At 69.9% G+C, this 43,871-nt stretch carries 36 protein-coding genes and 2 tRNA genes; 11 read left to right on the top strand and 27 right to left on the bottom strand.

The genetic code is table 11. From position 1 onward, the window contains the following. Positions 1–397 precede the first annotated feature (397 nt). From ABT367_RS22400 to ABT367_RS22390, 3 genes are all read right to left on the bottom strand, one after another. A complete protein-coding gene (locus ABT367_RS22400; RefSeq protein WP_352254842.1) occupies positions 398–1,165 on the bottom strand; it encodes a TIGR03936 family radical SAM-associated protein in 768 nt (255 codons plus the stop codon). 48 nt (positions 1,166–1,213) lie between these two features. Then, positions 1,214–2,491, bottom strand: coding sequence for a hypothetical protein (locus tag ABT367_RS22395; protein WP_352254841.1), 1,278 nt, complete (start codon positions 2,489–2,491; stop codon positions 1,214–1,216). A gap of 591 nt (positions 2,492–3,082) precedes the next feature. Further along, the gene (locus tag ABT367_RS22390; RefSeq protein WP_352254840.1) at positions 3,083–4,135 is read right to left on the bottom strand and encodes an amidohydrolase family protein; all 1,053 of its coding nucleotides are present in this window, start codon (positions 4,133–4,135) and stop codon (positions 3,083–3,085) included. 196 nt (positions 4,136–4,331) lie between these two features. Here ABT367_RS22390 and ABT367_RS22385 point away from each other — a divergent pair, with 196 nt between their 5' ends. Then, on the top strand, positions 4,332–4,961 hold the full coding sequence (locus tag ABT367_RS22385; RefSeq protein ID WP_352254839.1) for a hypothetical protein: 630 nt from the start codon (positions 4,332–4,334) through the stop codon (positions 4,959–4,961). A 53-nt stretch (positions 4,962–5,014) separates the two neighbouring features. Here the strand turns inward: ABT367_RS22385 and ABT367_RS22380 are convergent, their stop codons facing one another. The 10 genes from ABT367_RS22380 to folC all read right to left on the bottom strand — a co-directional run bounded on the left by ABT367_RS22380 (position 5,015) and on the right by folC (position 17,616). Further along, positions 5,015–6,964: a TIGR03960 family B12-binding radical SAM protein gene (locus tag ABT367_RS22380; RefSeq protein ID WP_352254838.1), complete on the bottom strand. Its 1,950-nt coding sequence runs from the start codon at positions 6,962–6,964 to the stop codon at positions 5,015–5,017. Positions 6,965–7,023: 59 nt separating this feature from the next. Beyond that, positions 7,024–8,544, bottom strand: a complete 1,521-nt coding sequence (locus ABT367_RS22375) for a CYTH and CHAD domain-containing protein (protein WP_352254837.1) — start codon at positions 8,542–8,544, stop codon at positions 7,024–7,026. 106 nt (positions 8,545–8,650) lie between these two features. After that, a complete protein-coding gene (rodA, locus tag ABT367_RS22370) occupies positions 8,651–9,838 on the bottom strand; it encodes a rod shape-determining protein RodA (protein WP_352254836.1) in 1,188 nt (395 codons plus the stop codon). Further along, entirely contained in the window at positions 9,838–12,018 is a 2,181-nt protein-coding gene (mrdA, locus tag ABT367_RS22365) for a penicillin-binding protein 2 (RefSeq protein WP_352254835.1), read from the bottom strand. Before mrdA ends, rodA begins: the two co-directional genes overlap by 1 nt. Then, positions 12,015–12,689: a rod shape-determining protein MreD gene (gene mreD / locus ABT367_RS22360; RefSeq protein ID WP_352254834.1), complete on the bottom strand. Its 675-nt coding sequence runs from the start codon at positions 12,687–12,689 to the stop codon at positions 12,015–12,017. Before mreD ends, mrdA begins: the two co-directional genes overlap by 4 nt. A 5-nt stretch (positions 12,690–12,694) precedes the next feature. Further along, positions 12,695–13,717, bottom strand: coding sequence for a rod shape-determining protein MreC (gene mreC, locus ABT367_RS22355; protein ID WP_352254833.1), 1,023 nt, complete (start codon positions 13,715–13,717; stop codon positions 12,695–12,697). Positions 13,718–13,882: 165 nt separating this feature from the next. Continuing rightward, complete coding sequence (locus ABT367_RS22350; RefSeq protein ID WP_093613129.1) at positions 13,883–14,902, bottom strand: rod shape-determining protein; 1,020 nt, start codon at positions 14,900–14,902, stop codon at positions 13,883–13,885. 329 nt (positions 14,903–15,231) lie between these two features. Beyond that, positions 15,232–15,645, bottom strand: coding sequence for a nucleoside-diphosphate kinase (ndk, locus tag ABT367_RS22345; protein ID WP_352254832.1), 414 nt, complete (start codon positions 15,643–15,645; stop codon positions 15,232–15,234). A 91-nt stretch (positions 15,646–15,736) separates the two neighbouring features. After that, positions 15,737–16,093 carry a DUF4233 domain-containing protein gene (locus tag ABT367_RS22340; protein WP_352254831.1) on the bottom strand — a complete coding sequence of 119 codons (357 nt, stop codon included), beginning with the start codon at positions 16,091–16,093 and terminating at the stop codon, positions 15,737–15,739. 5 nt (positions 16,094–16,098) lie between these two features. Further along, positions 16,099–17,616 (bottom strand): bifunctional tetrahydrofolate synthase/dihydrofolate synthase, encoded by a 1,518-nt coding sequence (gene folC, locus ABT367_RS22335; protein WP_352254830.1) that lies wholly within the window; start codon positions 17,614–17,616, stop codon positions 16,099–16,101. 156 nt (positions 17,617–17,772) lie between these two features. Between folC and ABT367_RS22330 the strand changes: the two genes are divergently transcribed. After that, positions 17,773–18,780 carry a rod shape-determining protein gene (locus ABT367_RS22330; RefSeq protein ID WP_352254829.1) on the top strand — a complete coding sequence of 336 codons (1,008 nt, stop codon included), beginning with the start codon at positions 17,773–17,775 and terminating at the stop codon, positions 18,778–18,780. Positions 18,781–19,206: 426 nt separating this feature from the next. On the opposite strand, the gene ABT367_RS22325 is transcribed toward ABT367_RS22330, so the two are convergent. Further along, a complete protein-coding gene (locus ABT367_RS22325; RefSeq protein ID WP_352254828.1) occupies positions 19,207–20,373 on the bottom strand; it encodes a sensor histidine kinase in 1,167 nt (388 codons plus the stop codon). 214 nt (positions 20,374–20,587) lie between these two features. Between ABT367_RS22325 and ABT367_RS22320 the strand changes: the two genes are divergently transcribed. From ABT367_RS22320 to ABT367_RS22300, 5 genes are all read left to right on the top strand, one after another. Beyond that, a complete protein-coding gene (locus ABT367_RS22320) occupies positions 20,588–21,178 on the top strand; it encodes a vitamin K epoxide reductase family protein (protein ID WP_352254827.1) in 591 nt (196 codons plus the stop codon). Positions 21,179–21,229: 51 nt separating this feature from the next. After that, positions 21,230–21,856, top strand: a complete 627-nt coding sequence (locus ABT367_RS22315) for a hypothetical protein (protein WP_352254826.1) — start codon at positions 21,230–21,232, stop codon at positions 21,854–21,856. Beyond that, the gene (locus ABT367_RS22310; RefSeq protein ID WP_352254825.1) at positions 21,853–22,581 is read left to right on the top strand and encodes a response regulator transcription factor; all 729 of its coding nucleotides are present in this window, start codon (positions 21,853–21,855) and stop codon (positions 22,579–22,581) included. Before ABT367_RS22315 ends, ABT367_RS22310 begins: the two co-directional genes overlap by 4 nt. A 169-nt stretch (positions 22,582–22,750) precedes the next feature. Continuing rightward, the gene (locus ABT367_RS22305) at positions 22,751–23,803 is read left to right on the top strand and encodes a glycosyltransferase family 2 protein (RefSeq protein WP_352254843.1); all 1,053 of its coding nucleotides are present in this window, start codon (positions 22,751–22,753) and stop codon (positions 23,801–23,803) included. 36 nt (positions 23,804–23,839) lie between these two features. After that, positions 23,840–24,007 carry a hypothetical protein gene (locus ABT367_RS22300; protein WP_352254824.1) on the top strand — a complete coding sequence of 56 codons (168 nt, stop codon included), beginning with the start codon at positions 23,840–23,842 and terminating at the stop codon, positions 24,005–24,007. Between the two features lie 69 nt (positions 24,008–24,076). Here ABT367_RS22300 and ABT367_RS22295 read toward each other — a convergent pair whose 3' ends face one another. Continuing rightward, positions 24,077–26,704: a valine--tRNA ligase gene (locus tag ABT367_RS22295; RefSeq protein ID WP_352254823.1), complete on the bottom strand. Its 2,628-nt coding sequence runs from the start codon at positions 26,702–26,704 to the stop codon at positions 24,077–24,079. Positions 26,705–26,842: 138 nt separating this feature from the next. Here ABT367_RS22295 and ABT367_RS22290 point away from each other — a divergent pair, with 138 nt between their 5' ends. Together ABT367_RS22290 and ABT367_RS22285 are read left to right on the top strand one after the other, a co-directional pair. After that, positions 26,843–27,766, top strand: a complete 924-nt coding sequence (locus tag ABT367_RS22290; RefSeq protein ID WP_352254822.1) for a hypothetical protein — start codon at positions 26,843–26,845, stop codon at positions 27,764–27,766. 115 nt (positions 27,767–27,881) lie between these two features. Further along, a complete protein-coding gene (locus tag ABT367_RS22285) occupies positions 27,882–28,889 on the top strand; it encodes a hypothetical protein (protein ID WP_352254821.1) in 1,008 nt (335 codons plus the stop codon). Between the two features lie 109 nt (positions 28,890–28,998). On the opposite strand, the gene clpX is transcribed toward ABT367_RS22285, so the two are convergent. The 5 genes from clpX to ABT367_RS22260 all read right to left on the bottom strand — a co-directional run bounded on the left by clpX (position 28,999) and on the right by ABT367_RS22260 (position 33,800). Beyond that, on the bottom strand, positions 28,999–30,282 hold the full coding sequence (clpX, locus tag ABT367_RS22280; protein WP_199551928.1) for an ATP-dependent Clp protease ATP-binding subunit ClpX: 1,284 nt from the start codon (positions 30,280–30,282) through the stop codon (positions 28,999–29,001). A gap of 211 nt (positions 30,283–30,493) precedes the next feature. Continuing rightward, entirely contained in the window at positions 30,494–31,174 is a 681-nt protein-coding gene (locus tag ABT367_RS22275; RefSeq protein WP_352254820.1) for an ATP-dependent Clp protease proteolytic subunit, read from the bottom strand. A 57-nt stretch (positions 31,175–31,231) separates the two neighbouring features. Beyond that, complete coding sequence (locus tag ABT367_RS22270; protein ID WP_199551953.1) at positions 31,232–31,837, bottom strand: ATP-dependent Clp protease proteolytic subunit; 606 nt, start codon at positions 31,835–31,837, stop codon at positions 31,232–31,234. Between the two features lie 270 nt (positions 31,838–32,107). Next, complete coding sequence (gene tig / locus ABT367_RS22265) at positions 32,108–33,508, bottom strand: trigger factor (RefSeq protein WP_352254819.1); 1,401 nt, start codon at positions 33,506–33,508, stop codon at positions 32,108–32,110. Positions 33,509–33,723: 215 nt separating this feature from the next. Then, positions 33,724–33,800, bottom strand: a tRNA-Pro gene (locus ABT367_RS22260). A gap of 187 nt (positions 33,801–33,987) precedes the next feature. Between ABT367_RS22260 and ABT367_RS22255 the strand changes: the two genes are divergently transcribed. Further along, positions 33,988–34,058 (top strand) — tRNA-Gly (locus tag ABT367_RS22255). Between the two features lie 81 nt (positions 34,059–34,139). On the opposite strand, the gene ABT367_RS22250 is transcribed toward ABT367_RS22255, so the two are convergent. From ABT367_RS22250 to ABT367_RS22230, 5 genes are all read right to left on the bottom strand, one after another. After that, on the bottom strand, positions 34,140–35,387 hold the full coding sequence (locus tag ABT367_RS22250) for an MFS transporter (protein ID WP_352254818.1): 1,248 nt from the start codon (positions 35,385–35,387) through the stop codon (positions 34,140–34,142). After that, positions 35,384–35,548 carry a hypothetical protein gene (locus tag ABT367_RS22245; RefSeq protein ID WP_352254817.1) on the bottom strand — a complete coding sequence of 55 codons (165 nt, stop codon included), beginning with the start codon at positions 35,546–35,548 and terminating at the stop codon, positions 35,384–35,386. The genes ABT367_RS22250 and ABT367_RS22245 overlap by 4 nt, the downstream gene beginning before the upstream one ends. Before the next feature lie 105 nt (positions 35,549–35,653). Further along, on the bottom strand, positions 35,654–36,217 hold the full coding sequence (locus ABT367_RS22240; protein ID WP_352254816.1) for a flavoprotein: 564 nt from the start codon (positions 36,215–36,217) through the stop codon (positions 35,654–35,656). Between the two features lie 135 nt (positions 36,218–36,352). Next, positions 36,353–38,686, bottom strand: coding sequence for a protein kinase domain-containing protein (locus ABT367_RS22235; protein WP_352254815.1), 2,334 nt, complete (start codon positions 38,684–38,686; stop codon positions 36,353–36,355). 93 nt (positions 38,687–38,779) lie between these two features. Beyond that, positions 38,780–38,974 carry a hypothetical protein gene (locus ABT367_RS22230; protein WP_093613165.1) on the bottom strand — a complete coding sequence of 65 codons (195 nt, stop codon included), beginning with the start codon at positions 38,972–38,974 and terminating at the stop codon, positions 38,780–38,782. A 712-nt stretch (positions 38,975–39,686) separates the two neighbouring features. Here ABT367_RS22230 and ABT367_RS22225 point away from each other — a divergent pair. Further along, complete coding sequence (locus ABT367_RS22225) at positions 39,687–40,796, top strand: acyltransferase family protein (protein WP_352254814.1); 1,110 nt, start codon at positions 39,687–39,689, stop codon at positions 40,794–40,796. Between the two features lie 84 nt (positions 40,797–40,880). Here ABT367_RS22225 and ABT367_RS22220 read toward each other — a convergent pair whose 3' ends face one another. Both ABT367_RS22220 and eccCb read right to left on the bottom strand, forming a co-directional pair. After that, the gene (locus tag ABT367_RS22220) at positions 40,881–42,266 is read right to left on the bottom strand and encodes a DUF6177 family protein (protein WP_352254813.1); all 1,386 of its coding nucleotides are present in this window, start codon (positions 42,264–42,266) and stop codon (positions 40,881–40,883) included. An 11-nt stretch (positions 42,267–42,277) separates the two neighbouring features. Then, on the bottom strand, positions 42,278–43,871 hold a 1,594-nt coding region (gene eccCb, locus ABT367_RS22215), incomplete at its 5' end, for a type VII secretion protein EccCb (protein WP_352254812.1).

Below are 43,871 nucleotides of genomic sequence, written 5' to 3'. Positions count from 1 at the left end.
TGGTGAATCCGGCCGCCTGGGCGCCGATCGCACCGCCGGACAGGGCGGCGAGCACGCGCCGGCGGCGCGGCGGCAGCTTGTCGCCAGGTGCGGTGTTGTTGTTCTCGGCGTCCCCGGACGTACCGGGTTCGGTCGGCTCGAGCATGCGGGCGGTTCTCCCGTCACGCTCCCGGGCGCCGCGCCGGTGCCGATGACGTCCGCGGCCATGGCGTGAGAACCGGGCCACTCGTCCGGCAGGCGCGGGCGCCGCACGGGAGCTGTATGTGTCTGTCTCGCCGGTTCCGATACGCGGTACGCACGGCCTGGCGAAAGTCTGGTGGTCGGTGCGCGGCCCGACCCAGGTGGCTCCCGAGTACAAGGGCTGCGCGGTTCGGCGACCGTCCCTACGGAACCTTCCTTAGCCCTGCGCTGCCGCGGCGGTCGGCTCTGCGTCCTCTTGGGTGGAGGGCGCGGCCGCCTCGCGGTCGGGCGCGAGCGGGTCGGTCACCGTGCCGGACTCCTCGTCGAACGGCCCCTGGGCCAGCCTGGTCACCGCAGCGGGGACCGGCGGCACCAAGTCGGCTACGGCTCGGAGACCGGACAGAACGTCGTCGGGTCGTACGGCAGGCGATGCATGCCTTACAACCAGCCGCAGTATCGCACAGGGCTCGGTCCCCGGCCTATCAGCCCGGGTTTCGAGTGCCTGCAGATCAGCGACGGCGCCGCGGGCGTCGAAGGTGCGCATGCCGTTCTTCGTGAGCCGTCCGACTTCGACGGTCTCGGCATCGAGGAACGCCTTCACGGCGGCCTGGGCCTGTGCGAGCTCGACACCGTCGAGCCTCAACTCCCAGACCGAGGCCTGCAGCCGGTCCGCGAGACCCGAGATCCGGGCCTCGACCGCCTCGGTGATGTCGAGCCCGTCGGGCAGCGACTCATCGAGGAGGACACGGAGCTGCGCGGGGTCGCGCTTCTCCGTCAGAGCGATCTCCAGATACTCGGCCTCACTGCCCGTGCCGGTGGGTGCGGCATTGGCGTAGGACACCTTGGGATGCGGCGTGAAGCCCGCCGAGTACGCCATGGGGACCTCGGCGCGACGCAGGGCGCGCTCGAAAGCACGCTGGAAGTCGCGGTGGCTGGTGAACCGGAGGCGGCCGCGCTTGGTGTAACGCAGTCGGATGCGCTGCACCGCGGGTGCGGGCGGCGGGCCTTCGGGCTGTCGCTTGCCCAGTGTCAGTCAGTCCTTCGTGAACTTCACCGCCGCCGCGTTCGGCAGCGGCTGATGGTGTGCAGGTGCGGTCGTACTGCTACCTAGAGTACGTGCCTGAGCGGCTCCCGGTTCCCGCCGGTGCTTTTGTACGGGGATGGGGGCGGCGTCACGAGCAGGTGCGCCGAACAGCATCCGCCGGATGTCGGCCCGGGTCTGACGTGCGCTTTCGCGGGCCGCGGCAAGGGCCTTGCGCGCGCTGCGACCGGCCTCACGCACCGCCTGCCCGACCGGCCTGAGGACGGCGTCCCGTACGAAATGGCCGACGGGCGTGAGGACCGTCCGGTACGCCCACCGCACGGGCTCCACGAAGATCCAGCGCAGCAGCGTTCCGATCGCACGGCCCACGGCCCGCGAGATCCGCCCGGCGATACGCCAGGCGTGCCCCAGCGCATCGCCGACCTCCCGCGCCACGACGCCGATCGCCTTCCCGACCGGCACGAGCACCCAGCGCCACACGGCGACGACGGGCACGACGAAGATCCACCGCAACAGCGTCCCGGTCCCCCGGCCGACCCAGAGGAGGCCGTGCCCGACGGGCGTCAGGACGTACGCGTACGCCCACACGGCCGGCGCGACCACGAGCACCCGCCCCATCCACGCGAGCCCGGCGAGCACCATGGCCCCGAGCCAGAGGAGCCCCCGCCCGACGGGGGCGAGCACGTACTGCCACAGGGCGACCCACGGCCACACGAACAACGCCTTGCCCAGCCAGCCGAGCCCGGTCCCGAGCATCCGCCCCAGCCAGGCGAGCCCGTGCCCGACCGGCGTCAGGACGTACGCGTACAGCCACACGGCGGGCACGACGAACAGCACCCGTCCCAGCCATCCGAGACCGGCTCCCACCGGCACGACCACGTAGCGCCACAGCGCCACCCACGGCCACACGAACAATGCCTTGCCGACCCAGCCGAGCCCGACCCCGAGCATCCGCCCCAGCCATCCGAGCCCGTGCCCGAGCGGAACGAGCACCTGCTCCCAGAGGAACACCGCGGGCACGACGAACAACATCCGCCCCAGCCAGGCCAGACCCCGCCCGACGGGAAGCAGCAGCGTCCGCTGCAGAAACTTCCCGCTCACGACCAGCGCGTCCCACACCATCCGCACGGGCACGACGAGCACCAGCACGACGATCCGTACGGGAATCCTGATCGCCGCCGCGATACAGCCCTCGGGCCCGTCGGCCGGCGGGGGCACAGGAGCTGCCGGGACGGCCGGTGGCGTCGCGGGCACTTTCTCGAGGTCCATGACAGTCAGGACGCGTCAAACCCCGCGACGGATGCGCCCGGGTGTTGCGACCCAATAACACCTGATCCCAGCCCGAGTCGGCGGCACTGAGCCACGCGACCGCCTTCCCCTACCGGCCCCTTCCCGAAACTGGGGCTGCGCCCCAGACCCCGTATCCGAACTTCGTCCGGATGTCCTCAAACGCCGGCAGCCGCGGAACGAAACCCACCCACCCGCGGGGTGGACCAGCACCCCCACCGGCCGTCAGCCGCGTACCGGCGTAAGGGGACGGGGTGGGGTGCATTGTCATTCGGGCGCCCCCGTCGGAGACGGCAACCCTTCGCGGAAGCGGTGCCATTGCCCGAATGAGCAAGCACCCCACCCCGGCCCCGACCCACGACGAAACCGCACGCGACAGCACACCGGCAGAAAGCCGCACACGAAGCAGCCCCACAACGAAACCGCACGCGCAGCACGCACCCGGCCGACAGCCGCACACGAAGCCGCACCAGGCGAAAGGGGGGCCTGGGGGCGCAAGCCACCAGCGGGGGCCCGGGGGCAGGGCCCCCGTGACAGCACCCCGGGGACAGACCCCCCGCGCCCAGCCCACGCTCAGCGCACCACAAACCCCCGCACCACAATCCGCCGAGGATGCCTCAACACCCCCGGCTCCCGCCGCGGATCGAGGTCATACACGGTGAGATCCGCCGCCCCACCCTCGACAAGCCCCGACAGCCCCAGAAACTCCCGAGCAGCCCAACTCGCCGCCCCCACCGCCACATTCACCGGAAGCCCCGCCGCCACAAGGTGCTCCACCTCCGAGGCCACGTTCCCGAACGGCGCCGAATCCGTCCCGGCCAGCACCGTCACCCCCGCATCGTGCGCCTCCCGCACCCGCCGGATCATCGTGTCGTGCCCGGAAAGCCACAGAGCGGCCCGCGCCGTCCCCCGAGCGGCCACCTCGGCGCGACTGCCCGCGAAGGCCGTCAGCGTGGGGACATACGCCGCCCCGTTCGCGGCCATCAGCCCGAGACACTCCTCCGGCATCCCCATCCCGTGCTCGATGGAGTCGATCCCGGCCCGCGCCGCCTGCAACACCCCGTCGGCGGACTGACAGTGGGCCGCGACCCGCCCACCGACCGCGTGCACCGCCTCGACGACGGCCCGCATCACCTCGTACGGAACGGACGGCGCATCGAAGTCCCAGTCCCCCATGATCTTGCACCAACCGTCGTTGGCCAGCGCCTCCTTGGCCGCAGCCTCCGCCAACTCATCGGTCACGGTGTGGAATTGAGCACTCCGCGAGAGACCGGCCCACGCAAGCCACCGCCCCGCCGTGATCATCCGCGGCGCACCCGGCGCCTCCCGCACCTCATCCGGCACCTCACCGGTCAGCCCGGGAAACCGCAGCGCCGCCGTCCCCGCGTCCCTGTGCGCGTCGATCTGCTCGGCGAAGAGTCCGGCGTCGAACCCGGGCGGCGTCGAGGCGTCCCCGACGACCCCCGGATGCGTATGCACATCCACAAGCCCCGGCAGCAGAAACCCACCGTCGGCCAGCGTCACGCACTCGGCACCCGGCCGCTCGAAGGTGATCCGGTCGCCCAGAATCCACAGGTCACGACGGTCGCCGTCGGGCAGCACGGTCCCGCGCACATGAAAGGCCATGGCCGGGAAGTCTGCCCGGCCGCACGGCCCCGGACAAGATCGGTCCCGCCGCATCGGCCCCCCTCACGAGCGACCCGGGAGCGATAGCCTGCGCCGACACGCAAGCGTTGGGGGGCCGTTGCGCAAGAGGAGAGGGCTGAACCGGGGCAGAGATGTCTCAGGTCTGCTGGAGGACCGAAGGTCGGCGACCATCGCCGTGACGATCTGGCTGGTCTGCGCTGCCGTCGGCACGATCGCCGTGTGCACGGCAGTCCTCGCGGTCGTCCAAGCAGCCGAGCGGACCCGGGCCGCGCAGGGCGAGGGCGGCATCCGGGGCTCGGTGGTCGTCATCCGGGAGCAGACGCACACCGAGTCGCACGACGAATACTGCGTCGGCCGTTTCGTCCCGACCGAAGGAGCCGAAGCAGCCGAAGGGGCCGAAGCAGTCGAGGGGACCCAATCCACCGGAACCCCCAAAGCAGCCACCGCAGGCGATGAAGACCCGCCCCTCGACCGCACCGTCGTCGAACTCCCCGAGGGCGAGCAGTGCCGTCCCGAGAAGGTCTACGCCGACGCGCGGCTGGTCCCCGGACGAGGTTTCCCCGCTCCTGAAGCGGACCCCGCGGTCTTCGTCGTGGGAAGCGACCCCGCACGCGGCACGCTCATCACCACCGCGGTCCTCGTGACCCTGCTGTTCGTCCTGCCCTTCGGCGGATTCGCGCTGGCCATGGCCTTCCCGATGCTCTCGGCGCTGTACGGTCTGGCGACCCGCGGCCGCACAGCACCCACGCGGAGCGGGCCGCCCGGCCTGTCGGATCACCGCACGGAGAACGAGAACGGGCCGTGACCTCCCGGTCACGACCCGCCCGTTCACACCACGTCACGCCACGTCACGCCACCTCAGTGCGCGTGCCCACTCGTCTCGGGCTGCTTGACCATCAGCGGCAGCAGCTTCTTGCCCGTCGGGCCGATCTGGATGTGCGTGTCCATCTGCGGGCATACGCCGCAGTCGAAGCACGGCGTCCAGCGGCAGTCCTCGACCTCGGTCTCGTCGAGGGCGTCCTGCCAGTCCTCCCAGAGCCAGTCCTTGTCGAGACCCGAGTCCAGGTGGTCCCAGGGCAGGACCTCCTCGTACGTACGCTCACGCGTCGTGTACCAGTCGACGTCCACGCCGTACGGCTCGAGCGCCGTGTCCGCGCACTTCATCCAGCGGTCGTACGAGAAGTGCTCACGCCAGCCGTCGAAGCGGCCACCGTCCTCGTACACGGCGCGGATGACGTCGCCGATGCGGCGGTCGCCGCGCGAGAGCAGGCCCTCGACGATGCCGGGCTTGCCGTCGTGGTAGCGGAAGCCGATGGAGCGGCCGTACTTCTTGTCCCCGCGGATCTTGTCGCGGAGCTTCTCGAGACGCGCGTCCGTCTCCTCCGCGCTGAGCTGCGGGGCCCACTGGAAGGGAGTGTGGGGCTTGGGGACGAAGCCGCCGATGGAGACCGTGGCACGGATGTCGTTCTTGCCCGAGACCTCACGGCCCTTGGCGATCACGGCAGTTGCCATGTCGGCGATCTGGAGCACATCGTCATCGGTCTCGGTCGGCAGACCGCACATGAAGTAGAGCTTCACCTGGCGCCAGCCGTTGCCGTACGCGGTCGCGACGGTCCGGATGAGGTCCTCTTCGGAGACCATCTTGTTGATGACCTTGCGCATGCGCTCGGAGCCGCCCTCGGGCGCGAAGGTCAGACCCGAGCGCCGGCCGTTGCGGGTCAGCTCGTTGGCCAGGTCGACGTTGAAGGCGTCCACGCGGGTCGACGGCAGCGAGAGGCCGATCTTGTCTTCCTCGTAGCGGTCCGCGAGCCCCTTGGCGATATCGCCGATCTCCGAGTGGTCCGCGGAGGACAGCGACAGCAGACCGACCTCTTCGAAGCCGGTCGCCTTGAGACCCTTCTCCACCATGTCGCCGATGCCGGTGATGCTTCGCTCCCGTACGGGACGCGTGATCATGCCGGCCTGGCAGAAGCGGCAGCCGCGGGTGCAGCCGCGGAAGATCTCCACGGACATGCGCTCGTGCACGGTCTCCGCGAGCGGGACCAGCGGCTGCTTGGGGTAGGGCCACTCGTCGAGGTCCATGACGGTGTGCTTGGAGACGCGCCACGGCACGCCCGAGCGGTTCGGCACGACGCGGCCGATCCGGCCGTCGGGCAGGTACTCGACGTCGTAGAACGCGGGGATGTAGACGCTGCCGGTCTTCGCGAGACGCAGCAGCACCTCCTCGCGTCCGCCCGGACGGCCCTCGGCCTTCCAGTGGCGGATGATCTCGGTCATGTCGAGCACGGCCTGCTCGCCGTCACCGATGATCGCGGCGTCGATGAAGTCCGCGATGGGCTCCGGGTTGAAGGCCGCGTGGCCGCCCGCGAGGACGATCGGGTCGTCGAGGCCGCGGTCCTTGGACTCCAGCGGAATGCCCGCGAGGTCCAGGGCCGTGAGCATGTTCGTGTAGCCCAGCTCCGTGGAGAAGGACAGGCCGAACACGTCGAAGGCCTTCACCGGGCGGTGCGAATCCACGGTGAACTGCGGGACCTGGTGCTCGCGCATGAGCGCCTCCAGGTCGGGCCACACGCTGTACGTGCGCTCGGCGAGCACGCCCTCGCGCTCGTTGAGGACCTCGTAAAGGATCATGACGCCCTGGTTGGGGAGACCGACCTCGTACGCGTCCGGGTACATGAGCGCCCAGCGGACGTCGCACTCCTCCCACGGCTTCACGGTGGAGTTCAGCTCTCCGCCCACGTACTGAATCGGCTTCTGCACATGCGGCAGCAGCGCTTCAAGCTGGGGGAAGACGGACTCGACAGGCATCGCGGTGACCTTCGATGAGCTGGCAGGGGTGACCCTCAAGGCTAACGTGTCCCGCGGGGTTACTTGACTTCCTGCAGGCCGGAGGCGTATTCGGGGTGCTCCTGCGGGCTGAGGGCGGGCAGATCGCGCTCGCAGTCGGCGGCCGCACGCTCCTCGCGGCCGTACAGCAGCCCGTACGTGAAGGAGCTCTCCCCGGCCGCCGCAGCCTGGGCCGCGATCTCGCGCAGGGCCTCGCGGCACATCACGGAGTCCTGGTGTTCGCCGAGGAGTCCTTGCAGGCTCTTCGCGTACGAAGCCATCGCCTTGGCCGGTTTGCCGAGCGCGGGGGTCGCGAGCTCGGCGGCGTAGCGCGTGCGCTTGGCCTTCTTGCGGGCCTCGTGCATCTCCAGGTCGCGCTCGGGCGAGGACGGTACGTCCAGCGCCCGCCGGATGTGGTCGGCGAGCTTGCGGTGGTCGCGCAGGACCGCCTTGGGCAGTACGTCCGCGGGGGCCTTGCCGGCCGCGGGCAGCACGGGCGGTCCGGCGAGCAGGGCGTCCAGGGTGTCGAGCAGCGCGAGGTAGCGCTTGCCGTCGAGGACCGCGGTGACATGGCGCTTGGTGCCGCTGCGCCGAGCGGCCGACCAGGTGCGCAGACGGGTGCGCACGGGTCCGGCGGTCAGGTGCCGGGGCAGCTCGGCGACGGCGGTCTGGATGCGCTCGGTGAGCACCTCGCGGTCCCGGTCGAGGCCCAACTCCCCTGCCAGCCACTTGAGTTCCTCACCGATCGGGTCGGTGACGGCGCGGTCCAGGATCTTCCCGTAACTGCGGAAGGCGCTGCGCATCCGGCGCGTGGCCACCCGCATCTGGTGGACGGAGTCGGGCTGGTCCTGGCGTACGGCGGGGTCGAGGGCGACGAGGGCGTCACGCTGTGCGCGGAGGTAGGCGAGGACGTGTTCGCCGGCGGTGACCGGCTTGGCGGGGGCGATCGGCTTGACGGGTGCGACTCCGGTCTCGCCGAGTGCGCGGGCCAGTTTGGAGGCGGAGCCGGAGGGCTCGATCCCGGCCTTGCGCAGCCGCTTCTCGACCTTGTCGAGGAAGGCGGGGTCGACCCCGTCGGCCAGCTCGACCTCGATCTCGGTCCAGGCCGTGGAGCCGCCGCCCTCAGTGAGCCGGTCGGCCTGTACGGCGTCGATGCTGACCTCGGCGAGCAGCGCACCGTCCGCGTCCACGAGGTGGCGGAGATCGCGCTCGGAGCGCAGCCGTACGACCGGGACCAGCTGGCGTTCGCGGACCCTGGAGCGGACGAGACCGGCGAGCACGCGCGGCACCCCTGCGGAGAGCGGGGCGTGCACCTCGTCGCGCACCCCGGTGGAGACCGGCAGCTTGAGGTGCCAGCCGGCGTCGTCGCCGCCGGTGCGGCGGCGCAGGGTGCGCGAGGAGGCGGCGAGCCGCAGATCCTCGGTGTCGTAGTAGACGGCGTCGAGTTCGGTGATGCCCTTGTCGATGACGGACGAGACGCCCGCGACCTTGGCCAGGGAGGGCAGCTTCCCGCCTGGACCGGCTTCGTACTTCCGCTCGATCTCGCGCTTCGTCTCCGCCATGAAGCGAATCTAGACGCGAAACAGCGCGGGAACCAGATGCCGTTTACCGTCCCGTGAACGGGAAGTGGCCTGGGCGAGGACGTTGCCTGCCGACAAGGGGCAGGCTCTATGCCGACATGGGCCGCTGCACCCGGATCGACTGGAGCAGCCCGATCGCGATCCACACCGCGAACATCGACGTGCCGCCGTACGACACGAAGGGCAGCGGCAGACCGGCCACCGGCATGATGCCGAGGCACATCCCGATGTTCTCGAAGGCCTGGAACGCGAACCAGGCGATGATCCCGGCGGCCACGATCGTCCCGTACAGCTCGGTGGTCCCGCGGGCGATACGGCAGGCGCGCCACAGGACGACGCCGAGCAGCAGGATGATCAACCCGGCGCCGAGGAAGCCGAGTTCCTCACCGGCGACGGTGAAGATGAAGTCGGTCTGCTGCTCGGGCACGAACTGCCCGGTGGTCTGCGACCCGTTGCCGAGCCCGGAGCCGGTGAGTCCGCCCGAACCGATGGCGATACGCGCCTGGTTGGTGTTGTAGCCGACGCCTGAGGGGTCGAGCGCGGGGTTGGCGAAGGCCGCGAAGCGGGCGATCTGGTAGTCGTCGAGCACACCGAGCTGCCAGATGGCGAGCGCGCCGGCCGCGCCCGTGCCGAGCAGGCCCAGGATCCACCGGTTGGAGGCGCCGGAGGCGAGCAGCACCCCGAGGACGATCATCGCCATCACCATGACCGAGCCGAGGTCCGGCATCAGCATCGTGATCATTATCGGGACCGCGGCCAGACCCAGAGCCTGGACGACCGTGCGGTGGTCGGGGTACTCGCGGTCACCGGCGTCCACGCGGGCGGCGAGCAGCATCGCCATGCCCAGGATGATCGTGACCTTCACGAACTCCGAGGGCTGCAGCGAGAGTCCGCCGAGGTCGAGCCAGGCGTGCGCGCCGTTGATGGTGGTGCCGAGCGGGGTGAGGACGAGCAGCACGAGGAAGACGGAGACGCCGTACAGGATCGGCACGGCCGTGCGCAGGGTGCGGTGGCCGAGCCAGACGGTGCCGATCATCAGGCCGATGCCGATGCCGATGTTCAGCAGGTGCTTGAGCAGATACGCGTACGGGTCGTCGCCGACGAGTTCGGTGCGGTTGCGGGTGGCCGAGTAGACCAGGGCCGAGCCGATCACCGAGAGGGCGAGCGTGGCCAGGAGCATCGGCCAGTCGAGCCGCCGCGCGATCGAGTCACGCGCGAACAGCTTGGACATGGTGGTGCGTTCGGGCCCGTACCCGGAGACGGAGAAGCCGCCCATCAGTCACGCCTCCCCGGATTCACGGGCGCCAGGCCCGCCGCCAGCTCCTGCTGGGCCGGCGGCTTCTCCTTGTTCGGCTCGTACGGCTTGATCTTGGGCACGTCGATCGAGCCGTCGGTCTCGATCTTCGGCAGGGACGACTGCGGCTTGGGCAGCAGCGCCTTCTTCAGGTCCTGGTTGCCTTCGGCGTCGAGCCCGTACATCGCGTCGTAGATCTTGCGCACGGCGGGGCCCGAGGCACCGGAGCCCGTACCACCCTGCGCGATGGTCATCACGATCGTGTAGTCCTTGGTGTACGTGGCGAACCACGAGGTGGTCTGCTTGCCGTAGACCTCCGCGGTACCCGTCTTGGCGTGCATCGGGATCTTGTCCTGCGGCCAGCCGCCGAACCTCCAGGCGGCGGTACCGCGGGTGGCGACTCCCGCGAGGGCATCGTTTATCAAGTCGTGCGTCTTGGCGTCCATCGGCAGCTTGCCGTGCGCCTTCGGCTTGATCTCCTCGGTCCGCTTGCCGTCGGGGCTGATGATCGCCTTGCCGACGGTGGGGTCGTAGAGCGTGCCGCCGTTGGACAGGGCCGCGTAGATGGTGGCCATCTGGATCGGCGTGACGAGGGTGTCGCCCTGGCCGATCGAGTAGTTGACGGAGTCACCGGCGCGCATCTTCATGCCTTCGAGGCAGTTCTCGTACGCGATGCGCTCGGCGTAGTCACCGGACTTCTTGCCCTGCTTGCACCAGGCGTCCTTGTTGGCCGCCCAGTAGTCCTTCTTCCACTGGCGGTCGGGGACGCGCCCGGTGACCTCGTTGGGCAGGTCGATGCCGGTCTCCTGGCCGAGGCCGAACTGGTGGGCCGTCTTGTAGAACCAGTCCTTGGCGCTCTTCTTCGGCTTGTTGCCGCCGTCCTTCTGCCACTGCTGGTGGGCGAGCGAGTAGTAGACGGTGTCGCAGGAGACCTCGAGGGCCTGGCCGAGGGTGATGCTGCCGTGGCCCTGGGACTCGAAGTTCTTGAAGACCTGGCCGCCGATCGAGTACGAACTCGGGCAGGGGTAGCGGCCGTTGAACTCATAGCCCGCGTTGACCGCCGCGGTGGTCGGGATGACCTTGAAGATCGAGCCGGGGGCGGCCTGGCCCTGGATGGCCCGGTTCAGAAGCGGGTAGTTGGACTTCTTGCTGGTCAGCTTGGTGTAGTCCTTGCCCGAGATACCGCCGACCCAGGCGTTGGGGTCGTAGTCGGGCTGCGATGCCATCGCGACGACCCGGCCGGTCTTGGACTCCATCACGACGACGGCGCCCGAGTCGGCCTTGTAGTTCATGCCGGTGTTGTCGTCGAACTCCTTGCGGGCGGCCTTCATCGCCTCGTTGAGCTCGTACTCGGCGACGCGCTGCACCTGGGCGTCGATGCTCGTGACGACGTTCGCACCGGGCTGGGCGGGCTCGGCCTGCGTCTGCCGCATGACCCGGCCGAGCTTGTCGACCTCGTACGCGGTGACGCCGGCCTTGCCGCGCAGCTGCTTGTCGTAGGTGCGCTCGAGGCCCGAGCGGCCCACCTGGTCACTGCGCAGATACGGCGAGTCGGTGTCCTTGGCGGCCTGGATCTCCTCGTCCGTGACGGGCGAGAGATAACCGAGCACCTGGGAGGTCTTGGCCGATCCGGGCGCGGTGTAGCGGCGTACCGCGGTGGGTTCGGCGGTGATGCCGGGGAAGTCCTCGGCACGCTCGCGGATCTGCAGCGCCTGCTTGGGCGTGGCCTCGTCGGTGATCGGGATGGGCTGGTACGGCGATCCGTTCCAGCAGGGCTGCGGGGTCTCGGCGTTGCACAGTCGCACCTTGTCGGCGACGTCCTTGGGCGTCATCCCGAGCACCTCGGCGAGCCGGGTGAGGACCCCTTCGCCGTCGTCCTTCATCTTCATCAGCTCGGTGCGCGAGGCGGAGACCACGAGCCGGGTCTCGTTGTCGGCGAGCGGTACGCCGCGCGCGTCCAGGATCGAGCCGCGGGTGGCGGGCTGCACCACGCGCTGGACGTGGTTGCCGTTGGCCTCGTCGGCGTACTCGTCGCCGTTGCGCACCTGGAGGTACCAGAGGCGGCCGCCGAGAGTGAGGAGCAGGGACAGGACCAGGATCTGCAGGATGATCAGGCGGATCTGGACACGGGGTGTTCGGCCGGTCTCCGGAATATTGGTCACAGGCGCTTGACCCCCTTGATACGTCCGGCCCTGGCGACCCGGGCCTTGCTTGCCTTCATACGGAATCCACCACGCTGGCTGCCGATCCTGAGCCCCGTACCGGCGGAGAGCCAACCGGAGGCGACATCGCTCGCCTTGCCGGAGGCGCCGCCGGTCTCGGCCAGCGGATCGTTCTCGGCGCGTCTGGCCAGCCACATGACGGCCGGCACGACGAACGGGGCGAGCAGCAGATCGTAGAGCGTGGCGCTGAACAGCAGGCCGCCGAGGCCCACATGGCGGGCGGCGGTGTCACCGACGAGGGCGCCCACCCCCGCGTAGAGCAGGGTCGAGCCGATCGCGGCGCCGACGACGACGGCCATCGGTCCGGTGGCGGTGCGCAGCTGGCCGCTCTCGGGCTTGACGAGTCCGGCGAGGTAGCCGATCACGCAGAGCACCAGGGCGTAGCGTCCGGCGGCATGGTCTGCGGGCGGTGCGAGGTCGGCGAGCAGACCGGCACCGAAGCCGACGAGACAGCCGCCGACATGCCCGTACACGAGCGCGAGCCCGAGCACGGTCAGGAGCAGCAGGTCGGGTACGGCGCCGGGCAGGTGGAGCCGGGCCAGCACGCTGACCTGCACGACGAGCGCGACGACGACCAGGGTGGTCGACAGGAGCATCCGGTTGAAGCGCATGGCAGTTACTCCTGGTCGTCCTGTGCGGTGCCGGCGTTCGGGTCCCGGCTCGCACCGGTCGGCGGTACCTGACCGCCCGCCGCGTCCTCGCCTTCCCCTTCGGCCGGGTACTCACCGTTCGCGTTCGGCGTCACCGTCACGGTGACGGTCGGCGTCGGCTTGGGCTTGACCGGCTCGGGCAGCACCTTGTCGCGCGGGTCGGTGCGCGGGGCCTCCACGACCACACCGACGACATCGAGCTGCGTGAAGCCGACATACGGCTCCAGGTGCACGGTCCGGGTCAGACCGCCGTCGGAGGGGTCGACCTTGACCACCGTGCCGATCGGGACGCCCGGCACGAAGGGCTTGTCGGCCTGCGAGCCGAAGGTGACCATCCGGTCGCCCTTCTTCACCTTGGCCTTGCCGTTGAGCATCTGCACCGACAGCGGTCGGTCGCCCTGGCCGGTCGCGAAGCCCAGCTCGTCGCTGGACTCCATGCGCGTGCCGACGGTGAAGTCCGGGTCGGTGGCGAGCAGCACGGTGGAGGTGCTGGGTCCGACGGTGGTGACGCGGCCGACGAGACCATCGCCGTTGAGCACGGTCATGTCGCGCTTGATGCCGTCATTGGCGCCGGCGTCGATCGTCACGGTCCAGGAGAAGCCCTGGGCCGCTCCTATGCCGATGACCTGCGCACCCTTGATGCCGTACTGGCCGGCGCCGGCGGTCTTCAGCATCTTGTCGAGCTGGCGGACGCGGCTGCGGTTGCGGTCGTCGCTGCCGAGCTTCGCCTTCAAGGCGGCGTTCTCGCGCTCGAGTTGGCTGACCCGGGTGTGGCGGTCGCCGGACTCCCTGATGGCCTTTATGGCGTTGCCGATCGGGTCGACCGCGGCCGAGACCCCGTTCTCCACCGGACCGAAGACGGTCGCGGCGGCCTGCCGGGCACCGTCGACCGGAGACTCCTCGCCACCCCGGATATCCACCGTGATCAGCGCGAACGCGATGGCGATCAGCAGCACCAGGAGCAGCCGGCTCTCTCGTGTGTCCCTCACGTGCGGCGGCCGTGCCTTCCTCATTGGATGTACTTGCCATGGCCGGGACCGCCTGCGGAGCGCATCCCGGTTAGTGCCCTTATGCGGTTATTGGTGTCTTGCCTCTATATCAACGATCCGCCGTACGAAGTGGCAGCTTCGTACGGCGGATCGATGGTTTTTACGTCATCTGCGCGGCGTCGCGTCGAGCACCTGCTGCAGCGCCTCGAACTCCTCGACGCACTTGCCGGAGCCGAGCGCCACCGAGTCCAGCGGGTCCTCGGCGATGTGGATCGGCATGCCGGTCTCGCGGCGCAGGCGCTCGTCCAGGCCGCGCAGCAGGGCGCCGCCGCCGGTGAGCACGATGCCGCGGTCCATCACGTCGCCCGACAGCTCCGGCGGGCACTTGTCGAGGGTGGTCTTGACCGCGTCCACGATCGCGTTGACCGGCTCCTCGATGGCCTTGCGCACCTCGGCCGCGGAGATCACCACGGTCTTGGGCAGACCCGAGACCAGGTCACGGCCGCGGATCTCGGTGTGCTCGTCGGTGTCGAGGTCGTACGCCGAACCGATCGTGATCTTGATCTGCTCGGCGGTCCGCTCACCGAGGAGGAGGCTGTACTCCTTCTTGATGTGCTGGATGATCGCGTTGTCCAGCTCGTCGCCCGCCACCCGGATCGACTGTGCCGTGACGATTCCTCCGAGCGAGATCACCGCGACCTCGGTGGTGCCGCCGCCGATGTCGACCACCATGTTGCCGGTGGCCTCGTGGACCGGCAGGCCCGAGCCGATGGCCGCGGCCATGGGCTCCTCGATGATGTGCACCTGGCGGGCGCCGGCCTGGGTGGACGCCTCGATGACCGCGCGACGCTCGACGCCGGTGATGCCGGAGGGCACACAGACCACGACGCGCGGCCTGGCCAGGTACCGGCGCTTGTGGATCTTGAGGATGAAGTAGCGGAGCATCCGCTCGGTGATCTCGAAGTCGGCGATCACGCCGTCCTTGAGCGGGCGGACCGCCACGATGTTGCCAGGGGTGCGGCCGATCATCTTCTTCGCTTCGGCGCCGACCGCGAGGATCCCGCCGGTGTTCGTGTTGATCGCGACCACGGACGGTTCGTTGAGTACGATCCCTCGGCCCCTGACGTAGACCAGCGTGTTGGCGGTCCCGAGGTCGATCGCCATGTCACGGCCGATGAACGACATATTGGTTCCCATCAGGAGCGTCTGGCCTTCCCAAAATGGTGCATTGATGGCTTGTCAGGTCGGCGCGGTGGACACGGTGGCGTGGAGGCTTCCATCGTAGTCTCGCCTGCACGGGCACTGTGCGGGGGTCTTCGCCATTGTCAGCAGACGAACCGCCGCCCCGCTAATGGGGACGAGCCGACGGAAGGATGCGTTCCCCCAATCGGCTTGCATATGCCAAGGGGCGACCGCAGTTTTTTGCGGCCGCCCCTGGTCACAGGCCCACTCCGACTGACGGAGCATCAGAAAGTACGGGCGTCACCCATGGCGCCCGCGCGAGGTCCGAAGCCTCAGACGAGACCCGGGAAGAAGATCTTCAGCTCGCGCTCGGCGGACTCCTCGGAGTCCGAGGCGTGGATCAGGTTCTCGCGCACGATGGTGCCGAAGTCGCCGCGGATCGAGCCGGGGGCGGCGGCGATCGGGTCGGTCGGACCGGCCAGCGCGCGGACGCCCTCGATGACCCGCTCGCCCTCGACGACCAGCGCGACGACGGGGCCGGAGGACATGAACTCGACGAGCGGCTCGTAGAACGGCTTGCCCTTGTGCTCGCCGTAGTGCTGCTCGAGGGTCTCCTGGCCGAGCGAGCGCAGCTCCAGCGCGGTGATCTGCCAGCCGGCCTTGCGCTCGATACGGCTGATGATCTCGCCCACCAGCGAACGGCGGACGGCGTCCGGCTTCAGCAGGACGAGGGTGCGCTGGGTCATGGTGTGCGGCTCCTTGGCTCTACGGCGTGCGGGCCTCAGAGACTACTAGGAGTCACCGTGAGGCCTGAACCGGGACCGATCTCAGCCCCCGTCACGCCGGGTCCGCACTCATCCCCTCCTGCTGCGCGGCAAAACGCGCCTTCGCCTCGTCGATCTTGCGGCCGAAGTGCACCGACACCCCCCATAGCGCGGCGAAGCAGACGCCGAGGAAGAACATCGCAGGGACGATGAAGCCCGAGGCGATCAGCGCGATCTGCAGGGCCCAGCCCAGCTGGACGCCGCCGGGGCGGGTGATCATTCCGCAGAGCAGCACGGACAGGACCATGCCGATACCGCAGACCGTCCAGACCGTCCCCATCGACAGGTCCGGGTCCTTCATGGCGACCAGACCCGCGAAGCCGATGATGAAGAACTCGCCGATCAGCGTGGAAGCACAGAGCGTACGCATCGGTGTCAGCCCCTCCCCAGGAGCAGTCGGGCCTCGCCGACGGTGATGACGGAACCGGTCACGAGCACACCGCCGCCGGCGTACTCGCCCTCCTCCTCGGCCAGCGTGATCGCCGCTTCGAGGGCGTCGTCGAGCCGCGGCTCGACCTGCACGCGGTCCTCGCCGAAGACCTCGACGGCGATGCCCGCGAGTTCGTCGGCGTCCATGGCGCGATGGCTGGAGTTCTGCGTGACGACGATCTCCGCGAACACCGGCTCGAAGGCCTCGAGGAAGCCCCGGACGTCCTTGTCGCCGCTCGCACCGACCACACCGATGAGCCGGCTGAAGTCGAAGACCTCGCTGATGGCCTCGGCGGTGACGCGGGCGCCCGCCGGGTTGTGCGCGGCGTCGAGCAGCACGGACGGCGAGGTGCGGATCAGCTCCAGGCGGCCGGGCGAGGAGACCTGCGCGAAGGCCTTGCGGACGGTGTCCACGTCGAGCGGCTCGCTGCGGGACGCTCCCACACCGAAGAAGGCCTCGACCGCGGCGAGCGCGACCGCCGCGTTGTGCGCCTGGTGCGCGCCGTGCAGCGGCAGGAAGATCTCCTCGTACTCGCCGCCCAGGCCGCGCAGCGTCACCATCTGGCCGCCGACCGCGAGCCGTCGCGAGACGACACCGAACTCCAGGCCCTCGCGGGCGACCGTCGCATCGACCTCGACGGACTTCTTCAGAAGGACCTGGGCCGCGTCGACGGGCTGCTGCGCGAGGATCACCGTGGCGTCCTGCTTGATGATCCCGGCCTTCTCGCCGGCGATCTCGCCGGGCGTCTCCCCGAGCCGGTCGGTGTGGTCGAGGTCGATGGGTGTGACGACGGCGACGTCCGCGTCGATCACATTGGTGGCGTCCCAGCTGCCGCCCATGCCGACCTCGACGACGGCGACGTCCACGGGCGCGTCGGCGAAGGCCGCGTACGCCATGCCGGTCAGGACCTCGAAGAACGAGAGCCGGTACTCCTGCTGCGCGTCGACCATCTCGACGTACGGCTTGATGTCCTCGTACGTCTCGACGAAGCGCTCGGCGGAGATCGGCGCCTGGTCGAGCGAGATGCGCTCGGTGACGGACTGGACGTGCGGCGAGGTGTAGCGGCCGGTGCGCAGTTCGAAGGCGGCGAGCAGGGCCTCGATCATGCGGGCCGTGGACGTCTTGCCGTTGGTGCCCGTGAGGTGGATCGAGGGGTACGCGCGCTGCGGGTCGCCGAGCACGTCCATCAGCGCCTTGATGCGGCTGACCGACGGCTCCAGCTTGGTCTCGCCCCAGCGCGAGGCGAGCTCCGTCTCGACCGCGCGCAGCGCCTTGTCGACCTCGGGGTCCGCGGGGCGGGCCGGGATGTCCGGGGCGGCCGGTCCCGACTGCGCGCGCAGGGTACGGCTGCCCGCCTCGATCACCGCCAGGTCGGGGTCGCGGTCCGTCTCCGAGGAGACGATCTCGTCGAACTCGTCGGGGAAGCCTTCTCGGCTGCTGTCGTGCGGGGGGAGCTCACTCACGTACGCCAGTCTACGGAGGTGCGCCGACAGCCCGCCGCGCACCACCGGCCGGACCCTGCCCTCACCCCCCGCACGCCATCGACGGGACCTTGGGCCCACCCGGTTCGGGACCTTCGGCGGCCCTGTTCCGGGCCGGCCCGGGCAAACTTGCCGATCATGGACATAGGGATCGATCTCGGCACCGCCAACACCCTGCTCTACGCCCGTGGCCAGGGCATCGTGCTCAACGAACCGTCCGTCGTGGCCGTCAAGGAGGGCGTACGGGGAGCGCTCGCCGTCGGCACGGAGGCCAAGGAGACCATCGGCCGCACCCCGGGCTCCATCACCGCGATCCGCCCGCTCAAGGACGGCGTGATCAGCGATTACGAGGCCGCCGAGGAGATGATCCGGGCCTTCGTCCGCCGCGCCGTCCCGGGCCGCCGCCCCCGTACGCGCATGGTCGTCTGCGTGCCCAGCGGGGTGACGCCCGTGGAGCGCCGGGCCATCGTGCAGGCCGCGCAGCGGTCGGGTGCGCGGCAGGTGCATCTGATCGAGGAGCCGATGGCCGCGGCGATCGGCGCGGGCCTGCCGGTCTCCGAGCCGCGCGGCTCGATGGTCGTCGACATCGGCGGCGGCACGGCCGAGGTCGCCGTCATCTCGCTCGGCGGAATCGTCACCGCACAGTCGCTGCGGGTCGGGGGCGACCGCTTCGACGTGGCGATCACCGATTACGTACGCAAGGAGCACTCGCTCCTGATCGGCGAGCGCACCGCGGAGGACATCAAGGTGGCGATCGGCTCGGCCGGGCCGGTGCCGGGCGAGGACTCCTTCGAGATGCGGACGTTCGCGGTGCGCGGGCGCGAGAAGGTGGGCGGGCTGCCCAAGACGGTCGACCTCACCGTGAAGGGGATCCGCTCGGCCCTCGACGAGCCGATCGAGGCGATCATCGAGGCCGTGAAGGCCACGCTCGAGGAGTGCCCGCCCGAACTGTCCGGTGACGTCATGGGCCACGGCATCGTCCTGACGGGCGGCGGCGCCCTGCTCCCGGGCCTTGACCTGCGCATGGCCGCCGCCACGGGCATCCCGGTCTCCGTCGCCGAGAACCCCCTCGACTCGGTGGCGATGGGCTGCGGCCAGTGCGTCGAGGACTTCGACTCACTGTCCCGCCTGATGTCGGCGGCGTAGCCCCCGGCCCCACCCACCGCCCAACCACCGGCCGTTGGGGGCGCGTCGACGACTGGACAGCGAGCGCGCGAGCCGACGAAACGGAGCTCCCACCGGCCGGCAGCCGCGCGCCTGCGAGACGGAACCCCACCCACCCATAATTGCCGGACGGAACCCCCACCGACCCGCAGCCGCGCGACGACGGAAGGGGACGGGGAGGGGTGCCTGTCATACGGGCGCCCCCGACGTCGGCGGCAACCCTTCACGGGAACGGTGCCATTGCCCGTATGACAGGTACCCCGGACCGGCACCGACCCCAAGACGACACCGCACGCGGTCAGGCGACGGACAGCGGACAAGGGGCAGCGGACTGCCGACCGCGGACTGCGGGCCGCGGACCCACACGAGCCCCGCGCAGCGGACCCCTACGAGCCCCGCAGCCTCACCTCACAGCCCAAGCCCCGCCGGCAACTCCGCCACCACCTCGTACACCCCATCCCGCCGCCCGGCCCGAAAGCTCCCACCCACACTGCGCACCCGCTCGGCCATCCCCGCCGTCCCCGTACCGGTACCGACCGGCGCCCGGGCAGGCACCACGGCCGGCAGCGCATTGCTGACCGAGACCCGGGCCACCCCCTCCCCCACCGCTATCCGCACCCGCACCTTCTCCCCCGGCGCATGCTTGGCCGCATTCGTCAGACACTCCTGCGCGACGCGGTACACCGCAGCCTGCCGCAACGGCGACAACCGCCCGGCCACCTCGTCGACCTCCAACAGCACCGGCGTACCGGCCCGTTCGCTCTGCTCGACCAGGCCGGGCAGAGCGTCCAGCCCCGGCGTGGGCGTACCGGCGTTGGCCCGCCGCACGATGATCTCGTTGAGCAGCGTGTGGGCCCGCCGAGCGGTGTCCCCCAGGTCCTCGAACTGCGCGGCGTACACCTCGTCCGCCGCGGAACGCGCCCTGCCCGCCAGCACATCGGAGCGCACACACAGCAGCGTCAGCTCACGCCCGACGAAGTCATGGACGTCGCCCGCGACCTCGCTGCGCTCCGTATGCACCGCCTGAAGCACCGCCGTCTCGGCCCGCTGCGACTGAAGGGCTCGCACCAGATCCTGCCGATTGGCCGCGATCCCGACCCCTGCCGCGAGCACACCGATCGGCACGACCAGGCTGAGGAAGTCGCCGAGAGTGTCCCCACGGTGCGCGGGCCAGCCCGGCAGCTGGAAGAGCATGAAGGCCACGACCACGTACACGGCGACCCCGGCCACACCCGCACCCCGGCCCCGGTAGCGGCCGAGCGAGTAGAGCGCGAACTGCGCGAGTGTCAGCTCATGCAGCCAGGCCAGAAGCACCAGCGCCACCACGTACGCCACCCAAGGCGCCGCACGCCGCACAAGCAGCGTCGCCGAACCGGCCGCGAGCACCGCGGTCGCCGCCCAGCCGTTCAGCGAGTTGTCGGCCGCGGCGAGCCCCGGAATGTCCAGGGACATCAGTGCGAAGCAGCCGAGCGCGGTCAGTGCGTCCAGGATCTGCGGACGGGCTGCCCAGGACTCCGCCCGGCGCCGGCCCGCGGCCGCCACCCGGCGGTACGCGTGCGCTGACCGGTCGTGCATCTCTCCATCATCCGGGGTCTTTAGGCCCGGTTTGACGGACCTAGTACCCGATTTACGTGATTTACGGCACTCTGCTCGGGCGGATCCGTCAAGCGGCGCGCACCGCCTCGGCCGAAAGCGCGCACCGCCTCGGCCGAAAGTACGGCCCGGACCAGGGACTCGTCGGGACCACCGCATCTACAGCCGGACCCCGCGGCCCAGGGACGCTGGACTCATGAGCCGCCCCACCGCCCCCGTCCCGGCAGCCCGCGCCCTGAGCGTGCTCATCGTCGCGGCCGGAGCCCTCGGCACGCTCGCGTCCGCGATGCTCACGTACGACCGGATCGAGACCCTGGCGAACCCCGCCTTCGTCCCGGCCTGCTCCCTGAACTCGGTGCTCAGCTGCACGGACGTGATGGACACCTGGCAGGGCAACCTGCTCGGCTTCCCCAACATGCTGCTCGGCCTCCCCGCCTTCGCCGTCCTGCTCGGCCTCGGCCTCGCGCTGCTGTCCGGCGCCGCACTCCCCCGCTGGATATGGCTCGGCATCCAGGCGGGAGTCACCGCCGCCTTCGTCTTCGTCGTCTGGCTGATCACCCAGTGCCTCTACGTGATCGGCGCGCTCTGCCCCTGGTGCATGCTCGTCTGGGCCGTCGTCCTGCCCCTCTTCTGGTACGTGACCACGCACTGCCTGCGCACCGGCGTCCTGCCCACGCCCGCCGGTTTGGCCCGGTCCCTCACGGCGAACTCGTGGGCGGGGCCCGTCGTCCTGTACGGCACCGTCCTGGTGCTGGTGCTGACCCGTTTCGGCGACCGGCTGTTCTGATCACCGGCGCGGTTCAGACGATCGCACCGGCTGTGGAGGTGCAATCAGCCCATGTGGTACGCCCAGAACCCCGGCCGTCGTACGCGCCAGATGATCGGCGACGGCGCCGTCCTCCTGTGGGCCCTCCTTTGGGCCGCCCTCGCCTTCATCGCCTACCGGCTCGTCCAGCTCCTGTCCGGACCCGCCCAGGATGTCGAGACCGCCGGCCAGCGCTTCAGCTCCGGCCTGACCACCGCGGGCAGCACCGCGTCGAAGGTGCCGTTCGTGGGCGGCAAACTCGACGAGGCGCTCCGCAACGTCGCGGGCGCGGGCGACAAGCTCGCGGACGCCGGTGACAACGGGGGCACCGCGGTCGACGCCCTCGCCCTGACCGGTTCCCTCGCCCTGTTCCTGCTGCCCGTCGGCCTGGTCCTCGCGCTCTGGCTCCCCCGGCGCCTGCGCTGGTCGCGCCAGGCGGTCGCGGCCCAGGAGCTGGCCGCGTCGGACGACGGCCGCGAACTCCTCGCCCTGCGCGCCCTGCTCCGCCCCCTCGACGAAGTCGCCTACCTCGCCCGCACGGCCGACCTCCCCGACGCGAGCGCGGGCAGCCTCGCGGAGGGCTGGCGCGGCGGCGACCCGGACACCCTCGACCTCCTGGCGGAGGCGGAGCTCGAACGGCTCGGCCTGCGGACCGCGTGACCCACCGGCACGCGGCGGGCGGGGCGCGCCCGCCCCTGGTGCTCATCGCCGTCCCCGAGGACACGGGCACCGAGCTGCGCGAGCTGTTCCTGCGTCTCGCCAAGGCCAACCCGGTCGACCTCCTGGTCGTGCACGACGGCCGGAAGGCGTTGCGCGCCCTGTTCCGCCACCGCCCCGACGCCATGGTGCTCAGCCTCCGCCTGGAGGGCCTGAGCCCGTGGCGGGTCATCGACCGCGTACGGGACATGAGCGAACTGCCGCTCCTGGTCGTGGACACGACGTACGACGCCGACGACGCGGTCCGGGCGCTCGAGGCCGGGGCCGACGACTACCTCACGCCGTCCACTCCCGAGCGCGTGGTCGGCCCGCTGCTGCGGGCGCGGCTGCGGCGCGGCCGCCCCGCGCCCCGCAGGACCCAGCTGATCGAGGACGGCTGGCTCACCGTCGACCTCGCCGCACGTGAGGCCGTCGCCGACGGGAACTTCCTCGACCTGTCCGTACTCGAACTCGACCTCCTGACCGCTTTCGCCCGCAACCCCGGCCAGGTGCTCACGCGCGAGCAGCTGCTCGACCTCGTCTGGCACGAGCCGGACGCCGAGCCGGGGCGGGTCAAGTACGCGGTGCACCGGCTGCGCGGCAAGATCAGCCGGGCCACCGGGCAGACCGCCCCCATCGGCTCGGTGCGCTCGATCGGTTACCGGTACCGGCCGCCGGGCACTTCCTAGGCCCTGGTCACCGGGCTCTCCAGGACCAGCCGCCGTCCCTCAACAGGCCCTGGAAACCGCCCTGTTCGCAGACCCTGCAACCGACCCGCAACCATCCGGCACGCCCCCTGCCACCGAGACCTGTCACGATCCACCCGTATCGGCCGAAAGTACGAGTGGAGGCGTGGAAATGCAGTTGGTGGCCCTTGTCCCGGCGCACGACGAGCAGGACCGCATCGTCGCCACGCTCGCCGGCCTGTACCGCCAGACCCGCCGGCCCGACCGTGTCGTGGTCCTCGCCGACAACTGCACGGACGCCACCGCCGAGATCGCCGAACGGTGCGGCGCCGAGGTGTTCCTGCCGGTCGCCAACCGCGACAAGAAGGCCGGCGCCCTCAACCAGGCCCTCGAACCGCTGCTCACCGAGCTCGACGACGACGCCCTGGTCCTCGTCCAGGACGCCGACACGGTGCTCGCCCCCGACTTCGTACGCACCGCAGCCGTCGCCCTCGACGACCCCGAAGTGGGCGCCGTCGGCGGAGTCTTCTACGGCGAGCAGGGCGGCGGGCTCCTCGGACTGCTGCAGCGCATGGAGTACCAGCGCTACGCGCACGAGATCCACCGCAAGAAGAACGAGGCCGTGGTCCTCACCGGCACCGGCACCCTGTTCCGCGCCTCGGTCCTGCGCGAGGTGCGCGCGGCCCGGCGCGCGGGTCTGCTCGGCGGCGGCACCGGCTGCTACAGCCTCGCCTCGCTCACCGAGGACGACGAGATCACCAAGGCCGTGAAGACCCTCGGCCACCGCACGGTCTCCCCCGACGGCTGCCGTCTGGTCACCGAAGTCCTGACGTCCGCCCGCTCGTTGTGGCACCAGCGGATGCGGTGGCAGCGCGGCGCCCTGGAGAACCTGCGCGACTACGGGCGCACCCCCGTCACCGCGTACTACTTCCGCCAGCAGTTCCTGCTCGGCCTCGGCACCCTCGCCCTGGCCTGCTTCGTCCTGTTCGCGGTCCTGAACCTGTCGGTCAACGGCTGGCAGGGCGCGGCCCCGTTCTGGACCGCGATCACCCTCGTCTTCGTCGTGGAGCGCGCGGTGACCGTCCGCGGAGCGGGTCCACGGGCCGTACTCCTCGCCGCGCTCCTGGTGCCCGAGCTGCTCTACGACATGTTCCGGCAGGCGGTGTACGTCAAGTCGCTGATCGACCTCGCGCTGCGGCGCCAGGAGCACTGGTACGCCACCTGACCGCCCCATCCCCTTGCAGGTCAAAGGAGTTCACCCATGTACGCACGGCCCATGAACGCCGCCGCGATCGGCATCCCCGGCGCGGCGATCGCCGCGAGCAGCACCCCCTTCCTCGCCGCCCTCGGCACGATCGTCGCCCTGACGACGCTCGTCGCGGCCGGCCTGGCGGTCAGGACGCTGGTCCACACCGCGATACGGCACTGAGCGCCGCCTGGGACGTCGAAGGCCCCGGAACCGTCACCGGTTCCGGGGCCTTCGTGGACGTACGACCGGCTAGGCGGCCGGCAGCTTCTCCAACTGCCCCTGGATACGGGCGATATCGGCCTCGGCCTTGGCGAGCCGGCCACGGATCTTGTCGACCACCTGGTCGGGGGCCTTGGCCAGGAACGCCTCGTTGCCGAGCTTGCCGTTCGCCGCCGCGACCTCCTTCTCGGCCGCCGCGAGGTCCTTGGTCAGACGCTTGCGCTCGGCCTCCACGTCGATCGTGCCCGAGAGGTCGAGCGCGACCGTGGCGCCCGCGACCGGCAGCGTGGCGGTGGCGGAGAAGCCCTCGCCCTCCGGCTGGAGCCGAAGCAGCTGGCGGATGGCCGGCTCGTGGGCATCGAGGCCGGTGCCGGTCAGGTCCACGCGGGCGGGGACCTTCTGGCCGGGCTGCAGACCCTGGTCCGTACGGAAGCGGCGGACCTCGGTGATCAGGGACTGAACCGTCTCGATCTCCTTCTCCGCGGCCGCGTCCCGGAAGCCGGAATCGACCGGCCAGTCGGCGATGACAAGGGACTCGCCACCGGTCAGGGTGGTCCACAGCGTCTCCGTCACGAACGGGACGACCGGGTGCAGCAACTTCAGCGTGACGTCGAGGACTTCACCGAGGACGCGCTTGGTGTCCTCGGCCTCCTGGCCACCCGCCATGAACGTGGTCTTGGTGAGCTCGACGTACCAGTCGAAGACCTCGTCCCACGCGAAGTGGTAGAGCGCGTCGCTGAGCTTGGCGAACTGGTAGTCCTCGTAGAGCCCGTCGACCTCGGCCACGACCTCGTTCAGCCGCGACAGGATCCAGCGGTTGGTCGCCGACAGACGCTCGGCGGGCGGGAGTTCACCCTCGACCGTGGCGCCGTTCATGAGCGCGAAGCGGGTCGCGTTCCAGATCTTGTTGGCGAAGTTGCGCGAGGCCTGGACCCAGTCCTCGCCGATCGGGACGTCGGTGCCCGGGTTGGCGCCGCGCGCGAGCGTGAACCGCAGCGCGTCCGAGCCGTACTTGTCCATCCAGTCCAGCGGATTGACCGCGTTCCCGAACGACTTCGACATCTTCTTGCCGAGCTCGTCACGGACCATGCCGTGGAACGCGATCGTGCGGAACGGGACCTCGCCGTCCATCGCGTACAGACCGAACATCATCATCCGGGCGACCCAGAAGAAGATCAGGTCGTAGCCGGTGACCAGGACGGAGTTCGGATAGAACTTCGCCAGGTCAGGCGTCTTCTCCGGCCAGCCCAGCGTGGAGAAGGGCCACAGGCCGGACGAGAACCAGGTGTCGAGGACGTCGGTGTCCTGCGTCCAGCCCTCACCGCTCGGCGGCTGCTCGTCAGGACCGACGCAGACCGTCTCGCCGTTCGGACCGTGCCAGACCGGGATGCGGTGCCCCCACCACAACTGCCGTGAAATACACCAGTCGTTGAGGTTGTCGATCCAGTCGAAGTAGCGCTGCGTCAGATCGGCGGGGTGAATGTTCACGCGGCCGTCGCGGACCGCGTCACCGGCGGCCTTGGCGAGCGGCTCGACCTTGACCCACCACTGCAGCGAGAGGCGCGGCTCCAGCGTGGTCTTGCAGCGTGAGCAGTGCCCGACCGAGTGGACGTACGGCCGCTTCTCGGCGACGATCCGGCCCTCGGCACGCAGCGCCGCGACGATCGCGGAACGCGCCTCGAAGCGGTCGAGGCCCTCGAAGGGACCGTGCGCGGTGATGATGCCGCGCTCATCCAGGACCTCGATGGACTCGAGGTCGTGACGCTGCCCGATCGCGAAGTCGTTCGGGTCGTGGGCGGGCGTCACCTTGACCGCGCCGGTGCCGAACTCCGGGTCGACATGGGTGTCCGCGACGACCGGGATGGAGCGACCGGTCAGCGGCAGCTTGATCTGCTTGCCGACGAGGTGCGCGTACCGCTCGTCGTCCGGGTGGACGGCCACGGCGGTGTCACCGAGCATCGTCTCGGCGCGCGTGGTCGCGACGACGATGGTCTCGTCGCCCTCGCCGTACTTCATGGAGACGAGCTCGCCGTCGTCGTCCTGGTAGTCGACCTCGATGTCCGAGATGGCCGTGAGGCACCGCGGGCACCAGTTGATGATCCGCTCGGCCCGGTAGATCAGACCCTCGTCGAACATCTTCTTGAAGACGGTCTGGACGGCGCGCGAGAGCCCCTCGTCCATGGTGAAGCGGTCGCGGTCCCAGGCGACACCGTTGCCCAGGCGTCGCATCTGGCCGGCGATCTGCCCGCCGGACTCGTCCTTCCACTGCCAGACCCGCTCGACGAAGGCCTCACGGCCCAGGTCGTGCCGGGACTTGCCCTCCTTGGCCAGCTCGCGCTCGACGACGTTCTGCGTCGCGATGCCCGCGTGGTCCATGCCCGGCTGCCACAGCGTCTCGTAGCCCTGCATCCGCTTGCGGCGGGTGAGGGCGTCGATCAGCGTGTGCTCGAAGGCGTGGCCCAGGTGCAGCGAGCCCGTGACGTTCGGCGGCGGGATGACGATCGTGTACGGGGGCTTCTCGCTCTTGGCGTCGGCAGTGAAGTAACCGCGCTCTACCCAGCGCTCGTACAGCTCCCCCTCTACCTCGGCCGGCGCGTACGTCTTCGGCAGTTCGGGCTCGGGGATGCTGGCGTGCTGCTGCTGAGTGTTCTCGGTCACGCGGACAGTTTAGAGGTGTCACAGCCCCGTCCCGAAACCGGAATTCTCGGTAACGGTGTGACCCCCGCCGCCCCGCTCGGCGACCGCTTCCGCCAGGATGTTCGGAACGCATAAGCATCTGGAGGGGGAACCCACCGCATGAGTTACCAGCAGCCGGGCCCGTACGGCGGCCAGCCGCAGCAGCCCGGCCCGTACGGGCAGCAGGGCGGCTACCCGCAGCAGCCGCCACAGCAGCCGGGCTACGGGTATCCGCAGCAGCCGCAGCAGCCCGGATACGGTGTGCCCGCGCAGAACGGTGGCTACGGCCAGCCGCAGCAGCCCGGGCCCTACGGCCAGCAGCCGCAGCCTCCGTACGGACAGGCGCCCTACGGCCAGGTCCCGCCGCCTCCGCCGGTGGGCGGGAACGGCAAGAAGATCGGGATCATCGTCGGCGCGGTGGTCGCGCTCGCGGCGATAGGCGGCGGCGTCTGGTGGTTCATGGGCGGCTCCGGTGCGGATGTCGCCGACGACGGGCCGCACAAGCTGACGGCGCCGGAGTCGGTGCTCGACGGCAAGTTCGCCAAGCAGGACGGGGGCGGCGGCACGTTCAGCGGTGACGACACCAAGGACGCGGAGAAGTGGGGGGTCAAGAACCCCAAGGACGTCGACGCCGAGTACCAGGCCGGCAAGGACCTCACGCAGGAGAACCTCGCCTTCGCCGGTGTCTACGGCGAGATCGAGGACCCGGAGTCGGTCGTCGACAAGGCCTTCGCGCAGATGAAGGCCGAGGCCGCGAAGGAGCCCGAGAAGGGCGAGCTGGTCGGCAGTCCCAAGTCGTTCAACCGGGACGGCGCCGCGATGAAGTGCCAGGAAGCCAAGTTCAAGAACCCGGACGGCGACGGCACCGCGAAGGGCGGCCCGAAGGAGTTCTCGCTCCCGATCTGCATCTGGGCCGACTACAGCACGGTCGCGATGGTGACGCACATCAATGTCGCCGGTGCGCTGGTCGGCAAGGGCACGACGCCCGAGGACGCCGCCGATTTCACGGCGAAACTGCGCAAGGAGGTACGCGTCAAGCTCTGACGCGTAGCTCGTCACGCACCACCAACGGGGCCTCCGTCAGCACGGTTTGCCAAGACCCCGCTTCGGTCAGGGTGCTGGAATACCAAGCCGTTTTAAGCATGGAGGAATTCAGATCATGAGTTACAACCAGCCCGGTCCGTACGGCGGTCAGGAACCGCAGGGTCCTTACGGCCAGCAGCCCGGTCAGCCGCAGCAGCCGGGCCCGTACGGCCAGCAGCCGCAGCAGCCTTACGGTCAGCCGCAGCAGCAGCCCGGTTACGGCTACCCGCAGACGCCGCCGGGCCAGCCCGCGTACGGCCAGCAGCCGGGCCAGCCCGGATACGGTCAGCAGCCTTACGGCCAGGACCAGTACGGCCAGCAGCCGTACGGCGCTCCGCAGCCCCCGGCCGGCGGCGGTGGCGGCAAGAAGGCGGCCATCATCATCGGCTCCGCGGTGCTTGTGGCGGCGCTCGGTGTCGGCGGTTACTTCGCGTTCGCGGGCGGTGACGACGACAAGGGCGGCTCGGGTGGTTCGGGCGGCGGCGGGAGCGTCGCGGGCGAGGGCAAGCTGAAGGACGACGGTCCGCATGTGATCGACGCGAAGGACCAGGTCCTTGGCGACTACCAGCAGATGGAGCTCATCCCCGGCGCGCCCAAGGCGAAGCCGGCCGCGCCGACCGTCGGCATGCCGAAGCTGGTCGCCGAGAGCTCCAAGATGGAGAACCCGATGTCCGTCACGGTCATCTACTCCAACCGCTCGGCGGAGGAGCTGCAGGACAAGTCCAAGGTGGTCGGCTCGAAGGCGATCACGTTCGTGGGCATGTACGGCAAGGTGGCCGACCCCAAGCAGGCGCTCGACGATGTCTTCACGGATCTGAAGAACGACAAGTCGCAGGGTCTGACGATGCTCGGCTCGCCGGAGTCGGTCTCGCCCACGGGCGCCGACGGCGCGCTGATGAAGTGCCAGCAGGCGGAGGCGAAGAACCCGGCCACGAACCAGGTGGACCGCCAGTACATCTGCATCTGGGCCGACCACAGCACCATCGGTGTGGGCATCCCGGCCAAGGACGGCAAGGGCACCCCGCTGGACTACTCGGCGAACCTGACGGGCGACCTGCGCAAGGAAGTCCGCGTCGCGGGATGACCCGCTGACACGGCACACAGAAGGGCGCCCGGCCAACTCACTGGCCGGGCGCCCTTCTTGTACGTACGAGAAATCCTCATGCGTACGAGGAATCCCTAAGCGTACGAGATCACGCGCTCTTCTCGTGCCGTCCGTCCGGCTTGCCCACGATGCGCGGGACCAGCGTCGGGTTGACGTTGGAGCGGACGACGTCCGGGGTGATGACGACGCGGGCGACGTCCTTGCGGGACGGCACCTCGTACATCACCGACTGCAGGACCTCTTCCATGATGGCGCGCAGCCCGCGGGCGCCGGTCTGGCGCAGGATGGCCTGATCGGCGATGGCCTCGAGGGCCTCGCGCTCGAAGTCCAGCTCCACACCGTCGAGTTCGAACAGCCGCTGGTACTGCTTGACCAGCGCGTTGCGCGGCTCGACGAGGATCTGCAGGAGCGCTTCGCGGTCGAGGTTGTGCACCGACGTGATGACAGGGAGGCGGCCGATGAACTCGGGGATCATGCCGAACTTCACCAGGTCCTCGGGCATGACGTCCTCGAACTGGTCCATCTCCTCCAGCTCGCGCTTGGAGCGGATGGTGGCGCCGAAGCCGATGCCCTTGGCACCCGCACGCCCCTCGATGATCTTCTCCAGACCGGCGAACGCGCCGCCCACGATGAACAGCACGTTCGTGGTGTCGATCTGGATGAACTCCTGGTGGGGATGCTTGCGTCCGCCCTGCGGCGGTACGGAGGCCGTGGTCCCCTCGAGGATCTTCAACAGGGCTTGCTGGACGCCTTCTCCGGAGACATCGCGCGTGATCGACGGGTTCTCGCTCTTACGAGCCACCTTGTCGATCTCGTCGATGTAGATGATCCCGGTCTCGGCCTTCTTGACGTCGTAGTCGGCGGCCTGGATCAGCTTCAGAAGGATGTTCTCGACGTCCTCGCCGACATAGCCGGCCTCGGTCAGCGCCGTGGCGTCCGCGATCGCGAACGGTACGTTCAGCATCCGGGCGAGCGTCTGCGCGAGCAGGGTCTTGCCGGAGCCGGTCGGGCCGAGCAGCAGGATGTTGGACTTCGCCAACTCGATGGCGTCGTCGCGTCCTTGGGCGCTGGACTCGCCGGCCTGGACGCGCTTGTAGTGGTTGTATACCGCCACGGAGAGGGCCTTCTTCGCCGACTCCTGGCCGACGACGTAACCCTCGAGGAACTCGTAGATCTCGCGGGGCTTGGGAAGTTCTTCCCAGCGCACCTCGCTCGTCTCGGCGAGCTCCTCCTCGATGATCTCATTGCAGAGGTCGATGCACTCGTCGCAGATGTACACACCGGGCCCTGCGATGAGCTTCTTGACCTGCTTCTGACTCTTTCCGCAGAAAGAACACTTGAGCAGATCGCCGCCGTCACCGATGCGTGCCACGAGGTGCTTCCCCTTCGCCTGGGAGTCGCTCCTGCGAGCGGCTCCTGGTGCCTCATATCCGACGGTACCTTGCCGGGCCCCCCGTTCGGGCCCCCCTTGGCGCGGTTCGCTCTGAGCGTGCACGCCGCACGTCGCGGCGGATCAGCCGCGACGTGCGGCGTGCACGGGCGCCAAGGGGGCGCAAGTAACGCTGCCGTGTGGTCGGACGACCTCAGGCGATCGCCGCGTTGTTCAGCTTGCGGGTCGAGACGATCTGGTCGACGAGACCGTACGCGAGCGCGTCCTCGGCCGTGAGGATCTTGTCGCGCTCGATGTCGTCACGGATCTTCTCGATCGGCGTCGAGGAGTGCTTGGCCAGCATCTCCTCGAGCTGGGCACGCATCCGCAGGATCTCGTTGGCGGCGATCTCCAGGTCGGAGACCTGACCGCGGCCCGTCTCCGAGTACGGCTGGTGGATCAGCACACGGGCGTTCGGCAGCGCCATGCGCTTGCCCGGCGTACCGGCGGCGAGGAGCACCGCGGCGGCCGAGGCGGCCTGGCCCATGCAGACCGTCTGGATGTCCGGCTTCACGAACTGCATCGTGTCGTAGATGGCCGTGAGCGCCGTGAAGGAGCCGCCGGGGCTGTTGATGTAGATCGAGATGTCGCGGTCCGGGTCCATCGACTCCAGGCACAGGAGCTGCGCCATGACGTCGTTGGCGGAGGCGTCGTCGATCTGCACGCCGAGGAAGATCACGCGCTCCTCGAAGAGCTTCGCGTACGGGTCGTACTCACGCACACCCTGCGAGGTGCGCTCGACGAAGCGCGGGATCACATAGCGCGACTCTGCGCGCGGGCCCTGGTATTCGGCCTGGGCACGCTCGTTGAGGCCGCTGCCGGGGAAGTCGTTCACTGGGTTCTCCTGAAGTGAGCTGAGGGTCGGCTGCGCGGGGCTGAGGCTCAGAGCCTCTTAGGCCCCGGTGCCGCCGCCGCCCGGCATGTTGGCGGCCGTGGGCATGATGTCGTCGATGAGGCCGTACTCCTTGGCCTCCTGCGGGTCGAACCAGCGGTCGCGGTCCGAGTCGCGGGTGACCTGCTCCACGGTCTGACCGGTGTGGAAGGCCGTCAGCTCGGCCATCTTCTTCTTGGTGAGCAGCAGCCGCTCGGCGTGGATCTTGATGTCCGACGCGGAACCCGCGAGGCCCGCGGAGGGCTGGTGGATCAGGATCTCGGCGTTCGGCAGCGCGAAGCGCTTGCCGGGGGTGCCCGCGCTCAGCAGGAACTGGCCCATCGAGGCGGCCATACCCATGGCGATCGTCACCACGTCGTTCTTGATGTACTGCATGGTGTCGTAGATCGCCATGCCCGCGGTGATCGAGCCGCCGGGGCTGTTGATGTACAGGTAGATGTCCTTGTCCGGGTCGGAGGCAAGGAGCAGCAGCTGTGCGGTGATCTTGTTGGCGATGTCGTCGTCGACCGCCTGGCCGAGGAAGATGATCCGCTCGCCGAGCAGTCGGTTGTAGACCTGGTCGCCGAGGCCACCACCGATGGAAGGGTCGCCGGCGGCTGAAGGCATCAGATTCGTCACGTATCCACCTGCTCGTCTTACGACGGCACCGGGCCGTCTCACGTCTTCTGCTCGGGCCTGGGGGCCCGCGTCGCGCCGCCGATCTTGGCGGCTTCGGGGACTCCCCTGCCCTCGTATTCATGGACCCTAACGCGCGGGCCGTCGCGGGGAATCCCGGTAAGGGAACTGTTCGCTGTGAGCGCAGGTACCAGCCGGAGGGAATGCGACGGGCCCCCGGACGCAGCACGCGTCCGGGGGCCCGTACAGGAACCGTCAGGCTCAGGCCTTGGCCTCGGCCTCGTCCTCGGTGGACTCGGCGGCGGCCTCGGTGGCCTCGACCGTCTCCGCGGTCTCGGCAGCCTCGTCCTCGTCATCGCTCAGGTCGACGACCTCACCGTTGGTGTCCTTGACCGTGGCGGCCTCGACGACGACCGCGAGGGCCTTGCCGCGGGCGACCTCGCCGACCAGCATCGGGACCTGGCCGCCCTCGACGACGGCCTGGGCGAACTGGTCGGGGGACATGCCGGAGGAGGCGGCGCGGCGCATGAGGTGCTCGGTGAGCTCCTCCTGCGAGACGTTCAGCTTCTCCTTGTTGACGAGCTCGTCCAGGACGAACTGCGTCTTGATGCCCTTGACCGCCTGCTCGCTGGTCTCGGCGTCGAACTCCTCGACCGTCTTGCCCTGGATCTGGAGGTACTGCTCCAGGTTCAGGCCCATCTGGCCGAGCTGGTGGTGCTCGAGGTTGTGCTTACGGGTGTTGACCTCGTCCTCGAGCAGCTTCTCGGGAACGGGGACCTCGACCAGCTCGAGCAGCTTCTCCAGGACGCGCTCCTGGGCCTGCGTGGCCTGGTCGTACTCCTTCATGTTCGCGAGGCGCTTGCGGCTGTCCGCCTTCAGCTCCTCCAGGGTGTCGAACTCGGAGGCGAGCTGCGCGAAGTCGTCGTCGAGCTCCGGCAGTTCGCGCGCGGCGACCTGCGAGACCTTGACGGTGACCTCGGCGTCCTTGCCCTCGGCCGAGCCGCCCTTGAGCTGCGAGGTGAAGGTGGCCTCGCCACCGGCCTCGAGACCGGTCACGGCCTCGTCGATGCCCTCGAGGAGCTCGCCGGAGCCGATGGTGTACGAGACGTCGCTGGCGACGCCGTCCTCGAGGACCTCGCCGTCCACCTTGGCCTCGAGGTCGATCGTCACGACGTCGCCCTCGGCGGCGGCGCGCTCGACCGGGGAGGTCGAGGCGAAGCGCTCACGGAGCTGCTCGACGGACTTGTCGACGTCCTCGTCGGTGACCTCGATGGCGTCGACCTCGACCTCGATGCCGGAGTAGTCCGGAATCTCGATCTCGGGGCGGACGTCCACCTCGGCGGTGAAGTTGAGGGTCTCGTTGTCCTTCAGCTCGGTGATGTCCACCTCGGGCTGGCCCAGGACGTTGAGCTCGGCCTCGTTGACGGCCTGCGTGTAGAACTTCGGAAGCGCGTCGTTGACGGCCTCCTCCAGCACAGCACCACGACCGAAGCGCTGGTCGATCACGCGGGCAGGGATCTTGCCCTTACGGAAGCCCTTCACCGTGACCTGCTGGTTGATCTTCTTGTACGCCGCGTCGAGGCTGTCCTTGAGCTCCTCGAAGGGCACCTCGACAGTGAGCCGAACCCGGGTCGGGTTCAGGGTCTCCACGGCGCTCTTCACGGTTCGGTCTCCTTGTGGCTGACTGCTTTGGTTTCTGCTGAGCCAGACAGCTGCAGCGGATGCGCGTTAGCCGGGACCGCTTCGTGGTGGGTTTCACGGGATGGCACACGGGCGCGCAGCTTGCATAGTAACCGCAGCGGGTACGCGCCCCAAAAGGCGATCTTGACCCGGGCTTGACTCTGGTCGATGTGCCAGTCCGTACTGGTCGTCCCAGATGGTCGGGGTGGCGGGATTTGAACCCACGGCCTTCCGCTCCCAAAGCGGACGCGCTACCAAGCTGCGCCACACCCCGTCGGTGCGACACGTAGGGTACATGCCCGCCGGTCCCCGGTCCGCCGCATTTACAGGGCGGGACCCGCCGCAGGTCGCCGCGTGCGCGTGGGGAGCTCATATGGGGTGTGCGCCGCGCTGCGCGGACCCGCTACGATGCATGTGCGCCGCGGCCGCCACCAGCTGGTGGTTCCTGTGGTGCGAACGTTGCGGGCGTAGCTCAATGGTAGAGCCCTAGTCTTCCAAACTAGCTACGCGGGTTCGATTCCCGTCGCCCGCTCTGTATGACGAAGGCCCAGGTCAGAGGATGTCTCTTCTGCTTGGGCCTTCGTCGTTCCCCTTCGTCGTTCTCCGGGTGGGATCAGGTGTCCGTGACCGTGGTCACCCGTGCTCCCCGGAAGAGCACCGGGAGCCACAGGAGGCATGCGAGCAAGGGGACCGCGGCGTAGGTGGCCATGCCCGCGCTGGAGCCCAGGCCGTCCATGAGTGCGCCGAGGACGAGGTAGCCGATGCCGATGAGGGCCGACTCCACGAACGCGATCATCGACAGCAGGCTCGCGCGGTGGCGCGACGGCACGGCCTCGTTGAACAGGTTGTCCACGAGCACGGCGGTGATCTCGGGAATCCCGACCAGGGCCAGGAACGCCGCGACCGTGACCCAGACGAGGCCGAGTCCGCTCAGGCCGAGTGCCGCCGCCAGCGTCAGGAGGGATACGGGGACGATGACCCGGTACCCGATGAGCCGGTCCGCGCGGTCCGAAAGCAGCGGAGTGAGCCCGCCGGCGAAGAATCCCGCCGCTATGACCACGCTGACCCATGCGGTGCTCGCTCCCTGATCGGAGAGGGTCTTCTGCGCGAAGATGATGTACGGCGTCAACGTCGCGTGCATCAGTCCGGACACCACGACGAGCGTCACGAGAGCCGGTGTGGCGACCCGTAGCATCGCCCGCCATGCCGTGGCGTCGCCGTGCCCCTCGGCTCCGTCCCGCTCGTCCACCGCGTCCGCGCCGCGGATCTCGGGCACGCGCGACCTCAGCACCACCACGGCCAGGACGAGGCACGCCGCCGAACCGGCGTAGACGACTCCCCAGGAAATCTGCTGCAGTTGACCGCCGACGACGATGGCGGCTCCCGAGGTGACCGTGCCGAGCATGGCGAACCGGGACTTGATCTTGACGTAGTCGGCCGTCGCACCACGGCGCACGAGCAGGTCGTACAGCAGGGCGGTGTCCGAACCGGACACACATGCCATGCCCACGCCCTGCCCGACGAACAGCGCCAGGAACACCCAGTAGTGGGAGAACATCCCCTGGCCGAGCAGACATCCGGCGATCAGCAGTTGACCGATCACGATGCCGGCACGTCTGCCGATGCGGTCGGCGATCACTCCGGTCGGGATCTCCGCAAGGCCGCTGACCAGGAAGAGGAGTGTCTGCAGCAGGGCCACCTGCCCGGCGGAGAAGCCTCGCTGGTAGAGGAAGAGGACGAATACGCCGCGCTGGAACAGGGCGTTGGCGAGCACGGCGTACAGATAGAACGGCCGCGTGACATCGCGTGCCGCACCGTCGACCGCGGCCGGCCCGCCGAGGGCCTCCGTGGCGCCGGTCACGCTGCGGGCTCCCCGGCGGCCGGTGCGGGGACGGGCTCCCCGGCGGCCGGTGCGGGGACGGGCTCCCCGGCGGCCGGTGCGGGGGCCACGAGGCCCGTACGTGTCTGCTCGAGGGCGTCTGCGGCGTACCCCGCGACCACGCGTACCCCGCGGTGCTTCACCGGCCCATCCCCCGCTCACCACAACACGAACTCAACTGCCGGTCAGCGTACGGGCGCTGACCTCTCGCACGCGGGCGGGCCCCGCTCAAGCGCAGGCTGCCGTGCTCAAGCCTGTGTGGCACAGCGATCGAGGGTGGCCAGGATCTGGTCCCAGGGAACGTCACGGTCGGCGGGCTCCTCGCGTGGCTCGTGCAGGGGCCAGCTCTCCGGGCCGTAGATGAGTTCCACCTGGCCCTTGCGGAGGGTCTCGATGTGGGTGTCCCAGGCCGGGTGCCGGGCGTGGGCCGCGTTGATGCGCGGGAAGACGATCACCGGCACGTTCAGGGTGCCGATCGCCTCGCTCACCTGGGTCAGCGCCTGGTTGTCGGCGATGCCGGCCGCGAGTTTCGCCACGTAGTTCGCGCTTGCCGGGGCGACGATCCAGCAGTCGGCCGCCGGGTGCGGGCGAGGCCGCGAGGGCAGGCGTGGGGTGTCGCGTACCGGCAGGCCTGTCAGGCTCTCCAGGCGCTCGATCTCGTCGCCCTCGCGCAGCCAGCGAGCGGCCGTGGGCGTGAGTGTCACGGCCACCTGCCACCCGCGAGCCATGGCGGGCCGTACGAGGCCCGCACGCAGCTGCTCGACACCGTCCGTGGCACACCCGACGACCCCGAGTACCCCGCGGTGCTCCACCGGCCCACCCCCTGCTCACAACGTCACGGGACTCAACTGCCCGCCAGAGTACGGGCGCCGCACGATGCCGAGGGGGAGAACCGGAGGCCGGACCGCTTCCTGCCGGCGCTCGCCGGCGTCGGCGCCAGGTGGTGATCAATCGGGAGTCTTCGGGGGTGCCGACTTCGCAGGGGTCGCCCCCGGGGGCGGTGCGGTCCGGAGGCCGGTCCGGGGATCGTTGACGTCGATGCTGAAGACCGCGCGGGTGCCGTACGGGATGTAGAGCGCGTCGCCGAGGCGTACGGGGCGGGGGCCCGTGGCCGCGGTGGGGGCGCCCGCGTCTGCGGGGGCGCTGCGGGACCAGGTGAAGCTGCCGTCGGCGAGGTTCAGTGCCGAGACGCGGCCGCCCGGTGAGGCCGCGTAGACGTGCGTTGCGGAGGTCTCCACGGGGCCGGGCAGGTCGAGGCGGGTGTCGCCCTGCCAGAGGCGGCGGCCGGTGTCCGGTGCGAAGGCGTTGATCGTGCCGTTGGGGAGGGAGAAGTAGAGGCCCTGGCCGGTCAGTTGGGGCAGGGCGTCGGCGGGCTGGGGCGGATCGATCGGCACGGCGCGGACGGCCGGTTCGGCAGCGGCGGGCTGGGCCGGTGGCTCGGCGGCGACGGGCTGGGCCGGCGGCTCGGCGGTGGCGGGCTGGGCCGGCGGCTCGGCGGTGGCGGGCCAGGCTGCCGGCTCCGCGGCGTGTGCCGGGCGGGCAGCGGGCGCGGGGAGCAGCTTGGACGGGTCGATCGTGTGCAGGCGGGCGTAGGTGTCCTGGGGCTGGTCGGCGAGCAGGATGCGGCCGCGGTGTTCGCCGAGCCAGGTGAAGTATCCGGTGCCCAGGGGTATCCACACGGGCCGGCCCGTCTCCGGATCGAGACGGCCCAGGCGGGTGCGCTCGGGGGTTTCGGTCGCACACATGAGGTAGGCGCTGTCGCCGGCCGCATGGAGCGTGCAGCCCTCTCCGGCGGGTACGGGCGCGGTCCAGCGGATCCTGCCGGATGCGCGGTCGAGGAGGGCGTACGAGCTGCCGTTCTCGCCCGTGAAGGTGACCACGCCCGTGGGCAGCAGGGCCACGCCGCCGTAGACCGGATCCGGTGTCGGCGGCATCTCTCCGTGGCCGGCCGGCCGCTCCCAGCGGACCTTTCCGGTGGCGGTCTCCAGGGACAGGATGCGGTAGTGCGAGGTGCTCGTCTCGCCGTCGGCATCGGCCTCGTCGGCGTTGGTGTGCACGAGCACGTGGCCGCCGCCGATGCCGATCACGGCACCGTCGTCGCCGCTCATGTCGTCGGGTGTGGGATCCACGGAGCGCTGCCATCCGACCTCGCCGTCCGAGAGCGCGAAACGCACCGCGGCGACGTCGTTCCCCGCGCAGATCAGCCAGTCCTTCCCGTCCGCCGCACAGCTCGCGAACGTCCCCGGCACATCGGTACCGCCGCCTGTCCGCGACTGCCAGGCCCGGTACCCGGACGGCAGGTCGGCCGTCTGCCCGGCCTGCGGCTTCGCGTCGTCGTCCAGGAGCGTCCGTACGAGGAAGAAGGAGGCCACCACGGCGAGGACGAGGCCGATCACGCCGATCACGCCCGCCGGGCGCAGGTGGCGGGCCGGAGGCGGCGCGGAGGCGGCGGACGGTGTACGGGGCGGCAGCGGAGCGCCGTGCAGGAGGGCGAGAAGTTCGTCGGGGGTGGGGCGGTCCTTCGGGGATTTGTGCAGGCATCGTTCGACGACGGGGCGTAACTCGTCCGGTACGCCGTCCAGTTGGGGTGCGCCCTCGACCACCCGGATCGCCGTCTCGTACGGGCTGTCGCCGTCGAACGGGCCGCGCCCCGTGGCTGCGTAGACCAGGACCGAGCCGAGCGAGAACACATCGGCGGGCGGGCCCACCTCGCGCGGGTCGGTGAGCTGCTCGGGCGACATGTAGGGCGGGGTGCCCATGACCCGGCCGGTGTCGGTGAGGGGCTGGCCGTCATGGAAGGCGGCCGCGCGCGAGATGCCGAAGTCGATGACGCGCGGGCCGTCCTCGGCGAGCATCACATTGGCGGGCTTGAGGTCGCGGTGGACCACATCGGTGCGGTGCAGTTCGCGCAGCGCCTCGGCGAGACCGGTCGCGAGTTCGCGCAGCCGGCCGAGCGGCAGCGGACCATGGCGGCGGACATGGGTGCCGAGGTTCTCACCGGGGATGAACAGCGTGGCCATCCACGGTCGGTCCGCGTCCGGGTCGGCGTCGACCACCGGAGCCGTGAAGGCACCGCTGACGCGCCGGGCCGCCGCGAGTTCCCGCCGGAAGCGGACGCGGAACTCCTCGTCGTCGGCGTAGTGCGCGTGCACCACCTTGACGGCGAGTGGCCGGCCGGACGCCGAACGTGCCCGGTAGACGACGCCCATGCCTCCGGAGCCGAGCCGCTCCTCGACGGCATAGCCGCCGATCTCCCGCGGATCGGAATCACGCAGCTCCATACGCCGTGCGCCGCCCCCTCGCCGCCCGCCCGCATGCCACCGCCCGGAAGGTGCTCCGCCCCAGCGCCCGCGGGATCCCGCCCGTTACCCCGCCTAGAACTGGATGTCGTTCAAAGTCCTCGCTATCGAGTCGAGGAAGCGCTGGATGTCGTCCGCCATTCCCGTGGACGCGAGGAAGAACCCGAAGAGGACCGCGACCACGGCCGGGCCTGCTTTGAGCGAGCCCCCGCGGATCAGCACCACAAGGATGATCGCCAACACGAGTACCGCTGAAAGCGAGAAGACCACAACTGATCACACCCTAGGTCGGTCCGCACTACCGCCCGGAGGCCCGCTCCCGCACACCCCCGCCAGAACCATCGTGCCACCAACAGGCCCTCCGTATGCGGCGGGTGACGCATCGTCGGCCACGGCTTTCGCGCCCCCGCACACCCCCGCCGCTCCCCCGCACACCCCTGGCGCACACCGGGGCCCGGTGCGGCGGGCGGGTGCCGGACGGGCACGCCATGGACACGTGCGCTAATTCCAGGGGCACATGACGTACTCAATTCGGCTTGATCGTTGCCATACGCACGCGACTTGTTCGCAGAGAATTCGAATTGTTGCCGTGGGCACAGCACTTGAGTGCATGAAGCGCGGGCGACCCGCACATTCACCCCGGATGAACATGACGACCTGGACGGGTAAATCCCAATGAACCGGACATTCCACCAGAGTCGCCTGCGGCCGCTATGACCGGACTTACCCGGATTCAGTTACGCATAAGGCTACGAGAGCTGAGTCACTATTCTGTGCTCGGATCTCTAAGTCGACTTCCCGGTAAGCGGGATACTCGTAGCGCATGGCGCTAATCACGTCCGTATTCACTGGAAGGGTTTTACGAAAACCATCCGCCGCCGCTAGGGTGCCTCAGATGTTCCACGCTGCCACTACCCCCGAAGGCGCAGTGCGGTCACAGCACCGGGCACCGCTCCCGCCGGCCCAGGAATCGGCATCCGGTGTGCCGAGCCCGCGCTCCCCCCAGGACGCTCCCCACCGTCCCGCCGCCCCCACCGCCGGACACAAGCCCGCCAAACAACGCGACGCGTTCTTCGACAACGCGAAGTACCTCGCGATCGTCCTGGTCGCCATGGGGCACTCCTGGGAGCCCCTGACGGACGGGAGCCGGACGGCCGAAGCGCTGTACATGGTCGTCTACAGCTTCCACATGCCGGCCTTCATCATGATCTCCGGCTACTTCTCGCGCAGCTTCGACATGCGTCCCGACCGGCTGCGCCGGCTCGTGACCGGTGTGCTCGTACCGTTCGTGGTCTTCGAGGTCGCCTACAGCCTCTTCAAGCGCTGGGCGGACGACGACCCGTCGCATCCGATCAGCCTGCTCGACCCCTGGTACCTGACCTGGTTCCTCGTCGCGCTCTTCGTCTGGCGGCTGACCACCCCGCTGTGGAAGGCGATCCGCTGGCCGATCCCGGTCGCACTCGCCATCGGCGCGCTCGCCTCGATCTCGCCCGACATCGGTGACGACCTGGATCTGCAGCGCGTCCTGCAGTTCCTGCCGTTCTTCGTGATCGGTCTGTCGCTCAAGCCCGAGCACTTCCAGCTGGTGCGCCGCCGTGAGGTGCGCATCCTGTCGGTGCCGATCTTCGGCCTTGCCCTGCTCTTCGCCTACTGGGCGGCTCCGCGTATGACGTCGTCGTGGTTCTACCACCGCGACAGCGCCCAGGAACTCGGCGCCCCGTGGTGGGCGGGCATCGTGATGACCTTCGCGCTCTTCGCCTGCTCGATGGTTCTGGTGGCCTGCTTCCTTGCCTGGGTGCCGCGGCGCCACATGTGGTTCACCGTGCTCGGCGCGGGAACCCTCTACGGCTACCTGCTGCACGGGTTCCTCACCAAGGGTTCGAGCTTCTGGGGCTGGTACGAGCCGGCCTGGCTGCACAAGCCGCTCGGCGAGATCTTCGTGACCGTGGTCGCGGCCGTGGCCGTCACCCTGCTGTGCACGCCGCCGGTGCAGCGCATGTTCCGCTTCGCCATGGAGCCCGACATGAAGTGGGCCTTCAAGCGGGATGCGGCCGAGCTGGCGCGGGAGCGGACCAAGTCCGGGGCCAAGTAGCCGCGTACATACAACCAGCCGCGTATATACGGGAAGGGCGCCCACCATCCGTCGTGGGCGCCCTTCCCGTATGCCGTCCGGGGCTCACGCGCCCTTGAGGTGCCGCATCAGCTTCTCGAAGTCCGTCCAGGCCGCGAGGTCCGAAGGGTCGCCCGGCAGCGGGTAGTACAGCGCGGGCCGGGTCGCCGGGCCGAGCTCGACCGGGGCCGTGGCAAGGGGGGTGCGGCGGGCCCGGTCGCCCGGCATCGCGCGCACCTCGTCGGCGCCGAGCGCGAACCCGGCGGGTACGGCGGGGGCCTCGAAGTACGGCGGTACGGCGAGATCGCGGCGGGCCTTGCGGATCTGGACGAGCAGGGACTGCAGGTGGTGGCGGGTGGCCAGGGTCTCGGCGATCGCGGGGAGCCGGTCGAGCGGGGGCTGCTCTTCGGCCCCGTATCCCGCGATGACGGTGATGTCCTCCTCGACGCCCGCCTTGGTGCGGCTGACCCGCATCGTGGCGAAGAACGCGTCGCCGACCGCGTAAAGGAGTGTGGGCTCGGGAGCGCGCTCGTGGGCGAGGTCGGTCAACTGCCGTAGCGACCAGGGGAGGTTGACGGGTTCGGCCGTGCCCCAGCCGGCCGGCGGCCCGCCGCGCAGCGCCTGGCAGACGGCTTCGAGCGCGCCGCCGAGTACGAGGCGGTCGTCGGCGGGGTGGACGGTGCGGAACTGGAGCGTGAGCTGGCGTTCCGCCGTGTCGGTGACGTCCTTGAAGACCTCGGGCACGGGCGTCGCGCCGTCCTCGCCGGGCACGGGCTGGAACAGACCGCCCTGCCAGGCGAGCACCGCTCCGGAGAGCCCGTCGTAGTACCCGCAGGTCTCGTCGCGGACGACCCAGCGCGAGGGCCAGCCGTCGAGCGCGGCGCGGACGGCCGGGGTGAGGCGGGCGCCGGGCGGGGTGACGATCTGCAGACCGATCCCGGCGGCCGCGGCCGCGCTCACCGCGGTGGACAGCCAGGCCGTCATCGGGACGACGGGCCGGTCCTGGATGACGACAGCGGCCTTGTCGGTGAGGACGTCCACCGCGCCGCCCGCGCTCGAAGTCGCCTGTACGCCCTGGGACTTGACGACATCGAGCGAACGCGCGGCCTCGGGCGGCCAGACCGCGCCGCCGACGAGGGAGGCGATACGGGAGACGTAGGCGCCCGCGAGCTGTTCGGCCTCGGCGACGCCCGTGGTGGCGCGGGCCTCGGTCCACCAGTACGGCACGGCGGGCTCGCGCACCCCGAGCAGCCGGGTCGCCTCGCCCGGCACCTGGACGAGCAGCGGCGCCTCCACGGAGACCAGCGGCCGGCCCTGTTCGTCGCAGAGCTGCACCACGGCGCCGTCGTCGGCGGCCTGCACCAGCTGGTCGGGGCCGCCGGCGAGCAGAGCCGCGAGGACGCTCAGCGGGTCGGGCATCTGCTCGGTGAGGGCGATGGCGTCCTTGGTCATGACTCGTCTCTCTACCTGTCGCTGCCTGCGTGGACCGTCTGGATCAGCCTCGACGCCTCACCCCTGCGCACGAACACCCCACGCCCGGAGGGCTGTTGGGACGCGTACACCCCGGGGAAGAGCTGCCCCTCGCTGCGGTCTCCGGTCATGACGAGCGCGGACGAGCCCGACTCGCGCAGGCCCTGCACCATCGGCTCGTACAGACCGCGCGAGGCGCCCGCGACGCGGCGGGTCAGGACGAAGTGCAGGCCGATGTCGGCGGCCGAGGGGATGTACGGCAGGAACGGTGAGAGCGGCTGCTGGCCCGCGGTGGTCAGTACGTCGTAGTCGTCGACGAGGACGACGATCCGCGGGCCCGAGCCCCAGCTGCCGGGCTCCAGGTCCTCGGTGTCCTGGGTCTCGTCGGGCAGCCGCTTCTCCAGCTCGGTGGCGATGCCGTTCGAGAGGCCTGCGGCGAGCTTGGCGTTGTAGGCGTAACCGCCGCGGTACTCCTCGGGGATCGCACCGCGCAGCCCGCGCCGCGGGTCGTACACGGCGAAGACCAGTTCGTCCTCGGTGTAGCGCTCCATCAGGCCTTCGGCGATCACGCGCAGGAGATTGGTCTTGCCGCACTCGCTGTCGCCCATCACGATCAGGTGCTGGTCGTGATGGAAGAGGTCGAGCAGGACCGGCTTGAGCGCGGACTGGTCGAGTGCGATCGGGACGCGCTTCGGTTCGGCGGACGGGCCCGGGAGCAGTTCCTTCTCGAGTACGTGGGGCAACACCCGCACCGGCTGGGCGACTTCACCCGTCCACGTGGCGCGTACGGTGCGGGCGGTGCGCTCCAGGACGGCGCCGAGCTCACCGGTGTCGGAAAGCGAATCCGTACGGGGCAGCGCGACCTGCGCGAACAGCTTGGCGTCGGTGAGGACGCGGCCGGGCTCGTCCGGCGAGAGCGTCTCGGCGAGCTTGCGGTCGATGCTGGACTCGGTGGGGTCGTTGAGGCGCAGCTCCACCCGGGTGCCGAAGGTGGTCTGGGTGGCGATGCGGACGTCGTTCCAGCGGAGCATGCCGGCCACGATGTGGATGCCGTAGCCGCCGCCGCGCTTCAGGAGATCGGTCACCGCGTCGTCGAGGTTCTCGAAATCGTCGCGCAGGGCGCCGAAGCCGTCGATGAGCAGCACGATCTCGGTGGAGGCGAGTTCGGGCAGCCGGCCGGCCGCGCGCAGATCGCGCAGCTGCTCCACGGAGTCGATGCCGTGCGCGCGGAACAGCTCCTCGCGCTGCTCCAGCATCGTGCGCACCTCGTCCACCGTACGGGCCGCCCGTTCGCGGTCGGCGCGGCCCGCGACGCCACCGACGTGCGGCAGACCGGACAGGGCCTGAAGTCCACCGCCCACCAGGTCGAGGCCGTAGATGCCGACTTCCTGCGGGGTGTGGGTGAGCGCCAGCGACAGTGCGAGGGAACGCAGCAGCGTCGTCTTGCCGGACTGGGGGCCGCCGATGACGGCCGCGTGGCCGCCCGCGACGGTGAGGTCCAGGATCCACTGGCCCTGCCACTGCTTGGCGGGGTCGTCGAGGATGCCGAGCGGGATCTGGAGCGGGCCGCGCCGGCCGCGCAGCTGC

The sequence above is a fragment of the Streptomyces mesophilus genome, assembly GCF_040300965.1.
Taxonomy (GTDB): domain Bacteria; phylum Actinomycetota; class Actinomycetes; order Streptomycetales; family Streptomycetaceae; genus Streptomyces; species Streptomyces mesophilus_A.
The sequence above is the reverse complement of the archived record's forward strand: the minus strand, read 5'-3'. Positions and strand labels throughout refer to the sequence as shown.

Bases quoted from the DNA above. Each gene is read 5' to 3' on its own strand.
- ABT367_RS22395 (WP_352254841.1), bottom strand. From the start codon at position 2,491: ATGGACCTCGAGAAAGTGCCCGCGACGCCACCGGCCGTCCCGGCAGCT.
- ABT367_RS22390 (WP_352254840.1), bottom strand. From the start codon at position 4,135: ATGGCCTTTCATGTGCGCGGGACCGTGCTGCCCGACGGCGACCGTCGT.
- ABT367_RS22380 (WP_352254838.1), bottom strand. From the start codon at position 6,964: ATGCCTGTCGAGTCCGTCTTCCCCCAGCTTGAAGCGCTGCTGCCGCAT.
- ABT367_RS22375 (WP_352254837.1), bottom strand. From the start codon at position 8,544: ATGGCGGAGACGAAGCGCGAGATCGAGCGGAAGTACGAAGCCGGTCCA.
- rodA (WP_352254836.1), bottom strand. From the start codon at position 9,838: ATGGGCGGCTTCTCCGTCTCCGGGTACGGGCCCGAACGCACCACCATG.
- mreD (WP_352254834.1), bottom strand. From the start codon at position 12,689: ATGCGCTTCAACCGGATGCTCCTGTCGACCACCCTGGTCGTCGTCGCG.
- ABT367_RS22350 (WP_093613129.1), bottom strand. From the start codon at position 14,902: ATGTCGTTCATCGGCCGTGACATGGCGATCGACCTCGGGACCGCCAAC.
- ndk (WP_352254832.1), bottom strand. From the start codon at position 15,645: ATGACCCAGCGCACCCTCGTCCTGCTGAAGCCGGACGCCGTCCGCCGT.
- ABT367_RS22340 (WP_352254831.1), bottom strand. From the start codon at position 16,093: ATGCGTACGCTCTGTGCTTCCACGCTGATCGGCGAGTTCTTCATCATC.
- ABT367_RS22330 (WP_352254829.1), top strand. From the start codon at position 17,773: ATGGACATAGGGATCGATCTCGGCACCGCCAACACCCTGCTCTACGCC.
- ABT367_RS22325 (WP_352254828.1), bottom strand. From the start codon at position 20,373: ATGCACGACCGGTCAGCGCACGCGTACCGCCGGGTGGCGGCCGCGGGC.
- ABT367_RS22320 (WP_352254827.1), top strand. From the start codon at position 20,588: ATGAGCCGCCCCACCGCCCCCGTCCCGGCAGCCCGCGCCCTGAGCGTG.
- ABT367_RS22315 (WP_352254826.1), top strand. From the start codon at position 21,230: ATGTGGTACGCCCAGAACCCCGGCCGTCGTACGCGCCAGATGATCGGC.
- ABT367_RS22305 (WP_352254843.1), top strand. From the start codon at position 22,751: ATGCAGTTGGTGGCCCTTGTCCCGGCGCACGACGAGCAGGACCGCATC.
- ABT367_RS22300 (WP_352254824.1), top strand. From the start codon at position 23,840: ATGTACGCACGGCCCATGAACGCCGCCGCGATCGGCATCCCCGGCGCG.
- ABT367_RS22290 (WP_352254822.1), top strand. From the start codon at position 26,843: ATGAGTTACCAGCAGCCGGGCCCGTACGGCGGCCAGCCGCAGCAGCCC.
- ABT367_RS22285 (WP_352254821.1), top strand. From the start codon at position 27,882: ATGAGTTACAACCAGCCCGGTCCGTACGGCGGTCAGGAACCGCAGGGT.
- ABT367_RS22270 (WP_199551953.1), bottom strand. From the start codon at position 31,837: ATGCCTTCAGCCGCCGGCGACCCTTCCATCGGTGGTGGCCTCGGCGAC.
- ABT367_RS22235 (WP_352254815.1), bottom strand. From the start codon at position 38,686: ATGGAGCTGCGTGATTCCGATCCGCGGGAGATCGGCGGCTATGCCGTC.
- ABT367_RS22220 (WP_352254813.1), bottom strand. From the start codon at position 42,266: ATGACCAAGGACGCCATCGCCCTCACCGAGCAGATGCCCGACCCGCTG.